The sequence below is a fragment of the Pseudomonas sp. PB120 genome, from assembly GCF_009761815.1.
In the GTDB taxonomy this organism is placed as follows: Bacteria; Pseudomonadota; Gammaproteobacteria; order Pseudomonadales; family Pseudomonadaceae; genus Aquipseudomonas.
On sequence record NZ_RWIN01000051.1, the window covers coordinates 286,262 to 327,297 of the forward strand.

Sequence of the window (41,036 nt, forward strand, 5' to 3'; positions counted from 1 at the left end):
AATATGCCGCCTACGCGGAAATTTCCATCCGCCGTAAAGTGACCCGCGACAGCCAGACCACTTATTACCTCAACGGCACCAAATGCCGTCGTCGCGATATCACCGACATCTTCCTCGGCACCGGCCTGGGCCCGCGCAGCTACTCGATCATCGAACAGGGGATGATCTCCAAGCTGATCGAGTCCAAGCCCGAAGACCTGCGCAACTTTATTGAAGAAGCGGCGGGCATCTCCAAGTACAAGGAGCGCCGGCGCGAGACCGAAAACCGCATCCGTCGCACCCACGAAAACCTCGAACGCCTGACGGACTTGCGCGAAGAACTTGAGCGCCAGCTCGAACGCCTGCACCGTCAGGCCGAGGCGGCGAAGCGGTATCAGGAATACAAAGGCGAAGAGCGTCAGCTCAAGGCCCAGTTGTCGGCCCTGCGCTGGCAAGCATTGAACGAACAGGTCGGTCAGCGCGAAGCGGTCATCAGCACTCAGGAAATCACCTTCGAAGCCTTGGTCGCCGAGCAACGCAACGCCGACGCCAGCATCGAACGCTTCCGTGACGGGCATCACGACCTGTCCGAGCGCTTCAATCTGGTGCAGGGCCGCTTCTATTCGGTCGGCGGCGACATCGCCCGGGTCGAGCAAAGCATCCAGCACGGCCAGCAACGTTTGCGTCAGTTGCAGGACGACTTGAAAGAAGCCGAGCGCGCCCGCCTGGAAACCGAATCGCACCTGGGGCACGACCGCACGTTGCTGCTGACCCTCGGCGAAGAACTGGACCAGCTCACGCCGGAACAGGAAGTCACCAGCGCCGCCGCAGAAGAAGCCGCGGCCGCGCTGGAAGAATCCGAAACCACCATGCACGCCTGGCAAGAGCAGTGGGACACGTTCAACCTCACCGCCGCCGAACCCCGTCGCCAATCCGAAGTGCAGCAGTCGCGCATCCAGCAGCTGGAAACCAGCATGGAGCGCTTGGCCGACCGCCAGAAACGCCTGGCTGAAGAACGTGCCTTGCTCTCGGCGGACCCGGAAGACGCGGCGATCATGGAACTCAGCGAGCAGCTGGCCGCCAGCGAAGCCACGCTCGAAGATTTGCAGGCCAGCGAAGAAGCGCAGGTCGAACGGCTTGAGCAGTTGCGTCAGGAACTGCAAACGGCCCTGCAAAACCAGCAACAGGCCCAGGGCGATTTGCAGCGCCTCAACGGCCGGCTTGCGTCCCTTGAAGCCTTGCAGCAAGCGGCGCTCGATCCGGGCACCGGCACCGCTGAGTGGCTGCGCGATCAGCACCTGGCGGACCGCCCGCGCCTGGCCGAAGGCCTTAAGGTGGAGGCCGGTTGGGAGCTGGCGGTGGAAACCGTGCTCGGCGCCGACCTGCAAGCGGTGCTGGTGGACGACTTCGGTGACTTCGATCTGGCCGGGTTTGCCCAGGGCGACCTGCGTCTGCTCAGCCCGGCCAGCGATGGCGTGCGGGTGCCGGGCAGCTTGCTCGACAAGGTTGATGCGCAGATCGATCTGTCGCCGTGGCTGGGGCTGGTCAAACCGGTGGAAACCCTCGAACAGGCCCTGGCCCAGCGCAGTCAATTGACGGCCGGCCAGAGCCTGATCAGCCGTGATGGTTATTGGGTCGGTCGACACTTCTTGCGTGTGCGTCGGGCCAGCGAAGCGGAGAGCGGTGTGCTCGCCCGTGGTCAGGAAATCCAGCGCCTGACCCAGGAACGCGAAGAGCGCGAAGCCACGGTCGAAACCCTCGAAACCCAGCTGCAAAATCTACGGGCGCAACAACGCCAGCAGGAAAACGGCCGCGAACACCTGCGCCGTCTGCTGCAAGACGAAGCCCGCCAGCAAGGTGAACTGAAAGCACAATTGTCCGCCGGCAAGGCCAAGGTCGAACAACTGACGTTGCGCCGTACTCGGCTCGACGAAGAACTCACCGAGCTGGCCGAGCAGCGAGCGCTGGAGCACGAAAACATCGGCGAAGCGCGCCTGCAATTGCAGGAAGCCCTCGACGCCATGGCGCTGGACACCGAGCAGCGCGAGCTGCTGCTGGCCCAGCGTGACAGTCTGCGTGAACGCCTTGACCGCGTGCGCCAGGAAGCCCGGCAGCACAAGGACCACGCGCATCAATTGGCGGTGCGTCTGGGCTCGCTCAAGGCGCAGCACGACTCGACGCGTCAGGCCCTTGAACGTCTGGAAATGCAGTCCGAGCGCCTGACCGAGAAGCGCGAACAGCTCAGCCTCAATCTGGAGGAGGGCGAGGCGCCGCTGGAAGAACTGCGCCTCAAACTGGAAGAGCTGCTCGACAAGCGCATGACCGTCGACGAAGAACTCAAGACCGCGCAGATCGCCCTCGAAGATGCCGACCGCGAATTGCGCGATGCCGAAAAGCGCCGTAATCAGGCTGAACAGCAATCGCAACTGATCCGCAGCCAGCTCGAACATCAGCGCATGGAATGGCAAGCCCTGACCGTGCGCCGCAAGACTCTGGAAGATCAATTGCTCGAGGACGGCTACGACCTCCACGGCGTGCTCGCCACGCTGACGAGCGAGGCCAACGAGAAGGCCGCCGAGGAAGAACTCGAACGCATCGCCGCGCGCATTCAGCGCCTTGGTGCGATCAACCTCGCGGCCATCGACGAATACCAGCAACAATCCGAGCGTAAACGTTATCTGGATGCGCAGAACGACGATCTGGTGGAAGCGCTCGACACCCTCGAGAACGTGATTCGCAAGATCGACAAGGAAACGCGCAACCGCTTCAAAGATACCTTTGATCAGATCAATGGCGGTTTACAGGCGCTTTTCCCAAAAGTTTTCGGTGGCGGGCGCGCGTATTTGGAACTGACGGGCGAAGATCTACTCGATACAGGGGTGACGATCATGGCGCAGCCGCCCGGAAAGAAGAACAGCACCATCCATTTGCTCTCCGGGGGCGAAAAAGCCCTGACCGCATTGGCCCTGGTTTTTGCGATCTTCAAGTTGAACCCGGCGCCGTTCTGCATGCTCGACGAGGTTGACGCACCACTGGATGACGCTAACGTTGGACGCTACGCGCGGTTGGTCAAAGAGATGTCGCAGACGGTGCAGTTCATCTACATCACCCACAACAAGATCGCCATGGAAATGGCCGATCAACTGATGGGGGTGACGATGCATGAGCCGGGTTGCTCGCGGCTGGTGGCCGTGGATGTCGAAGAGGCAATGGCGATGGTCGATGCCTGAGGGGCTGGCAAAATGACACAATTTGCGCGCCCGGTTCGACTGACGGTGTAAAGTTGCCTTTGGTCGTGCTAGTTTAATGTCAATTTTTCGTATACGTGGGCAAAACGCCTGTCAGAACATAGAGTTGGCGCCACGTTTTAAAGCGGTTTACGACTTGTAAACCCCTTATTTTTCAGCATTTTTTATAGAGGCACGGGATTACATGGAAATCGGTCTGCGCGAGTGGCTGATCGTCATCGGCATTATTGTCATTGCCGGTATTCTTTTTGATGGCTGGCGCCGTATGCGCGGCGGCAAGGGAAAACTGAAGTTCCGTCTTGATCGAAGTCTGTCCAATCTGCCGGACGAGGACACCAGCGCCGAGCTGTTGGGCCCGCCCCGCGTGCTGGATAACCACAAAGAACCGCAACTGGACGAGCACGATCTGCCGTCGGTGAGCATGCCGGCCCGTGAACCCCGTGAGTCGGGTTCCAAGCGCGGCAAGCGCAGCCATGGCGAACCGTCCCAGGGCGACATGAACCTCAGCCTCGACCTGGACGGCGGCCCGAGCTTCAGCAGCCGTGACGACGATTTCCCGGATGACACCAAATCCGCGCCTTCGGTCAGCGACAAAGAACAACCGCAAGCCGAAGAAGTGCTGGTGATCAGCGTGATCTGCCGCGACGCCGCCGGCTTCAAGGGCCCGGCGCTGTTGCAGAACATTCTGGAGAGCGGTCTGCGTTTTGGCGAAATGGACATTTTCCATCGCCACGAAAGCATGGCCGGTAACGGCGAAGTGCTGTTCTCGATGGCCAATGCGGTCAAGCCGGGTGTGTTCGACCTGGACGACATCGATCACTTCAGCACGCCGGCGGTCAGCTTCTTCCTCGGCCTGCCAGGCCCGCGTCATCCGAAGCAAGCCTTCGACGTGATGGTGGCCGCAGCACGCAAGTTGTCCCAGGAGCTGAACGGCGAACTGAAAGACGACCAGCGCAGCGTACTGACCGCGCAGACGATCGAACACTACCGTCAGCGCATCGTTGAATTCGAACGCCGCGCCCTGACCCAGAAGCGCTGATCCAAAGGTTGAAGCGGGCTCTTGTGGCGAGGGAGCTTGTTGTGGCGAGGGAGCTTGCTCCCGCTGGGCTGCGAAGCAGCCCCATCCAGGCCACCACCATATGAATCAGATACACCGTATTCGCTGGTTTACGACGGCTGCGCCGCCGAACGGGAGCAAGCTCCCTCGCCACAGTGTCCATAGCTTTGAGCTACTGTATTTAGAAAATTGAGCAGCCTCGGCTGCTCTTTTGCTTTATGAGAGAACACCCATGACCGCCGCCAAAAACCGCATTCTAGAGCTGCGCGCTGAGCTGGATCAGCACAACTATCGTTATCACGTGCTGGACGAACCGAGCATTCCGGACGCCGAATACGATCGTTTGTTCCACGAACTCAAGGCCCTCGAAGCGGCCCACCCGGAACTGATCACCAGCGATTCGCCAACCCAGCGCGTCGGCAGCGCGGCGTTGTCGGCGTTCACCCAGGTGCGGCATGAAGTGCCGATGCTCAGCCTCGGCAACGCCTTCGAAGAAAACGACATGCGCGAGTTCGACCGTCGGGTGACTGAAGGTCTGGACCTGCCGGCGGGCGACCTGTTCGGTGGCGGCGCGGCGGTAGAATACAGCTGCGAACCCAAGCTCGATGGCCTGGCGGTCAGCCTGCTGTATCAGGACGGCGTATTGGTGCGCGGCGCTACGCGCGGCGATGGCACCACCGGCGAAGACATCAGCGTCAACGTGCGCACCGTGCGCAACATTCCGCTGAAACTGCAAGGCAGCGGCTGGCCGGCGACCCTGGAAGTGCGCGGCGAAGTGTTCATGTCCAAGGCCGGTTTCGAGCGCCTGAACGCCACGCAGCTGGAAGTCGGCGGCAAGACCTTCGCCAACCCGCGTAACGCGGCGGCGGGCAGTTTGCGCCAGCTGGATTCGAAGATCACCGCCAACCGTCCGCTGGAATTCTGCTGCTACGGCATCGGCCAGGTGTCGGAAGATATTGCCGACACCCACATCGGCAACCTCAAGCAATTACAGGGCTGGGGCATGCCCATCAGCCGCGAGCTGAAACTGGCCCACGGCATCGATGAATGCCTGGACTACTACCGCGACATCGGCGAGCGCCGCAATGCGCTGGCCTATGAAATCGACGGCGTGGTGTTCAAGGTCAACAGCATCGCCTTCCAGCGTGAACTGGGTTTCCGCGCCCGCGAACCGCGCTGGGCGATTGCCCATAAATTCCCGGCCATGGAAGAACTCACCGAATTGCTCGATGTGGAATTCCAGGTCGGCCGCACCGGCGCTGTCACCCCCGTGGCGCGGCTGAAACCGGTCAAGGTTGCCGGCGTCACCGTGGCCAATGCGACGTTGCACAACATGGACGAAGTGGCGCGCCTGGGCCTGATGATCGGTGACACGGTGATCATCCGCCGCGCCGGCGATGTGATTCCGCAAGTGGTGCAAGTGGTCCTGGAGCGTCGCCCGGAGAACGCGCGGCCGGTGCAGATTCCCGAGAAGTGCCCGGTCTGCGGCTCGCACGTCGAGCGCACGCAACTGGTCAAACGCAGCAAAGGTCGCGAGACCGTCAGTGAAGGCGCGGTGTACCGCTGCGTCGGTCGGCTGGCCTGTGGCGCGCAACTCAAGCAAGCGATCATCCACTTCGTTTCCCGTCGCGCCATGGACATCGAAGGCCTGGGCGAGAAGAGCGTCGAGCAGTTGGTGGACGAAGGCCTGGTGAGTTCGCCGGCCGATCTGTACGCCCTGACATTCGAGCAAATCGTCGACCTCGAAGGCTTTGCCGAGCTGTCGAGCAAGAACCTGCTCAGCGCCATTGAAGACAGCAAAAAGCCGAGTCTGGCGCGCTTCATCTACGCCCTCGGCATCCCCGATGTCGGCGAAGAGACGGCCAAGGTGCTGGCGCGCTCGCTGGGCTCGCTGGAGCGGGTTCAACAAGCGTTGCCGCAAGTGCTCACGTACTTGCCGGACGTGGGCCTGGAAGTGGCGCACGAGATCCACAGCTTCTTTGAAGACGCGCACAACCAGCAAGTGATCGCCGATCTGCTCAAGCATGGCATGCAGATTCAGGATCAGGGCGAGCTGGGGGCCGAGTTTGCCGCTAGCACCACGCTGGGCGGGTTCCTCGACAAACTGCACATACCTTCGGTCGGCCCGGGCGGGGCGCAGAAACTGGCGGACAAGTTTGGTTCGCTGGAAGCGGTGATGAACGCCGACTGGCTGGACATGCGCCAGGCGCTGCCCGAGAAGCAGGCCAATTCAGTGCGTGAGTTCTTTGCGGTGGCAGACAATCGCCAGATCGCCGAAGCCGCAGAAAAGCAGCTGCGGGATTTCGGCATGCATTGGCAGAGCGAGAAAAAAGTCGTCGAAGGCCTGCCACTCGCCGGGCAAACCTGGGTGCTGACCGGCTCGCTGGAATTGATGAGCCGCGACATCGCCAAGGACAAACTCGAAAGCCTCGGCGCCAAGGTGGCGGGCTCGGTCTCGGCCAAGACTCACTGCGTGGTCGCCGGCCCGGGTGCAGGCTCGAAGTTGGCCAAGGCCAATGAACTGGGGTTGAAGGTGCTGGATGAAGAGGCGTTTGTTGCGTTCCTCAGCAAGCACGGCATTCAGGCCTGAACCAACACTTGGAGTGAGGGCTGACCCAAACGCTGTGGAGGGACTGACCCAACACCTAGGGTGAAGGCTGTCCCAAAACCCGTGGCAAGGCCTGACACAACACCTGTGGTAAGGCCTGACCCAAAAACCTGTGGCGAGGGAGCTTGCTCCCGCTAGACCGCGCAGCGGTCTCCTTCACCAGGGTGCCTGCTGCGCAGGCAAGCGGGAGCAAGCTCCCTCGCCACAATTGTGTTTCAAGCCCGGAACGATCCGCGCGCGTGGATGATCTAGTCTTGGCAAGCCCCAGGGAGAGATCGCCATGTACCGCTTCTTCGAACAGCTCAGCTCACGCATCGCCGCCCCTTTCATCGGCGAAAGCTCGCGCAACAGCAAGGTCTGGCAGTGCCGCTGCGGGCAATCCCTGTTCTTCCGCAACAGCCAATGCCTGGCCTGTTCCGCGGCGTTGGGCTACCAACCGGAGCAAAGCCGCCTGTCCTCGCTGCAACCCGGCCCCGTAACCGATACCTGGCTACTCGACGCCGACCCTGACGCGGGCCTGTTCCGCCGCTGCGCCAACCTCGACACCCCCGCCGCGTGCAACTGGCTGCTACCTGCCAACGATCACGATGCGTTATGCATCGCCTGCAGCCTGAACCACACCATCCCCGACCTATCCATTGCCGACAACCACGAACGCTGGCGCAAGGTCGAAATTGCCAAGCGGCGCCTGGTCGCGCAATTGGTCAGCCTGGGTTTGCAGGTGATCCCCAAAACCGTCGACGAAGAAACCGGCCTGGCCTTCGACTTCATCGGCGTCGACCTGGAAGGCAAACCGCCCACCACCGGCCACGCCAACGGCCTGATCACCCTCGACATCAAGGAAGCCGACGACGCCCACCGCGAGCAGGTCAGGGTGCAGATGCACGAACCGTATCGCACGTTGCTCGGGCACTTTCGGCATGAAGTCGGCCATTACTACTGGGATCGATTGATCGCCAACGGCCCGTGGCTGGAACCGTTCCGCGCATTGTTCGGCGACGAGCGCGCCAGTTACGCCGACGCGCTCGAACGCCACTACCAACAAGGCGCCCCCGCTGACTGGCAACAACACTACGTCAGCGCCTACGCGACCATGCACCCCTGGGAAGACTGGGCCGAAACCTGGGCGCATTACCTGCACATGATGGACGCAGTGGACACGGCGCTGGGGTTTGGCATGAGCGCGCAGGAAATGGATTTCGACTATCAGCCATTCCCGTCCAGCACCCTCTACGATCCGCAACACCCGGGCGGCGCGGCGTTCCTGTCCTTCGTCAACGCGTGGATCGAGCTGGCCGGCATGCTCAACGAGCTGTCGCGCAGCATGGGGCAACCGGACTTCTACCCGTTCGTGCTGCCACCCGCCGTCATCGCCAAGCTGCACTTCATCCACCTGGTGATTCAGCAGGAAGGCGGCAAGGCCGATGAGGTGTTGGCGCAGTAAGCGATCACCCATGATGGCCATTCAGTTTCAGTTAAGTTCGGATCGCTAAGGTGGCATCCTTATGCAACACACCAGGACACGTAATGAAGGTGCTTTCTTTTTCACGCCTGGCGCTGGTGCTCCTGGCCTTTTGTTCGGTGGTCATGGCCCGTGACCTGGACCAGGACGAAGCACTTCGCCTGCGACAACAAGGCGTGATATTGCCACTGGAGCAACTGCTGCAGCAAACGCTGGACCGCTATCCCGGTTGCAAATTGCTGGAAGCCGAGCTCGAAGAAAAACACGACGTCTACATTTATGAAGTCGAGTTGCTGACCGCCGAAGGCGTGGTCCGCGAGCTGGACATCGACGCCGTGACCGGCCGTTTATTGAAAGACAAGGAAGATTGACCGATGCGATTGCTGCTGGTGGAAGACCACGTGCCCCTGGCCGACGAATTGATGACCGGCCTCAACCGTCAGGGTTACGCCGTGGACTGGCTGGCCGACGGTCGCGACGCGGTCTATCAAGGCAGCAGCGAGCCTTATGACCTGATCATCCTCGACCTCGGCTTGCCAGGTTTGCCGGGGCTTGAAGTGCTGACGCAATGGCGCGCGGGCGGGTTGTCGACGCCGGTACTGATCCTCACCGCACGCGACTCCTGGGCCGAACGAATCGAAGGCCTCAAGGCCGGCGCCGACGATTACCTGACCAAACCCTTCCACCCCGAAGAACTGCATTTGCGCGTTCAAGCGCTGCTGCTCCGATCCCACGGCCACGCCAATCAGCCGACGCTCAAGGCTGCCGGTTTGCACCTGGACGAGGGCCGGCAATGCGTGACCCGCGACGGCGCCGACATCCAGCTCACCGCCGCCGAGTTCCGCCTGTTGCGCTACTTCATGCTGCACCCCGAACAGATCCTCTCCAAAACCCACCTGGCCGAACACCTCTACGACGGCGAAACCGAGCGCGACTCCAACGTGCTGGAAGTCCACGTCAACCACCTGCGGCGCAAACTCGGCCGCAGCGTGATCGAAACCCGCCGGGGCCAGGGTTACCTGTTCGGCGGGCAAACCGAATGAAGTCGATCCAGCGCCGCTTGAGCCTGGGCCTGATCAGCGTAATGGTCATCGTCGGTCTGGTGCTGGCGCAGACCAGCCTGTGGTTGTTCGAAATGGGTTTGCAGCGCTACCTCGAAGCCGGGTTGCGCAACGACAGCGAAAACCTGCTGGTGGCGTTGGTGCGCGGCCCACAAGGCTTGCAACTGGATGAGCGCCACTTGGCGCCGGCGTATCAGCGACCGTTTTCCGGGCATTACTTCCGTATCGATTTTGCCGACAGCCATTGGCGCTCCCGCTCGTTGTGGGATCAGGAACTGCCACGCCTCGAGAACCCCGGACTGGAGAGCAACTTGCAATTGGGCCCGGAAGGTCAGCAATTGCTGGTGCTGCGCTCGGACTATCGACGCCTGGGCCAGTCGATTTCCATCAGCGTCGCCCAGGATTACACCCCGGTGCGCGAGAGTTTTCGGCGCATGCAGCAAGTCGGGCTCGGCCTCGGGCTGGCGGGTTTGTTACTGATTCTGCTGTTGCAGCGAATCACCGTGCGCCGTGCCCTGCGCCCGCTGGAAAAGGCCCGCGAACAAATCGCCCAGTTGCAGCAGGGCCAGCGCTCGCAACTCGATGACCAAGTGCCGGTAGAACTGGAACCCTTGGTGGCGCAAATCAACCATCTGCTGGCCCACACCGAAGACAGCCTCAAGCGCTCGCGCAACGCACTGGGCAATCTCGGCCACGCCCTCAAAACCCCGCTGGCGGTGTTGTTGAGCCTGGCCTCAAGCGAGCAACTCGACGCCCACCCGCAACTGCGCAAAACCCTCAAGACACAACTCGAACAGGTCCAGCACCGACTCAACCGCGAACTCAACCGCGCCCGACTGTCCGGCGACGCACTGCCCGGCGCGCTGTTCGATTGCGACGCTGAACTGCCCGGGCTGCTCGCCACCTTGAACATGATCCACGGCGAACACCTGCACCTCAGCTACGTCGCGCCCACCGGCCTGCAACTGCCGTGGGATCGCGAGGACTTACTCGAACTGCTGGGCAACCTGCTGGACAACGCCTGTAAATGGGCAGACGCCGAAGTCCGATTGAGCGTGACCGAAACCGCAGAAAGTTTCGAACTGAGTGTGGAAGACGACGGCCCGGGGATTCCCGAGGACCAGCGCGATCAGGTGTTCAGCCGCGGCACGCGCCTTGATGAACAAACCGACGGACACGGCTTGGGCCTCGGCATCGTGCGCGACATCGTCGACACCTGGGGCGGCGCCTTAACGTTGGGCGAAAGCGAGTGGGGCGGCTTGAACGTGACAATCACGCTGCCAAAACGTTGAGACAACGGGGCGATCAACGCCCCTCAAGCAACTCGGCAGCCTGATCCAGCAACGCCAAAGGCTCCTTGGCCTTGTGGATATCCACCGACAACAACTGCCGAAACTTGCGCGCCCCCGGAAACCCGGTGCCCAGCCCCAGCACATGCCGGGTGATGTGGTGCATCGAACCACCGGCCTCGAGATGCTCCGCAATATAAGGCCGCAACTGCGCCAGCGCCTCAGCCCGGCTGATCACTGGCGCCGTGCTGCCGAACAACTGCTGATCCACCTCAGCCATCACATATGGATTGTGATACGCCTCACGGCCCAGCATCACACCGTCAAACGTCTGCAAATGCTCGTGGCAGGCTTCCATCGTCTTGATCCCGCCGTTGAGAATAATCTCCAGCTCCGGGAAATCCGCCTTCAACCGCGCCGCCACGTCATAGCGCAACGGCGGAATGTCCCGATTCTCCTTCGGCGACAACCCCTCCAGAATCGCAATTCGCGCATGCACGGTAAAACTCGTACAACCGGCATCCCGCACCGTGCCGACGAAATCACACAACTCCTCGTAACTGTCCCGCCCGTTAATCCCGATCCGATGCTTCACCGTCACCGGAATCGACACCGCATCGCGCATCGCCTTCACACAATCCGCCACCAACTGCGGATGCCCCATCAGGCACGCACCAATCATATTGTTCTGCACCCGATCACTCGGGCAGCCGACGTTCAGGTTCACCTCATCGTAACCATGCTCCTGGGCCATGCGCGCGCAGGCCGCCAGGTCCAATGGCACGCTGCCACCGAGCTGAAGCGCGAGCGGGTGCTCGGCTTCGTTGTGACGCAGGAAACGCTCGTGATCGCCGTTGAGCAGCGCGCCAGTGGTGACCATTTCGGTGTAGAGCAGCGCGTGCTTGGAGAGCAGGCGCAGGAAGAAACGGCAGTGGCGGTCTGTCCAGTCCATCATCGGAGCGACGGAGAAGCGGCGGGAGAGTGGGGCGGGTGCGGCGATGGTTACGGGCATTGGAGGTCTGGAATCGGTGGGGCTAGGAGGTGAGGGAGTTTATCAGGATTGGGGGTGGTGGGCTCAGACGAGTGCTGCTGTTCAGGGCATTTGAGCAGCGACTTGCTACGAGATTTGTCCCTATTTTCAGAGCTGTATGGTGGACGGTAAGCGGCAATATTTTTCGAGTTAGGGGCAATTTATTTCCAATGGCTTATAAAAAATCGCTCCAGCAAAGAAGAGTAATTTTCTATGGGAGTTATTGAATGGCTGAAGGCGAAATTTTTTTATGGACTAAATGGACATATTTTTGCGTCATGCTTTACTGATGTGGAGGACCGTTAATGGCCTCAAAAGCAAAACTCGATCAAAGTAAATTTCTCGTGGAGCTTCTTTATGCGGCCACACTCAATATTCTTTATCTCGTTGCTGTTCGTATCAACCGTGGCAGTCGCTGAGCTTAACTGTCCACCTATGCCCGCAGATATGACCGGTGTTACTCATGATGTAAAGTCTAATATAGAGGCTGCCGCAGGAAAGCTTGGGCCAATTTCAGCTGGGCAAGTAAAAGTTCAAACAGAGGTTCAAGCAAAAGCTATTTATGAAAAATATCCAAATCTAGATAAGCTGACTATTTTGCAGATGCTCAGCGCAACTTACTGTTCTGGTCTGAATGGACCTGAGTATACCCAGCAAGAAAGAACAGACAGATGGATGCAGTTTATGGATAAGTATCTGGAGCTAAGGCCGATCCCTCCGCCACCTCCTCCGACAAAGACTAACCCAAGCTCGGAAATTAAAAAAAATGACAGCAATAAGTTAGAGCAATACGACGTTGCTGTGTCTAAAAGAAATAAGGGGGATTATGTTTCAGCTTTAAATATTTTTCAATCGTTAGCTCAAGATGGGGACGCTAAGGCACAATATCAACTTGGAAAGTTGTACTATTTCGGTAGTGGAGTAGAAGTGGATTATAAAAAGGCATTTTATTGGTTTAAACTCTCGGCGGAGCGAGGCGTTCGAGAAGCCCAGCATAACCTTGCCGTTATGTATCAAGACGGCAACGGCACGGAAAAGAATGAAGCCGCTTCTTGGCAATGGTATACCCAAGCCGCGAAAAATGGCTTTGCACCATCCCAAGAAATACTGACTAGCAATGACCGCTCGTGGTGACTTATTGAGGATCTGCCACGATCACCGCACCTTTCTTCTCAGTTTTCTTCGGTGGTGTTGACTCGCAAGCGCGAATCATTTCGGTGCTTAAGCCTGAACAGTCCCTCCAACCTTCAGCTGTCGTTACACAATTAGCACTGCAAGAGCTCAATGTTCCTGTTCCAAAAATTCCGCCCACGTCTCTTTTTTCTACACCGGCTACTACACATCCGGTAACTGCCAGTGTTACAGTTAAAAATAACCTCTTGTCGAGAGGCAATAGTTTAAATATTTTAATGTTGTTCATCTTTGGAGTTCTCGCACTCTGTCGTTCTGTTTTTGGTTTCCTTTAGACAATCCTGTCCCGTAGTCCCCTGTAGGCAGAGTGAGCTGCAACCAGTAGAGTAGAGGCCGGGGGCGACGCCTACATCATCCTGTTTTAGTTTGAAACTTTCGGCGCTTATCTCTCCTCTCCAAATTGCCGCCCAGCCCGCACAACTTTCCAGGGTTAAAATAAAGCTCAATAGAAGTAGTGGTCCCATGTTTTTTCGTGTGTAATGGAATTTTGGCAGTCTCATTCTAACCGTCCATAAAATGGGTCATTTAGTCAGAAGGTTCGAGAAGGTTAATAAAGATATAGCTGTCAGTTTTGGTATGGTCAAGAAGCTTTGTTCGATAAAGCTCTCATACTGACCGGGGCTATGAAATGTGGGGAAGGGCGCGGAGGAAGGAGTAGCATTATTTCCCTGAAGCGATGTTCTCCCTTACAAATCTGTCCCCTTTGGCCATCCGTCTCCTTTGCTGTCCCTTTTGCAGGTCAGTTGCTGCGGCTAGTGGCATCGAGCGATTGAGATCAGCCCGCTTCTGTAACGAAGCGTTAAGCCACAATGCTTTACTTTGCGATACCCATATCGATGAGTTTGCTTTCTACAGGAAACGCAGATGGCTTGGACAGTTCAGGTACACCATTCATTATTGGGTACAGCGTCGCCGTTGGTACGCACACCAATTGCCTGGAGCTTTTGTCTGCAGATAGGGATGCCAAAGCGGTACCAAGGCTTGCAACTGCAGTAATAGTTTCAGGTATTTTAGTGTCAGTCTTCTGACCAGCGTTTGTCAGGATCCCATTTGCGAGTGTGACTGAAAGGTCAGAAGAACCGTATCCGCTCTTGAACTTGAGCGCCCTTTTTTCTCCGGGTAGGGATACGACTGTTGCTGTCGATACGCAGTCTTTCCCAATAGAAACAAATAGATATGGTTTAGGCTCGTAATAGGAAAGCCCTTGTTCCCCGAAGTCCAGGCCGGCACACCCTGAAATTAAAATTGATGCCGTTACGGTCAAAGCGGTGAATGCAATTTTCATAAAGCGTCCCCTGATGCTTCTTCTAGGTGATCTTCAAAGTTTTAGCACTAAGAGATTCGGTTTAAGCCGGATAAACGCTAGTGCTGCAAAACTCGGTGAATGCTGAGAACTAAGCCATTAACAAGTCTGGGTCAATCTGCTGACCTAACGGTAGTTCAGAGCTGCTTAAACTGCCAGTGACAGGGGAAGGGTACGGGAAAAAATTAAGTTATTTATCTCTATGGCCTGACTTCTTTACTTTCTAAAAAATACGCCCTCCCTGTGGTTTAAAATTTGCGAAAACCGTTCCGTGAGCCGTTGCTGGGGGCAAGAAGCATTGAACGGTTTCTGCTGGAGAACTTTATGCTTTGGGCCATGCCTGAACGATTGCGGCGCCAATAGCGAACATAATCAGAACAACGGCCCCTAGATACGTACCTCGCGCAGAACACTCCGGCAAATTAATGCGTCTGGTCGCTAAATATGGGGTGAGCGCAAAGCCGAACGCAGCGGCGAGTAATGGGGTCAGAACCCAGAGATCGTGGCTTTCCCAAGGTGTATTTACATTGTGAAACCCCCAAGCCCCTAGGACTGCGATACAGAGTGCGAAGCATGTTGCTCCAGAGGAACAAAGCCCTTGGACGGAGCCTGCGGGGTAAGTAGAAACTTCAGTGTCCTGCGTACTCATGCGATGTTTCCTCAGAGTTATGTTGGTTTAAATTTTCTGCATCAGTAAAAGGGTGAAGGCTTCTCGTAAACGATTAAGTGCCGTGACGGAGACATATCTGTTTGCCATTGTGCGCGCTCTAGTTTTTTCCGCTGCGTAGGAGGGTGGATACTCGGCTACCTGCACTGGCCATCAATTTGACATTGCTGTGCATGGCTTTGTCTAGCCAAACGTTTCAACAGTTATTGAAATACGGGTAAAGAAACAGAATTGTTTTTTGTCTTTGGTTGGGGCTGAGACAAATCTCATGGGATATAGGACAGATAAGTGATGATTAGCGGTGGTGAGGGAAGGGGGGGCGTCGAGTGTCATTCCCAGCGATGCGGCAATTTCGCAACTGTCCGGATGGACAACCCCCTCTCGTCAGAACGAATCAGCGTTACTGAGGCGGATCGATCTGATCCAGCACCCGGTTAGCTGTGATCTCCGCGAGCATGATGCTGTTGGAAATGCCCAGTAGGGCATTGCGTGAACCACCATCCAGGAGGTCCACCAAGTGATGGACCATGACGTCGACCGAGGCGAGGGTTTCGACCAGGTAAACCATCAGGGTTTCAGTGGTAACAGCTGGGTCTACGGTGAACAGGGTGCTAGGGGTGCGGGGTTTTGCTTTGATGTCGGCGGTTGAGGGGAAGTGGTAATCGAGGGCGCGTTCGGCGGCTTCGTTGAGTTTTGTTGAGTCGGGGGCGTATGGGGAGACCGGGTCGGTGTCTGGTGGGTTGGGTGAAGGCTTTATCATTAACTAGATCCTTTTATGGAGCGCCTCTCTTTTGCTGCTAAACGAAAGGGAGGCAGCTGTACGCAGGTTAGCAGACCGGGGATCTAGCAAGCCGGCGCGCCCGAAGGCGCCCTGCGCACAGCCACCATCGAGTGCAGACATGGGAATGCCTGACTGATAGAGCTTGTGCTCTTCACTAGAAAAACCACGGGCTGCTAAACCCGATCACTGATAGGCAGTGACGAGGATCAAGTTACCGGTGGGGCCTAAGGCGCACAAGCCGGCGGATTCTGGCGTACGCGTAGGCAACGGCGCAAGGTTTTGTAGCCTTAAGGAGGCGTTTTTGAGGGTGCTTAAACAAGCAGCCTCGGACGATGTTTAATGGACGACGTGCTCTGCCTTTTCTCTTCGGCGAGGCTAATAATTAGTGGAGATGTGTCCATCTGCAAAGGGTAATGCTGGTCAGTGGTGCTGGACGATGGTAATTTTCCGCGCGAAAAACCACTTAAGATAAATAAGGAATGTTGATGAATCGTATTTTCGGTCTGATCTTGTGTGCATTAGTGCTGCCAATGAGCGGCTGCGTACAAGGGACTTACACGAAGTCCGTTCAGGTTACCAAGGACGAAACAGGTCGCGTTGTGCAGACCATAGAAACTGAAAGTGTTACGCAAGTCGGGCAAGGCAACGCGATGCGTTTAGAAAAAATTAAAGGGGTCCAAAACTAAATAGTCGGGGATCTGCCTATTTTCCAATTTTTCCGGCTTGCCCCATTCCGACTGGAGGCAAGCCCGCTGTATCATTATCTCGCCGTCGACTTCAGGTGGATGAAAATTTCAGGTTACCCAGATCGATCTCGGCGTAACTTCCCAAGTCACCCTTGTAGAGAGAAATTCTGGACGCTCCTAACTCGGATTGTAAGAAGTCAACAAGCTCTCTAAGGCTGCGGTTTGCAGACATTGTAGTCGGGTGCACTATCGTTGCCTGTCCGGGCTCGTCATCGTATAGCCTGATCAAAAACACATCCTCTTCGTTCTGTATCTCGTATTTGTACCCGCGATAGTCATATCCAATATCGTGGTCGACATCAAAAAAGCGTGTAGATTTAACTATTTTCAAATTAGACTCCGTTAAATTTCACTAGCAGTAAGTCAGCTGCAACCCATAGAAGGGGCGTCTAGTAAAGTGCTTTATTCAAGGGGAGCATCGGGAAAATGGTAGGTTTCGAAAGAGATGGGAAGGAGGATGGCTCATTGTTGAAAAATACATCTGTCCCCTTTATTCGCTAAGACTCAAACTGACATGTCTGGAACCCCTAGAAAGTAGTGGAGCGAGTGAAGGGGATCGAACCCTCGTTATCAGCTTGGGAAACTGATAACGAAATGATGCCCAGTTCTGGTTAGGAGAAAAAATTTACAAATTTTTGCGAGCCTTGGGCGGAGCGTAGTGTCGCCGTTAAAATTCCGCGTGGAGTTCGATTGACTTCACATCCACCGGCTGTCGAATTACCTGCCCCGTGAGTTTGTTCCGTACCTTGAATTTCAGCATGACATTCTCGGATCTGCCGTCCCTTGTTACGTCTTGATCCGAAACGTGGAGCGTCGGGTCAACAAGTTCAATTATGAACTGGGGAGCAGTCCTCATCGGTACGGTAAATATCATTCGAATTACTCCTTCACCATTTGGCTGATAAAGGATCGCGTCGGTAGAGCCGGTGATGGCCTGATGGTAGGAGATCATGGCCTGATCTTCTGCCATCTGTTGGTCAAGGAAAGGGCCTTGTTCAGGCGTCAGTGTTATGAAATTATCTTCAAAGCCAGCAGGAACTACTGAGGGTGTTTCATCGGCTAAAATGTTTATCGAGTATCCCTCTGCCTCGTAAGCGAGTTTCATCAACCTGCCAGGTAGGACTAGGGTCTTTGGGCCTATGACGATTGAAAAGCATACTGGCCCATCGCCAAAATCGGATAGGTCAAATATGGCATCTTCTTTACCTAATTCTTCGGTAAACGAATCCAGCCGAGAAAGTGCAGGCGCGCGATATCTACAAATACAAAAATCCTGGGTGGTTTGAGTTAAAGGCTCGATGAAAATTTTTTTACCAGTGTCGTGGTAGTTTACTCGCCCCGATTGGTGAATCGTTATTTTCTTGTTTTTAGGGCGTGGTTTCTCAAAGTGAATGAGTTGTGGTTCCTGTCTTTTCGGGTCTGTGCTCCATGAGTTGCATGAAGTGGTATCTCCATCTCGCCGTAATACTAAAATTAGAGATCCATCTCGATCAACTGATTCGAGAACCAAAAATTTCCGTAGGCTGTCCCGATGTTTGATGAAAATTCGCATATAAATTTGGCCTAAAGGAGGTTGGCGACGTATGTAGTGCAATTCAGGGGGGGGGGAGAATGGATCTCCTTCACCCTTGATAGCATGTAGGAAAGGAGACCGATTTATTTTTAGAGGAATAGGAAAGGGGCAGGTCTATTTCTGGAGGACTAGAGAGCGTCGCTATGTGGAAAATAAATCTGCCCCATTTTTTTTTTCGCATTTTTTTTCGATTTCCCCAGCCCAATTTTTTCGAAACTTGGCTGAAAGCCCTACTACATAGAGCTTTCAGGTTGGAAGGTGATTTTCAGAATTTTACTATGTACGGTTGTAATCACCAACCGCAATAAGCAAGGATGCGACCGAAGCTAAATTGCTAGCTCTTGCGTTGATAAAGTCAACATACAGTTTTGAACCATCGTGGAAATCTGGGGGAATGAGCGACGCTGTAAAAACAGACGTTTTAATTTTTTCGTCGATTCTCTGGAAATAATCGAAAGGGTTTGCGTCGGAGATCTGCCGATTATCTACTGAGTTTAGCAAGCATATATTTGCTATAACGTTCGACTCGTGAAAAGGAATTCCCAAGGAGTTCAGGTATGACTTGGGGTAAATATGGTGAAATTCTCGGGAGTTATAGGAGGCTAAAGCTTCACCTAAGTCGATGTTAGCACCTGTCAAAAAGCTTTTCGGTTGACACTGTGCCAATAGGCAAATAGCGGCTTTCGCAGCTGTTGAGTTAATGCGCCATGTTTTTTTGAAGAGTCCCGTATCAACACTTGTATCAAGCGTGTCGAACGCAGGCTCCCCTGATGCAAGTGCATGCATCTTTACAATGTCGATCATTACATACGAGTTTGTACCAGCTTTGTATCGTTGGGAAAAAGCACAGTGCCAAACCACTTTTTTAACCCGGTTAACTGTGCTGCGCTAGGCTTCAGGTTTTTGGAATAAAAAGAAACCAGTGGCACTAACATAATCGGGAAAGGGATAAATACGAAGTTCTTAATGTGCAACTGTTTTTCAAGAAAATCGATGCAGGAATACATAGCCTGCTTAAGCTTAGACATCCCTTCGATGAGCTGATCAGGGGGCACATCGACGAGTTCGTCGGAGTCAATTCTATTTAACGTGATTGACGCTAAGCATCGCATAAGTAGAGCTTCTTCAATTTGCTCGTACCCTTTGTCTGCCAAACTATCAAGCAATTGTTCGATTTCGTTACGAAGGTCAAACTGCTCGGACCACGTCCAAGCGGCGAGGAGTTCGAGAGTGCTAAGGCTGGTTCCCGAAGAGTTAATTCTTTGGAAAACCCTACATACTTCTTGGTTGCTGCGATCTTTAATAGTTACAACAGGGAACTCATAATCTTTGAATCGTTCTGTAAGTTCGGCGATGACATTTTTTTCGTCATCCGGAAAACGACTTAATTCTGGTAGGAGTTTTGTTGTGTCTAAAATAGTGCGGAGGTTGATTGAGTCCGTTGGAGCCATCGAGCTATGAACGAACTCTCCAGTGCTTGGCACGAACGAAACATTAAATCGTGCAGCAAGCTCAGAGTCTTTGGTGTTGGAGTCGGAGTTAAACACTCCGTATAGGGTGGTCAGTCTTTGTTGGCCATCCAAAACGTAGTTGACAGGATAGTCTTCTGGGGTTTTCGGTAGCTCGAAGCCGCCTACATCGCGTTCGTGATTTAACTTTTCCTTAGTAGACCAAAGCAGCAGGGAGCCAACAGGGTATCCTCGGTAGATAGAATCTAACAAGCTCATTATTTGCTCGTCAGTCCACACATACTCTCGTTGAAATACTGGGATTTTTATATTGCCGCGAGCTACGTCGGTTAGCAGTGATGAAAGCCGCGGGTTGGTGGGGGTGATTTTATGCGTGCCTGCCACATTCAGTCCTTTTAAACATGATTTTAGATACGGGGTTTTCATCGAAAATATGAGATTTGTCAAGAGCTCATTAGTTTTCTGATGTGACATAAAAAATTAATGACCGATTTTCATACATCGGCTAGTGCGCTGCGAAATGGCGAACACGAACTGTCTAGGAATGTATCGTCCAGGAAAAGGTAGGGAAAAGGGGGCGGAGAAAAAGGGGCGCAGGGAAAAGGGGGCAGATTGATTTATTTTCTGTGTCCTTTTTCGGCCATTTTTTTGGACCCAAAAGTGCAGCAGTTAACGCCCAACTTTGAAGCTTGATCGAGGCCTCCAAAGCCAACGACCTAGAGTTCTATGCGTGATTGAGCGTGCATCCGAGCGCTTACTGACCGCTTCCTCGGTTGGAGTTTACGAAGCACCACTGCGCTGGATGCGGACTCTCAATCTCGATGGCTGCTAATGTTTACAGTGAGCTTAAAGAACACGAGCGGAGCAACGATCATGGAGTACGACGACAAACTGATTGAAGACGCCGTGCTGGCCCTGTTGACGACCTTCAGTTTTGATAACGGCAATGCTTGGAAAGGGTTCGATTTTGAGGTCATGAACCGATTGCATGAGCAGGGGTTTATCACCGATCCGGTGAACAGGAACAAATCGATTTGGTTGACGGCGGGAGGGCTGGAGCGAGGCCGGGAGATCGCGGATCGGTTGTTTGGGGTGAGAGCTCAAGTGGAGTGTGTATCTGGCTCGGATATCTGACTTCGTTCCACGGCTATAAGGTAGGCGGGGCTTATGGATCGTATGTCATCGAACGAGGTCAGCGTTTCGACCAGATAACCCCTTATCGCTGCCAAATCAGCGGCAAGAGCGTGGAGGTCATTCAGCGGTGATAAATCAGTCAAGCCATCACGCGATCCGTAGCAGCTGGCGAAGCCTGCGTTCGGCTGCGCAGCAGTCGTAAACCCTGAGTGCGCGGTGAATCTGACGGACCGCATTTTCTGATTTTACGACTGCTGCGCAGCCGAACGCAGGCTTCGCCAGCTGCTACAGGGGCTGTGTTGTTGCTGAGTTTTTTAACTGATCCAGGGAGCCGTCCTTTTTATTCGAAACACCACCGCACCTGAACAAACCCTGTCACTGACCAAAGTTTCATAATGGGCGCCAGCTCAACAGCCTACGATAAACACACAACTCCAGCCCAACGCCCCCCCACCACAGGAACCCGAAAAGTGACCTCAAACCTATTCAAAGTAGCCCTCATCACCGGTGCTTTGCTGTTGAGCGCCTGTTCGGGGGCGAGCACCCATTCCAGCTGTGACTCCGAAGAATGCCTGCCCTCTGCCGGCTTCACCCCAAGCCACAACAACACCCCCAACACGATGAATTTCCACGGCAGTGCGCTCGGCAACAGCTTCAACCAATACAGCTCCGGCTTGCTGCACGACGACTGATTCGCAGCAATCCAACCAAGCCAAAACGAAAAAGGGCGCCCATCAAGGCGCCCTTTTTTGCTCTCCACATCCCGCCAACCCCTCAATCACCGCTTCGCAAACGTATCCCCGCGATTCCCCGACACTTTCCGGCAATGCACCAGCGCATCCCGAATCATGAAGTTCACCAACGTCGGCGACACGCCCAGTTCCTTGGCGATGTCCTTCTGCGGCACGCCATGCAACCGGTACATCTCAAACGCATAACGCGTACGGCTCGGCAGTTCGGTCAGCGCGTCGGCGATGTGTTCGAGTGTCGAAAAGTTGATGTGGGAGGTTTCCGGGGAGGCGCCCTGGATCACCACGTTCAGGCCTTCTTCTTCCGGCCCTGAGTATTTCTGTTCCAGCGCCTGTTTGCGGTAGTGGTCGATGGCCAGGTTGCGCACGATCTGGAACAGGTAGCTGAGTTGAGCCTTGAAGGAGGAGGTGATCTGCGGCGCCGATTGCAGGCGGAAGAAGGCGTCTTGCACCACGTCTTCTGCGCGCGAGCGGCAGCCGGTGATGCGGGCTGCGATTTTGACCAGTATCAGTCGGTTGTCGACGAAGGCTTGAAGTAGCGGTGAATCGCACCTGCTTGTGGACACTTGTTCCGTCATGGAAATCACCCTGCTGCCAATAGGTTGGTGGGAGGGCCTGAAGACCGGGGCCGTCCTACACATCGAGCGACAAATTATGCTTAATGATAATGATTGTCAAATGAGATAAAGAACTAATTCGCATGAAAAGTGCAGAGTGAGAACTGCGACACGCTGACCCTCTTGGCCCCGTTGGCGATCGCATCTGGCGACTAATTATTTGCAGACCCCATCCGTTCTCAAAGGTAGAAATTGCCCAGCGCAACCCTCATCACCCCGTAGGAGCGAGCTCGCTCGCGATGGTCGTCAACGATGACGATGGGCACCTGACACCCCGCAGCGTTCTGCGGATTTTCGCGAGCAGGCGCGCTCTTACCAGGCCGAATTCAGGCAGGAAACCTCATGACCGACGCGTTCGAACTCCCCAGCACACTGGTCCAAGCCCTTCAGCGCCGCGCGGCCCTGACGCCGGATCGGGTGGCCTTGCGTTTTCTCGCCGAAACCCCGGATCAGGCTGTGGTGCTCAGTTATCGCGAGCTGGATCAGCGCGCTCGAATCATCGCCGGCGCGCTGCAGGCGCAGGCAGGGTTTGGCGATCGTGCGGTGTTGCTGTTCCCCAGCGGCCCGGATTACGTCGCGGCCTTTTTCGGCTGCCTGTATGCGGGCGTGATCGCGGTGCCGGCCTATCCGCCGGAGTCGAGCAAGCGTCATCACCAGGAGCGTTTGTTGTCGATCATCGGTGATGCGGAGCCGAGTCTGTTGTTGACCAGCGCCAGCCTGGGCGACGCGTTGCTGCACATCGAAGGCGCGCCGCCGTTGTTGTGTGTCGATACGCTCGACAGTGCGCACGCCGAACGTTGGGTTGCGCCGGATCTGCAGCACGATCACATCGCGTTCCTGCAATACACCTCCGGTTCCACGGCGCTGCCCAAAGGCGTGCAAGTCAGCCATGGCAATCTGGTGGCTAACGAGCTGCTGATTCGCCACGGCTTCGGCATCGATCTGAACCCTGACGACGTGATTGTCAGTTGGCTGCCGCTGTACCACGACATGGGTTTGATCGGCGGTCTGTTGCAGCCGATTTTCAGCGGCGTGCCGTGTGTGTTGATGTCGCCGGCTTACTTCCTCGGTCGGCCGTTGCGCTGGCTGGAAGCGATCAGCGAGTACGGCGGCACCATCAGCGGCGGGCCGGATTTTGCCTATCGGTTGTGCAGCGAGCGGGTCAGTGAATCGGCGCTGGAACGCCTCGACCTGAGCGGTTGGCGGGTGGCGTATTCCGGGTCCGAACCGATTCGCCTCGACACGCTGGAGCGCTTCGCCGAGAAGTTCGCGGCGTGCGGTTTTACCCCGGACAGTTTCATGGCGTCTTACGGCCTGGCCGAAGCCACGCTGTTTGTGGCCGGCAGCGCTCGCGGGCAGGGGATTGGCAACCTGCGGGTGAACGATCAGGCCCTGGCGCAAAACCGTGCCGAGCCGGGCGAGGGCAGCGCGATCATGAGTTGCGGCGTCAGTCAGCCCGATCACGCGGTGCTGATTGTCGACCCACAGGCGCTCAACGAATTGCCGGATAACGCGGTCGGCGAAGTCTGGGCCACTGGGCCGAGTATCGCCCACGGCTACTGGCGCAACCCCGAGGCCAGCGCCAAGACGTTCGTCCAGCACAACGGCAAAACCTGGCTGCGCACCGGCGACCTGGGCTTTATGCGCGACGGTGAATTGTTCATCACCGGTCGCCTGAAAGACCTGCTGATCGTGCGCGGTCACAACCTTTATCCACAGGACATCGAGCAGACCATCGAGCGCGAAGTGGAGGTGGTGCGCAAAGGTCGCGTCGCCGCATTCGCCGTCAATGTCGACGGGCAGGAAGGCATCGGTATCGCGGCGGAAATCAGCCGCAGCGTGCAAAAAATCTTGCCGCCCGAAGCGTTGATCAAGGCCATTCGCCAAGCCGTGGCCGAGGCGTATCAGGAAGCACCGAGCGTGGTGGTGCTGCTCAATCCGGGCGCGCTGCCCAAGACGTCCAGCGGCAAGTTGCAACGTTCGGCCTGCCGCATTCGCTTGGCGGAGGGCAGCCTCGACAGTTACGCGGTGTTCCCATCGGCAGCAACTGACAGCGAGGAACCCGCCGAATCGGGATCTGAACTGCAAACCCTGATCGGCCAGATCTGGTCCGAGCAACTACAGGTCAAACAGGTCAACGCCGACGACCATTTCTTCCTGCTCGGCGGCAACTCTATCGCCGCCACTCAAGTGGTCGCGCGGCTGCGTGAAGAACTCGGTCTGGAACTCAACCTGCGCCAACTGTTCGACGCACCGACCCTCGCAGCGTTCGCCAATGCCGTGGCCCTGCAACAACAGGACGGCGGCCTCGCCCAAGGCGCAATCACCACGCTTTCGCGCACCGAAGCCATGCCGCAATCCCTGGCACAAAACCGTTTGTGGATCACCTGGCAACTCGACCCGCAGAGCAGCGCCTACACGATTCCCGGGGCCTTGCGCTTGCGCGGCGCACTGGATGCAGACGCCTTGCGCGTGAGCTTCCAGCAATTGATCGAACGCCACGAATCCCTGCGCACGCGGTTCTTCGAACGTGACGGCGTGGCGCTGCAGCAAGTCGATGCTGCGGGTGAGTTCAACCTGCAACTGATCGACATCAGCGACCTGCCAACCCACGAGCGTGAAGCGCGGGCGCAGCAAATCCGAGAGGACGAAGCGCGCACCCAGTTCGACCTGGAGAAGGGCCCGCTGCTGTGGGTCACGCTGGTGCGTTTTGATGATGAGGATCACCAACTGCTGGTGACGATGCACCACATCATCGCGGACGGCTGGTCGCTGAACGTGCTGATCGACGAATTCACGCGACTGTATGCCGCCGCATCCCAAGGGCAAAATGCCCCGCTGGCCGCGTTGCCGATTCAATACGCCGACTACGGCAGCTGGCAGCGTCAATGGCTGGCGCAAGGGGAGGGCGAACGTCAGTTGGCCTACTGGAAAGCGAAGTTGGGCGATGAGCACCCGACCCTCAACCTGGCCACGGACCACCCGCGTTCGGCGCAGCACACCCTCCGCGCCGCGCGCCATACCGTGAAGCTGGGCGCGAGCCTGAGCGATGCCATTCGCCAGACCGCCCAGGCACACGATTCCACCTCGTTCATGCTGTTGCTCAGCGCGTTCCAGAGTCTGCTGCACCGCTACAGCGGCCAACGTGATATCCGCATCGGCGTGCCCAACGCCAACCGTCCGCGCCTGGAAACCCAAGGGCTGATCGGCTTCTTCATCAACACTCAGGTGCTGCGCGCCGAGGTGGATTCGCGGTTGTCGTTCGTCGAGCTGCTGGCGCAAACCCGTCAAGCGGCGCTAGAGGCGCAAGCTAATCAGGATCTGCCGTTCGAACAATTGCTCGAAGCTTTCCCCCAGGCCCGCGAGCAAGGCTTGTTTCAGGTCATGTTCAACCATCAGCAACGGGACCTGAGCGCGTTGCGTCGTCTGCCAGGATTGCTCGCGCAAGAACTGCCGTGGCACAGCCGCGAAGCCAAGTTCGACCTGCAATTGCACAGCGAAGAGGATCGTAACGGGCGCCTGAGCCTGTCCTTCGACTACGCCAGCGAGCTGTTCGACGCGACCACCATCGAGCGTCTGGCCGAGCACTATAGCGCTCTGTTGCGCGCCGTCTGCGAGCAGCCAAAAATCGCGATTGGCGACGTGCAATTGCTCACGCCTAGCGAACAGGATCAGCACGCAAACTGGAACGTCGCGCCGTGCCCGATGGCCAGCCAATGGCTGCCGGAACGGCTGAACGAGCAAGCACGCCTGACCCCAGAACGCACCGCGTTGCTTTGGGACAGCGGCAGCCTCGACTTCGCCGAACTGCACACCCAGGCCAACCGCCTCGCGCATTACTTGCGCGACAAAGGCGTGGGCCCGGATGTGTGCGTGGGCATCGCCGCCGAGCGTTCGCCGCAACTGTTGATCGGCCTGCTGGCGATCATCAAGGCCGGCGGCGCCTACGTGCCGCTGGACCCGGATTACCCGGCCGAGCGCCTGGCGTACATGCTCAACGACAGCGGCGTGGAATTGCTGCTGACCCAGACCCAAATGCTGGACCGACTGCCGGCCACCGAGGGCGTCTGCGTGATCGCCATGGATGCGCTGCACCTGGAGAACTGGCCGAGCCATGCTCCGGGCTTGCACCTGCACGGCGACAACCTCGCTTACGTGATTTACACCTCGGGCTCCACCGGCCAGCCGAAGGGCGTCGGCAACACCCACGCCGCGCTCGCCGAACGCCTGCAATGGATGCAGTCGACTTATCGGTTGGACGAAACCGACGTGCTGATGCAAAAGGCACCGATCAGTTTCGACGTGTCGGTGTGGGAGTGCTTCTGGCCGCTGATCACCGGCAGCCGCTTGCTGATCGCCGGCCCCGGCGAACACCGCGACCCGCATCGCATCGCCCAACTGGTTCAGCAGTTCGGCGTGACCACGCTGCACTTTGTGCCGCCGCTGCTGGCGCTGTTCATCGACGAACCGCTCAGCGCCGAATGCACCCGCCTGCGTCGGCTGTTCTCCGGCGGCGAAGCGCTGCCGGCCGAGCTGCGCAACCGCGTGCTGGAGCAACTGCCCGCGGTGCAACTGCACAACCGTTATGGCCCCACCGAAACCGCAATCAACGTCACCCATTGGCAGTGCGCCCTGGCCGATGGCGAGCGTTCGCCGATTGGTCGGCCGTTGGGCAACGTCATTTGCCGGGTGCTCGACAGCGATCTCAACCCGGTGCCGGCCGGTGTGCCGGGCGAGTTGTGCATCAGCGGGGTCGGTTTGGCCCGAGGCTATTTGGGTCGTCCGGGCCTGACCGCCGAGCGTTTTGTCGTCGACCCGATGGGCGAGCAGGGCGCTCGTTTGTACCGCACGGGCGACCGCGCACGCTGGACCGCCGAGGGTGTTATCGAGTACCTCGGCCGGCTCGATCAGCAGGTCAAGCTGCGTGGCTTCCGTGTCGAGCCAGAAGAAATCGAGGCACGCTTGTTGGCCCAGGAAGGCGTCGCGCAAGCCGTGGTGCGGGTGCGCGATACGGCGGCCGGCGGGCAGTTGATCGGTTACTACGTGGCTACGCAAACCAGCGAAACCGAAGATGCTCAAAGCGCCCGCCTGAAAACCGCTTTGACGGCCGAGCTGCCGGAATACATGGTGCCGGCGCAGTTGATGCGCCTGGAGCAAATGCCCCTGAGCCCGAGCGGAAAACTCGACCGTCGTGCCTTGCCCGAGCCGCAATGGCAAGTGCGCGAACACATCGAGCCGGTCACCGAGCTGGAACGGCACATCGCCGGGATCTGGCGAGAAGTGCTGGGCTTGAAGCAGATCGGCTTGCGCGATGACTTCTTCGCCCTCGGCGGTCATTCGCTGCTGGCGACGCAGATTATCTCCCGCACCCGTCAGGTCTGTGACGTCGAATTGCCTTTGCGCACGCTGTTCGAAAACAGTGAGCTGGGCGCGTTCGCCGAACAGGTGCAACGGATACAGGCCAGCGGCAATACCAACCGGCAACCACCCATCGAGAAGGTCGACCGCAGCCAACCGGTGCCGCTGTCCTATTCCCAACAGCGCATGTGGTTCCTCTGGCAGATGGAGCCGGACAGCCCGGCCTACAACGTCGGCGGCATGGCGCGGCTGCGCGGGGGGCTCGATGTCGGGCGTTTCGAGGCGGCGTTGCAAGCGCTGATCATGCGCCACGAAACCCTGCGCACCACGTTCCCGAGCGTTGATGGCGTGGCGCAGCAACAGGTGCATCCGGAAACCGGGATGCGCATGGACTGGAAAGATTTCTCGGCGCTGGACGCCGATCACCGCGAACGGCGCGTGCAGCAACTGGCCGACGACGAAGCGCACCAGCCTTTCGACCTGGAAACCGGCCCGCTGCTGCGCGCCTGTCTGGTCAAGACCGCCGAGCAGGAACATTACCTGGTGCTGACCCTGCACCACATCGTCACCGAAGGCTGGGCGATGGACATCTTCGCCCGTGAACTGAGCGCGTTGTACGAAGCCTTCGTCGACGACCGTGAATCGCCACTGGCGCCGTTGCCGGTTCAGTATCTGGATTACAGCGTGTGGCAGCGTCAGTGGCTGGAGTCCGGTGAACGTCAGCGCCAACTCGATTACTGGACCGCGCAACTGGGCCGCGAACATCCCCTGCTTGAATTGCCGGCGGACCGTCCGCGTCCACCGGTGCAGAGCCATCAGGGCGAGCTGTACCGTTTTGACCTGAGCGACGACCTCGCGGCACGGGTTCGCGCCTTCAATGCGCAACACGGTCAGACCCTGTTCATGACCATGACCGCTGCACTCGCCGTGCTGCTTTACCGCTACAGCGGCCAGACCGACCTGCGCATCGGCGCGCCGGTGGCCAACCGCATTCGCCCGGAAAGCGAAGGGCTGATCGGTGCGTTCCTCAACACCCAGGTGTTGCGTTGCCAGCTCGACGGGCAGATGTCCGTCGGTGAATTGTTCGAGCAGGTTCGCCACACCGTGATTGAAGGCCAGTCCCATCAGGACCTGCCGTTCGATCACCTGGTGGAAGCCTTGCAGCCACCGCGCAGCGCCGCGTACAACCCGCTGTTCCAGGTGATGTGCAACGTGCAGCGCTGGGAATTCCAGCAGAGCCGCATGCTCGCCGGCATGACTGTCGAGTATCTGGCCAACGATGCCCGCGCGACCAAGTTTGACCTCAACCTTGAAGTCACCGACCTCGATCATCGCCTGGGTTGCTGCCTGACCTATAGCACGGATCTGTTCGACGAACCGCGCATTGCGCGCATGGCCGGGCATTGGCGCAATCTGCTGGAAGCCCTGCTCGCCGACCCGCAGCAACGCCTCAGTGAGCTGCCGTTGCTGGCCGCCACGGAACAACAACAGCTGCTCGATAGCCTTGGCGTCGAGCCGGGCGAGCACCGGCTCGACCAGTGCATTCATCACCTGTTCCGCGAGCAGGCACTGACGCGCAATGATGCGCCGGCCCTGACCTTCGCCGGCCAAACCCTGAGTTATGTCGAACTCGACCGCCGCGCTAACCAACTGGCCTGGATGCTCCGCGAGCGCGGCGTGGGCCCGCAGGTTCGCGTCGGCCTGGCGCTTGAGCGTTCGCTGGAAATGGTCATCGGCCTGTTGGCGATCCTCAAGGCCGGTGGCGCTTACGTGCCGCTGGACCCGGAATACCCGCTGGACCGCCTGCATTACATGATCGAGGACAGCGGTATTGGTTTGCTGCTCAGCGATGCGGCGATGTTCGACGCGCTGGGTGAACTGCCGGCCACCGTCGCTCGCTGCTGCCTCGAAGAAGACGCCGCCGAACTGGCTGGTTACCCGACCAGCGAGCTGCCGTTTATCAACCTGCCGCAACATCAGGCGTACCTGATCTACACCTCGGGCTCCACCGGCAAACCCAAAGGCGTGGTCGTGTCCCACGGTGAAATCGCCATGCATTGCCAAGCCGTGATCCGACGCTTTGCCATGCGCCCCGACGATTGCGAGCTGCATTTCTATTCGATCAACTTCGACGCCGCCACCGAACGTTTGCTGGTGCCGCTGTTGAGCGGCGCCCACGTGGTGCTGCGTGCCCAAGGCCAATGGGACGCGGAAGAAATCTGCGGACTGATCCGTCGTCATGCCATCAACATCCTCGGATTCACCCCGAGCTACGGCAGCCAGTTGGCGCAGTGGCTGGCGACCCAGGGCGAGACTTTGCCGGTGCGCATGTGCATCACTGGCGGCGAAGCGTTGACCGGTGAGCACTTGGCGCGGATTCGTGCCGCGTTCACGCCGAGCCTGTTTTTCAACGCCTACGGCCCGACCGAAACCGTGGTCATGCCGCTGGCCAGTCTGGCGCCGCAACAGCTTGAAGAAGGCCTGGGCAGCGTGCCGATTGGCAGCGTAATCGGTGCGCGCGTGGCGTACATCCTCGACGCCGATCTGGCGCTGGTGCCGCAGGGCGCGACGGGCGAGTTGTATGTCGGTGGTGCCGGTCTGGCGCAGGGTTATCACCAGCGTCCGGGCATGACCGCCGAAAAGTTTGTCGCCGATCCGTTTGCCGCCCATGGCGGGCGTCTGTACCGCACCGGCGACCTGGTGCGGCAGCGCGCCGATGGCCTGGTGGAATACCTCGGCCGCATCGACCATCAGGTGAAGATTCGCGGTTTCCGCATCGAGCTGGGCGAGATCGAAACCCGGTTGCTGGAACATGAATCCGTACGCGAAACGGTGGTGCTGGCGCTGGACGCACCGAGCGGCAAACAGCTGGTCGGTTATGTGGTCACTGACGTCGCGGAGCAGGACGAAGCGCAACACACCGAACTGCGTGAAGCCCTGAAAAATCATCTCAAATCGCAGCTGCCGGATTACATGGTGCCCACGCACCTGATCCTGCTGACGAGCATGCCGCTGACCGCCAATGGCAAGCTCGACCGCCGCGCACTGCCGGCGCCGGACCCAGAGCTGAACCGTCAACAGTACGTGGCGCCGAGCAACGAACTGGAACTGGCGTTGGCGCAGATCTGGTGCGACGTGCTGAACGTGGCGCAGGTTGGCCTCAACGACAATTTCTTCGAGCTGGGCGGCGACTCGATTCTGTCGATCCAGGTGGTCAGCCGTGCGCGGCAACAGGGCATTCACTTCAGCCCCCGCGAGCTGTTCCAGCACCAGACCGTGCAGACCCTCGCCGCCGTTGCGACCCGTACCGAACAGGTCACGGCCGAGCAAGGTGTGCTGACGGGTGAATCACGCCTGACGCCGATCCAGCACTGGTTCTTCGACACCGACATTCCCCAGCGTCAACACTGGAACCAGGCGTTGCTGCTGGAACCGACCGTGACGCTGGAACCCCATCGCCTGGAGCAAGCGTTGTTGGCGGTGATCGAGCAACACGACGCCTTGCGCCTGCGCTTCACGGAAGTCGCCGGCCAGTGGCAGGCTGAGCACCAACCGATGTCCGACGCGGCGGTGCTGTGGCAGGTGCGGGTTTCGTCGATGGATAAATGCGCGACGTTGTTCGCCGATGCCCAGCGCAGTCTCGACCTCCAGCAAGGGCCGCTGATGCGTGCGTTGTTGGTGGACGGTCCCGAGGGGCAGCAGCGGCTGTTCATCGCGATCCATCACTTGGTGGTGGACGGCGTTTCCTGGCGAGTGCTGCTCGACGACGTGCAGACGGTGTATCGCCAACTGGACGCCCGGCAGTCGGTCAAGTTGCCGGCGAAAACCAGCGCCTTCAAGGACTGGGCGGCACGCCTGCAGGCTTATGCCGGCAGCGAATCCCTGCGCGAAGAACTGGGCTGGTGGCAGGCGCAACTGGCCGGGCCGAGCGCCGGTTTGCCCTGTGATCGACCCGACGGCGGCCAACAAAATCGCCATGGGCAAACCGTCAGCGTGCGCCTCGACGCCGAGCGCACACAGCAATTGCTGCAACAAGCGCCGAGCGCATACCGAACCCAGGTCAATGACCTGCTGTTGACGGCATTGGCCCGTGTGCTGTGCCGCTGGAGCGGGCACGAATCAGCGCTGATTCAACTGGAAGGCCATGGTCGCGAAACACTGTTCGACGAGATCGACCTGACGCGCACGGTCGGCTGGTTTACCAGCGCTTATCCACTGCGACTGACCCCGGAAAACGGGCAGGGCGCGTCGATCAAGGCGATCAAGGAACAACTGCGCGCCGTGCCGCACAAAGGCCTGGGTTATGGCGTGTTGCGTTACCTCGCCGACGACCTGTGCCGTGAGGCCATGGCGGCGTTGCCGGTGGCGCCGATTACCTTCAACTACCTCGGTCAGTTCGACCAGAGTTTCGGCGCGCAGGCGTTGTTCCTGCCGCTCGACGAAGCCATCGGCGCAGCCCACGATCCCCGTGCGCCGCTGCCCAATGAGCTGAGTGTCGACAGTCAGGTGTACGGCGGTGAACTGGTACTGCGCTGGACCTTCAGCGTCGAACGCTACGCCCCGCACGCCATCAACGAACTGGCGGCTGCGTACCTCGCTGAGCTGCACAGCCTGATCGAGCATTGCCTGAGTGACGATGCCGGGGGCCTTACGCCGTCGGACTTCCCGCTGGCCCGGCTGACGCAAACGCAACTCGATGCGCTGCCGGTGCCGGCCGCCGTGATCGAAGACGTCTACCCGTTGACGCCGATGCAGGAAGGCATGTTGCTGCACACCTTGCTGGAACCGGGCACCGGTCTCTATTACATGCAGGACCGCTATCGCATCAACAGCGAGCTGGATCCGCAGCGTTTCACCCAGGCCTGGCAAGTGGTGATCGCCCGTCACGAAGCCCTGCGCGCGTCGTTCTGCTGGAACGTCGGCGAAGACATGTTGCAGGTTATCCACAAGCCCGGCAGCACACCCATCGAGTACCTGGACTGGACCGCCTTGAGCGAGGCCGAGCAGGAACCGAAGCTGCAGGCGCTGCTGAAAAGCGAGCGCGAGGCCGGTTTCGATCTGCTCAACCAGGCACCGTTCCACCTGCGGTTGATCCGCGTCGGTGCGGCGCGTTACTGGTTCATGATGAGCAACCACCACATCCTCATCGACGCCTGGTGCCGCTCGCTGCTGATGAACGATTTCTTCGACATCTACACCGCACTCGGCGAAGGTCGAGAGGCGCAGTTGAGCGTGCCGCCGCGCTACCGCGACTACATCGGCTGGCTGCAACGCCAGAGCCTGGCCGAAGCGCGGCAATGGTGGAAAACCAACCTGCAAGGCTTCGAACGCACCACGCCGATTCCGAGTGACCGGCCGTTCCTGCGTGAACACGCCGGCGACAGCGGTGGCATGATCGTCGGCGACCGCTACACACGCCTCGATGCACGGGACGGCGCGCAGTTGCGCGAACTGGCCCAGGCGCATCAGTTGACCATCAACACCTTCGCCCAAGCGGCGTGGGCCTTGGTGCTGCGGCGTTTGAGCGGTGATCGCGACGTGTTGTTCGGGGTCACGGTGGCCGGGCGACCGGTGGAGATGCCGCAGATGCAACGCACCGTCGGGCTGTTCATCAACAGCATCGCGCTGCGGGTAAAAATGCCGGAAGACGATCAGCGTTGCAGCGTTCGTCAGTGGCTCAGCGGTTTGCTCGACAGCAACATGCAACTACGTGAGTACGAATACCTGCCGTTGGTGACGATCCAGGAAAACAGCGAATTGCCCAAAGGCCAGCCGCTGTTCGACAGCCTGTTCGTGTTCGAAAACGCCCCGGTGGAAGTCTCGGTGCTGGACCGTGCGCAGAGCCTCAACGCGACCTCGGATTCGGGCCGCACCCACACTAACTTCCCGCTGACGGCAGTGTGTTATCCGGGCGATGACCTGGGCTTGCACCTGTCTTACGACCAGCGTTATTTCGATGAGTCCACGGTTGAGCGCATGCTCTGCGAGTTCAAGCGTTTGCTGCTGGCGTTGGTGGACGGTTTTCATGGCGACATGGCGGACTTGCCGTTGCTGAGCGCCGAGGAGCAGGACTTCCTGATCCACGGTTGCAACCAGAGTGAACACGCTTACCCGCTGGAGCAAAGTTACGTCGCGTTGTTTGAAGCGCAGGTGGCTCGGCACCCACAACGGATTGCCGCGAGCTGCCTGGAGCAACAGCACAGCTATGCCGAGTTGAACCAGCGCGCCAACCGTCTGGGCCATGGGTTGATCGCGGCGGGTGTCGGGCTGGATCAACCAGTGGCGTTGCTGGCTGAACGCAACCTTGATTTGCTTGGCATGATCATCGGCAGCTTCAAGGCGGGGGCGGGTTATCTGCCGCTGGACCCGGGGCTACCGAGCCAGCGTTTGAGCCGCATCATCGATTTGAGCCGCACGCCGTTGTTGGTCTGCACGCAGGCCTGCCAGGCACAGGCTGTCGCGTTGCTGGAAGAGTTCGCCTGTGCCCATCGGCCTCGTTTGCTGGTGTGGGAAGACGTGCAGGCGAGCGATAGATCGGTGGCCAATCCGGGCATTTACAGTGGCCCGGATAACCTCGCTTACGTGATCTACACCTCGGGTTCCACTGGCCTGCCGAAGGGCGTGATGGTCGAGCAGCGCGGGATGCTGAACAATCAGCTGAGCAAGGTGCCGTACCTGGAGTTGAGCGAGTCCGATGTGATCGCTCAAACCGCGTCGCAAAGCTTCGACATTTCGGTCTGGCAGTTCCTCGCCGCGCCGCTGTTCGGTGCGCGGGTCGACATCGTGCCGAACACCCTCGCCCATGATCCACAGGGGTTGCTGGCGCACGTGTCGGCCCAGGGCATCACCGTGCTCGAAAGCGTGCCGTCGCTGATCCAGGGCATGCTCGCCCAAGAACGCATGGGCCTTGATGGCCTGCGCTGGATGCTGCCGACTGGCGAAGCCATGCCGCCGGAACTGGCCCATCAATGGCTGTTGCGTTACCCGGACATCGGGCTGGTCAACGCGTATGGCCCGGCGGAGTGCTCGGATGACGTGGCGTTCTTCCGCGTCGACATGGCCTCGACGCGCGGCAGTTATTTGCCGATTGGTACGCCGACCGACAACAACCGCTTGTACCTGCTCGACGGTGCGCTGGAGTTGGTGCCATTGGGCGCGGTGGGTGAGCTGTGCGTGGCCGGCACGGGTGTCGGGCGCGGTTACGTGAGTGATCCGTTGCGCACCGCCCAGGTGTTTGTGCCGAACCCGTTTGGCGCGCCGGGCGAGCGTTTGTACCGCACTGGCGACCTGGCCCGGCGGCGCAGTGATGGCGTGCTGGAATACGTCGGGCGCATCGACCATCAGGTGAAGATTCGCGGTTACCGCATCGAACTGGGTGAAATCGAAGCCCGCCTGCACGAGCAACCGGAGGTGCGTGAAGCGGCCGTCGGTGTGCAGGAAGGGGTCAACGGCAAGCACTTGGTGGGTTACCTGGTGGCGGCTGATTCAGCGCTCAACCCGGCCGAACGCCTGGACCGCATCAAACAGCGCCTGCGCGCCGAACTGCCGGAATACATGGTGCCGCTGCACTGGTTGTGGCTTGACCGCATGCCGCTCAATGCCAACGGCAAGCTGGATCGCAAGGCGCTGCCGGCGCTGGAGATCGGCCAGTTGCAGCGCCATGATTACCAGGCGCCGCGAAACGAGCTGGAGCAGACCCTGGCGAATATCTGGGCTGAGGTGTTGAAGGTCGAGAAGGTCGGCATCCGCGACAACTTCTTTGAGCTGGGCGGGCATTCGTTGCTGGCGACGCAGATTGCTTCGCGGGTGCAGAAATCACTGCAACGGGATGTGCCGCTGCGGGCGATGTTCGAGTGCAGCACGGTGGAGGAGCTGGCCGGATACATCGACGGACTGGCGGCGGGGGAGATGACCGAGGAGAAGGTGGATCGGTTGACTGACCTGATGGCGGAGCTTGAGGGGCTTTGATGCTTTAGCGTCTGTGAGGGCCTCATCGCGAGCAGGCTCACTCCTACAGGAGTTGTGTCGATCACAATAATCATGATCGACATAAATCACTGTAGGAGTGAGCCTGCTCGCGATAGCGCCAGTGAGAACACTAAACCTCTGGAAGAAATCACTTGGGCCCGAGAATCTTCACCAACTTGTCCGGCGACGGCGCGCCTTGCTGCTGTTGCAGCTCGCCCTTGTCATCCATGTAAAAAATCGCCGGGGTCGCCGACAGCTCCAGCTCTTCCATCAACTGCATGTTCGCCGCCAGTTTCGCCTGGATCGCCGGCGGCACTTCTTTCAGCGCCTTGAGCGAGCTCTCCTTGCCGGATTTCTCATGGTCTTCCAGCGCCTTGCTCGGGTCCTTGGCCGCCAGCAGCGCGGCGGATTTGCCGGGGCTGTCTTCACGAATGATGCCGACCATGATGTGCCGCAGCTGCACTTTGCCGGCCTTCACCCACGGCCTCGCCTGTTCCCAGAACATGTTGCAGTAAGGGCAGTTCGGGTCGCTGAACAGGTACACGACGCGTGGCGCATCTTTTTTGCCGTCACCGATCCAGTTGCTGGCTTCCATCTTGCCCCAGACTTCCTTGGCCATCGGTGCGTAGACCAGTTTCTGCAACGGCGCGGTGCTCAGGTCGTTGCCTTCGGCATCAAACAAATTGCCCAACAGCACGTGCTTGCCGTCCGGCGTCAGGTACAGCGCCATGCCCCGGTTCTGGTACTGCGCCGCGTAACCGCGCAGGCCATCGGGTGCGTCGAACTGGCCAACGATTTTCGCGCCTTTGGCTTCGATTTTCTTGATCGCTTCGGGCAGTTCTTCGGCAGCCTGTACCGACGGCAAATGCAGAAGGGCGGCGCCGAGGGTCAGCGTCAGCAAGTGGCGGAGGCGGGGCATGGCAGTTTCCTTGAAGATGAGGCCGGTTCGGCAGAAGTCGGGGTGTCGAAGTTTTCCAGGGCCCGGGCCAGGCTGGCTTCCGACAGTTCGCCCAGATGGCTGCCCAGCAGGCGACCGTCGGGGCTATAAAACAGCGTCGTCGGCAACGCCATGGAGCCGACCGCCTGGCCCAATCGGCCACCGCCGTCGAACAGCACGTTGGACAGGCTCAGGCCCTGGGTTTCCAGGAAGGTGCTGACGCTTTGCATGCTTTCGGCCTGATTGACGAACAGGAAGGTCAGGTCCGGACGGTGCTGCTGGGCGTTTTCCAGCACCGGCATTTCCCGGCGACACGGCGGGCACCAGGTGGCCCACAGGTTGATGACCAAAGGACCGCCCTTGTAATCCACCAGTTGCACGGTTTGCCCGGCGGCATTGCGCAAGGTGATTTCCGGCAGACGCGTGCCCTGTTCGTAGATCGTCAACGAGAACGTCGCGAGCAGCCAGAAGGCCAGGCCGCTGGCCACGCCAAAGCCCAGTGGCCGGCGCAAACCTGGCCGCCGCCAGCCTCGGTACACCGTGGCCAGCACCAGTGCGATCACCCCCGGCCAGGCGAGGAAACCGCCGTCGCGCAGGTCGATGATCTGCCACGGATCATTGCGGTAGTGCGTCCAGTACAGCGCCACGAAACTGACCCGCGCCGCCAGCATCCCGATCAGGAACAGGCTGAACAACGCCGACTCGGGATTCTCGCCGCCGCGCTTGGCCACCCGCCAGCCGACGAACGTCGCGAGCGCGAGCGCACTGATCAGCAGCAAGTGGTTAAGCGCGATGGCAAAAGTGCCGAGGGTAAAGGTCAGCATTAACGAGCGTCTCGGGTGGTGGTCCAGCGTTGCAGAAAGGTGTCGGCATCGACCTCGCCGGTGATGCGCTGGCTGCGACGCTCGATGCCGTCGGCACCGATCCACAGAAAGCTCGGCGGCCCCGGCACTTTATAACGGCCGAGCAATTCGCGGCTGGCGGCATTGTCGGCGGTGACGTCCAGCCGTAGCAAGCGCACATCGCTCAGGGCCGCGAGGACATGGGCCTTGCCGAACACCTGTTTTTCCATGACTTTGCACGACACGCACCAGTCGGCGTAGTAGTCCAGCAGCACCCACTGGCCCTGCGCCTGTGCCGCGTCGAGTTCGCGCTGCAAAGCGGCCGGGTCCTTGATTGTGGTGAAAGCGTCGTGGCCGACCGGGCCGGCAACGTTGCTGGCATTGGCGGCGCTGTAGACGCCCAGCGGCTTGAACAGATCATCGCTGCCACCCGCGGCTCCGATCATCAGCAGGCTGCCCCACAGGCCGAGCAACAACGAACTCGCGCCAAATAGCTGAGCGACACGACCGAAACCGTCCGACTGTTTCCAGGCGCTGTAGGCGGCGATCAACAGCAAGGCGCCACACAAACCGATCCACAGCGATTGATCCAGCACCGGGCGCAGCATCAGCAGCGCAGTGGCGAGGAACAGGAAACCGAACACGCCTTTGAGCAAGTTCATCCAGGCGCCGGGTTTGGGCAGGAAACGATTGCCGACCGTCACCAGCAACAGCAGCGGCACCCCGATGCCGATGCCCATGGCGAACAGAATCAGCCCGCCGTGCAGCGCATTGCCGCTTTGCGCGATGTAGAGCAGGGCGCCGGCGAGGGGGGCGGTCATGCACGGGCCGACCAGCAAGCCGGACAACGCCCCGAGCACACCGGCACCGATCAGGCTGCCGCCGCGTTGGTTGCGCGAGACGTTTTCCAGGCGATCACGCACCGCGACCGGCAGTTGCAGCTCGAAGAAGCCGAACATCGGCAGCGCCAGCAACACAAACACCGCAGCGAAACTGCCCAGCAACCACGGGTTTTGCAGCAGCGCTTGCAGGTTCGCCCCGAGCAGCGCGGCCAGCACGCCCATCGCCGCATACACCAGCGCCATGCACACCACATAACTGCCCGCGAGGGCAAAACCACGCTTGGGCGTCGCGCCGCTGCCAACAATCAACCCCGCCAGAATCGGCAGCATCGGCAACGTGCAAGGGGTAAAGGCCAGCAACAGCCCCAGGCCGAAAAACACCAGCAAGCTCCAGCCCAAGGCCCGTTGTTGCAGGCCGCTGGCCAAGGCTTGATCCGGCGCTTCGTCGGTCGCAGACGTGGCAACGCTGCCGCCCAGATCCACAACCTGGGTTTGCGGCGGGTAACACAACCCGGCATCGGCACAGCCCTGAAAGCCGACCTTGACCTGACCGGTGGCGCCGGCCGGGATTTTCAGTTCCAGGCCCTGGCGATATACCTGTTGTTCGCCGAAGAACTCATCACTGTGGGATTCGCCTTCGGGCAATGGAGGATGCAGTTCAGCGGGCAGTCCATCGAGTTTCAGGCGCTTCTGATAAAGGTAATAACCGTCGGCGATCTGCCAATACAGCTGGGTTTCACCGGATTCGAGGCGTTCGGAGGTAAAAATGAACGCTTTGCCGACGGGAAGAAAGTCGGGTTTGGTGTCGAACGGATTGCTCCCGGCCTGGGCCACAGTCGAGATTAAAAGAACAAAAAATAGAAACAGTCGACGCATTGGGTAAGCCTTGTCCCTGTGCAAGTGAAGTGCACAATGGGTGGCGGCGATTAACCGATGATTAACCGCGATGGCCTTGTGGCCATGGTGCTTGCGGCATAATGTCCGCTTAATCGGCCACCCGCCTAATCACCTTTTTTTCACAGGTCCCACCATGCACGTACTGGTTTGCGAAGACGACGAGCTGATCGCCAGCGGCATTGTTGCCGGCCTCACGGCCCAGGGCCTGACGGTCGAGCACGTCGCCACCGCGTCGGCGGCCCGGGCGATGCTCAAAGTCGCGGAATTCGACGTGATGGTCCTCGACCTCGGCCTGCCGGACGAAGACGGGCTGAAGCTGTTGCAGCAGTTGCGCCAGCATGGCCTGGAGATCCCGGTGCTGATCCTCACCGCCCGGGATTCGGTCACCGACCGCGTCGATGGCCTGCAAGCGGGGGCTGACGATTACCTGCTCAAGCCCTTCGACCTGCGCGAACTGGCCGCCCGTCTGCACACTTTGTTGCGACGAGTGGCAGGGCGCAGCGTCAACCTGATCGAGCATGGCGCCCTGACCTATGACCCCAGCAGTCGCGAAACCATGCTCGCCGGTCAGCCGGTCGACTTGTCTCGGCGCGAGCAATCGCTGCTGCAAGCCCTGTTGCATAACCGCGGCCGGGTGCTGTCCACCGAGCAGCTGAAAGACAGCGTCTACGGCTTCAACGACGAACTCGAAAGCAACGCCCTTAACGTTCATATCCATCACCTGCGGCGCAAACTCGGCAACGGCATTGTCGAGACCGTGCGCGGCCTGGGCTATCGCCTCGGGCCGGCGGATGGTGGCGGAGATCAATCGAAGTGATGAGCCTGCGTTTGCGCCTGAGCCTGACACTCGGCGCTGCCTTTGCGCTGATCTGGGCCCTGGCCGCCGCCTGGATGCTCAGCGACCTGCGCAACCAGATGATGTTTTCCCTCGACCAGCGGCTGGTGGCCTCGGCGCGCATGGTCGCGGGCCTGATGGAACAATTGCCGGCTTTGCCGACCAAGGGCGAGGGCACCCATTTCAGCGCCGAACAATTGAACGTTCCGGGGGGGATGGCGTGTCAGGTCAGTTCGATGCGCGGCGAAATTCTCGCCCGCAGTCATACCGAACCCCAACAAACCCTGGAAGCCGAGAAAATGGGCTTCCACGATCAGATGATCGACGGCGCGCCGTGGCGCAGTTTTACCTTGGCGCGTGGCGACCTGCGCATTACCACGGCGGACCGGCAGATCGAGCGTGAAGCGCTGAACATGTCGATTCTGCTGGCGGCGTCGGTGCCGGTGGGCGTGGCGTTGCTGGGTTGCCTGTGCCTGTTGTGGCTCGGGATCGGCCAAGGGCTGGCGCCGCTCAATCGCATGCGCGACGCGTTGATGCGCCGCAGTGCCGACTCGCTGGAACCGTTGCAGATCCAGCCGCTGCCCAGCGAACTTCAGCCGTTGCTGGACACGCAGAACCAGCTGTTCCAGCGTATCGGCAAGACCATCGAACGCGAACGCCGGCTGACCGGCGACGCGGCCCACGAACTGCGCAGCCCGTTGACGGCGATCAAGACTCACCTTCAAGTGGCGCGCATGACCGAAGGCGCGGCCCGGGATCAGTCCCTGGCCCGGGCTGAAGAGGGCGCCGATCGGATGCACCGGACCCTTGAACAATTGCTGTTGCTGGCGCGGGTCGAGGGCAGCCTGTCGTTCGACGACGGCGTGCAATGCAGCGCCGAGCAGGTGGCGAAACTGGCGATCCAGGATGCGGCCAGCGGTGACCGGCAGCGGATCACGTTCAAGGTGCCACCGAAGGTTTCTTCCGCACCGGTGCAAATGCCCGCCGTGCTGTCGATTGCCGCGTTGCGCAATCTGCTGGACAACGCGCTGCGTCATACCCCGAATGACGGCCCGGTAGAATTGAGCCTGGAAACCACCGGTAACCGCGTGCAGTTTGTGGTGCGCGACCACGGCCCGGGCATTGCCGAAGGCGATCTGCAGCACCTGACCCAACGCTTCTGGCGCAACGGCCAAAGCACCGGTTGCGGCCTCGGGTTGGCGATTGTCCAGGCGATTGTCCAGCGCTGCGGCTGCACCCTGCATTTCGACAGCCGCCCGGATGGTTTGCGGGTCGAGCTGACCATGCCCCTGCAACCCCTCTAACCCACCCTGCACATCCCCTGTAGGAGCGAGCCTGCTCGCGATGGCGTCCTGACATTCAATGCTGATGTTGACTGTACGGACGCTATCGC

The 41,036-nt window shown here is 59.0% G+C and carries 25 protein-coding genes (1 of these 25 cut by a window edge); 14 read left to right on the forward strand and 11 right to left on the reverse strand.

Translation table 11 applies throughout. The annotated features are described in order from the left end of the window. From smc to EJA72_RS11875, 7 genes are all read left to right on the forward strand, one after another. Positions 1–3,209 carry the 3' portion of a chromosome segregation protein SMC gene (gene smc / locus EJA72_RS11845; RefSeq protein ID WP_178129297.1) on the forward strand. 280 nt of this gene lie to the left of the window's left edge, so only the last 3,209 of its 3,489 coding nucleotides appear in the window; its start codon lies off the left edge, out of view; its stop codon occupies positions 3,207–3,209. Positions 3,210–3,411: 202 nt separating this feature from the next. After that, a complete protein-coding gene (zipA, locus tag EJA72_RS11850; RefSeq protein ID WP_157711622.1) occupies positions 3,412–4,266 on the forward strand; it encodes a cell division protein ZipA in 855 nt (284 codons plus the stop codon). A 250-nt stretch (positions 4,267–4,516) separates the two neighbouring features. After that, the gene (gene ligA / locus EJA72_RS11855) at positions 4,517–6,874 is read left to right on the forward strand and encodes an NAD-dependent DNA ligase LigA (protein ID WP_157711623.1); all 2,358 of its coding nucleotides are present in this window, start codon (positions 4,517–4,519) and stop codon (positions 6,872–6,874) included. A 298-nt stretch (positions 6,875–7,172) separates the two neighbouring features. Next, on the forward strand, positions 7,173–8,336 hold the full coding sequence (locus EJA72_RS11860) for a putative zinc-binding metallopeptidase (RefSeq protein WP_157711624.1): 1,164 nt from the start codon (positions 7,173–7,175) through the stop codon (positions 8,334–8,336). A gap of 83 nt (positions 8,337–8,419) precedes the next feature. Continuing rightward, on the forward strand, positions 8,420–8,725 hold the full coding sequence (locus EJA72_RS11865; RefSeq protein WP_157711625.1) for a PepSY domain-containing protein: 306 nt from the start codon (positions 8,420–8,422) through the stop codon (positions 8,723–8,725). 3 nt (positions 8,726–8,728) lie between these two features. Next, positions 8,729–9,397 (forward strand): response regulator transcription factor, encoded by a 669-nt coding sequence (locus EJA72_RS11870; protein WP_157711626.1) that lies wholly within the window; start codon positions 8,729–8,731, stop codon positions 9,395–9,397. Beyond that, positions 9,394–10,707 carry a sensor histidine kinase gene (locus tag EJA72_RS11875; RefSeq protein ID WP_157711627.1) on the forward strand — a complete coding sequence of 438 codons (1,314 nt, stop codon included), beginning with the start codon at positions 9,394–9,396 and terminating at the stop codon, positions 10,705–10,707. The genes EJA72_RS11870 and EJA72_RS11875 overlap by 4 nt, the downstream gene beginning before the upstream one ends. 13 nt (positions 10,708–10,720) lie before the next feature. On the opposite strand, the gene dusA is transcribed toward EJA72_RS11875, so the two are convergent. Further along, positions 10,721–11,716: a tRNA dihydrouridine(20/20a) synthase DusA gene (dusA, locus tag EJA72_RS11880; RefSeq protein ID WP_157711628.1), complete on the reverse strand. Its 996-nt coding sequence runs from the start codon at positions 11,714–11,716 to the stop codon at positions 10,721–10,723. 375 nt (positions 11,717–12,091) lie between these two features. On the opposite strand from dusA, the gene EJA72_RS11885 reads away from it, so the two are divergent. Continuing rightward, complete coding sequence (locus EJA72_RS11885; RefSeq protein ID WP_157711629.1) at positions 12,092–12,868, forward strand: tetratricopeptide repeat protein; 777 nt, start codon at positions 12,092–12,094, stop codon at positions 12,866–12,868. 1 nt (position 12,869) lies between these two features. On the opposite strand, the gene EJA72_RS11890 is transcribed toward EJA72_RS11885, so the two are convergent. The 3 genes from EJA72_RS11890 to EJA72_RS11900 form a co-directional block, all read right to left on the reverse strand. Continuing rightward, positions 12,870–13,154 carry a hypothetical protein gene (locus EJA72_RS11890; protein WP_157711630.1) on the reverse strand — a complete coding sequence of 95 codons (285 nt, stop codon included), beginning with the start codon at positions 13,152–13,154 and terminating at the stop codon, positions 12,870–12,872. Positions 13,155–13,739: 585 nt separating this feature from the next. Continuing rightward, the gene (locus tag EJA72_RS11895) at positions 13,740–14,210 is read right to left on the reverse strand and encodes a hypothetical protein (RefSeq protein ID WP_157711631.1); all 471 of its coding nucleotides are present in this window, start codon (positions 14,208–14,210) and stop codon (positions 13,740–13,742) included. Between the two features lie 1,085 nt (positions 14,211–15,295). Next, positions 15,296–15,655, reverse strand: a complete 360-nt coding sequence (locus EJA72_RS11900; RefSeq protein ID WP_157711632.1) for a DUF6124 family protein — start codon at positions 15,653–15,655, stop codon at positions 15,296–15,298. A gap of 506 nt (positions 15,656–16,161) precedes the next feature. Between EJA72_RS11900 and EJA72_RS11905 the strand changes: the two genes are divergently transcribed. Further along, positions 16,162–16,362 (forward strand): hypothetical protein, encoded by a 201-nt coding sequence (locus EJA72_RS11905; RefSeq protein ID WP_157711633.1) that lies wholly within the window; start codon positions 16,162–16,164, stop codon positions 16,360–16,362. 727 nt (positions 16,363–17,089) lie between these two features. Here the strand turns inward: EJA72_RS11905 and EJA72_RS11910 are convergent. The 3 genes from EJA72_RS11910 to EJA72_RS11915 all read right to left on the reverse strand — a co-directional run bounded on the left by EJA72_RS11910 (position 17,090) and on the right by EJA72_RS11915 (position 19,938). Continuing rightward, the gene (locus tag EJA72_RS11910; RefSeq protein ID WP_157711634.1) at positions 17,090–17,974 is read right to left on the reverse strand and encodes a hypothetical protein; all 885 of its coding nucleotides are present in this window, start codon (positions 17,972–17,974) and stop codon (positions 17,090–17,092) included. Positions 17,975–18,271: 297 nt separating this feature from the next. After that, entirely contained in the window at positions 18,272–18,799 is a 528-nt protein-coding gene (locus EJA72_RS29025; protein ID WP_218574363.1) for a hypothetical protein, read from the reverse strand. Then, entirely contained in the window at positions 18,799–19,938 is a 1,140-nt protein-coding gene (locus tag EJA72_RS11915; protein ID WP_306109992.1) for a DUF262 domain-containing protein, read from the reverse strand. Before EJA72_RS11915 ends, EJA72_RS29025 begins: the two co-directional genes overlap by 1 nt. Before the next feature lie 399 nt (positions 19,939–20,337). Here EJA72_RS11915 and EJA72_RS11920 point away from each other — a divergent pair, with 399 nt between their 5' ends. Both EJA72_RS11920 and EJA72_RS11925 read left to right on the forward strand, forming a co-directional pair. Next, positions 20,338–20,598, forward strand: coding sequence for a DUF6429 family protein (locus EJA72_RS11920; protein WP_157711635.1), 261 nt, complete (start codon positions 20,338–20,340; stop codon positions 20,596–20,598). Positions 20,599–21,068: 470 nt separating this feature from the next. After that, positions 21,069–21,290: a hypothetical protein gene (locus EJA72_RS11925; RefSeq protein ID WP_178129299.1), complete on the forward strand. Its 222-nt coding sequence runs from the start codon at positions 21,069–21,071 to the stop codon at positions 21,288–21,290. Between the two features lie 86 nt (positions 21,291–21,376). Here EJA72_RS11925 and EJA72_RS11930 read toward each other — a convergent pair whose 3' ends face one another. Next, positions 21,377–21,925, reverse strand: coding sequence for an RNA polymerase factor sigma-70 (locus EJA72_RS11930; protein WP_157711636.1), 549 nt, complete (start codon positions 21,923–21,925; stop codon positions 21,377–21,379). A 381-nt stretch (positions 21,926–22,306) separates the two neighbouring features. Between EJA72_RS11930 and EJA72_RS11935 the strand changes: the two genes are divergently transcribed. Then, complete coding sequence (locus EJA72_RS11935; protein WP_157711637.1) at positions 22,307–35,290, forward strand: non-ribosomal peptide synthetase; 12,984 nt, start codon at positions 22,307–22,309, stop codon at positions 35,288–35,290. 148 nt (positions 35,291–35,438) lie between these two features. On the opposite strand, the gene dsbG is transcribed toward EJA72_RS11935, so the two are convergent. Genes dsbG through dsbD form a run of 3 tightly spaced genes read right to left on the reverse strand, consistent with a single transcriptional unit; the run spans position 35,439 to position 38,787 of the window. Further along, positions 35,439–36,209 carry a thiol:disulfide interchange protein DsbG gene (dsbG, locus tag EJA72_RS11940; RefSeq protein WP_157711638.1) on the reverse strand — a complete coding sequence of 257 codons (771 nt, stop codon included), beginning with the start codon at positions 36,207–36,209 and terminating at the stop codon, positions 35,439–35,441. Beyond that, positions 36,185–37,051: a TlpA disulfide reductase family protein gene (locus EJA72_RS11945; protein ID WP_157711639.1), complete on the reverse strand. Its 867-nt coding sequence runs from the start codon at positions 37,049–37,051 to the stop codon at positions 36,185–36,187. Before EJA72_RS11945 ends, dsbG begins: the two co-directional genes overlap by 25 nt. After that, the gene (gene dsbD, locus EJA72_RS11950; RefSeq protein WP_157711640.1) at positions 37,051–38,787 is read right to left on the reverse strand and encodes a protein-disulfide reductase DsbD; all 1,737 of its coding nucleotides are present in this window, start codon (positions 38,785–38,787) and stop codon (positions 37,051–37,053) included. The genes EJA72_RS11945 and dsbD overlap by 1 nt, the downstream gene beginning before the upstream one ends. Before the next feature lie 154 nt (positions 38,788–38,941). On the opposite strand from dsbD, the gene EJA72_RS11955 reads away from it, so the two are divergent. After that, positions 38,942–39,625 (forward strand): response regulator, encoded by a 684-nt coding sequence (locus EJA72_RS11955; RefSeq protein WP_157711641.1) that lies wholly within the window; start codon positions 38,942–38,944, stop codon positions 39,623–39,625. Then, entirely contained in the window at positions 39,622–40,947 is a 1,326-nt protein-coding gene (locus EJA72_RS11960) for an ATP-binding protein (protein ID WP_178129301.1), read from the forward strand. Before EJA72_RS11955 ends, EJA72_RS11960 begins: the two co-directional genes overlap by 4 nt. Positions 40,948–41,036 lie beyond the last annotated feature (89 nt).

Coding starts and splice junctions, on each gene's coding strand:
- EJA72_RS11895 (WP_157711631.1), bottom strand. CDS start 14,210: ATGAAAATTGCATTCACCGCTTTGACCGTAACGGCATCAATTTTAATT.
- EJA72_RS11905 (WP_157711633.1), top strand. CDS start 16,162: ATGAATCGTATTTTCGGTCTGATCTTGTGTGCATTAGTGCTGCCAATG.
- EJA72_RS11915 (WP_306109992.1), bottom strand. CDS start 19,938: ATGTCACATCAGAAAACTAATGAGCTCTTGACAAATCTCATATTTTCG.
- EJA72_RS11870 (WP_157711626.1), top strand. CDS start 8,729: ATGCGATTGCTGCTGGTGGAAGACCACGTGCCCCTGGCCGACGAATTG.
- dusA (WP_157711628.1), bottom strand. CDS start 11,716: ATGCCCGTAACCATCGCCGCACCCGCCCCACTCTCCCGCCGCTTCTCC.
- EJA72_RS11890 (WP_157711630.1), bottom strand. CDS start 13,154: ATGAACAACATTAAAATATTTAAACTATTGCCTCTCGACAAGAGGTTA.
- ligA (WP_157711623.1), top strand. CDS start 4,517: ATGACCGCCGCCAAAAACCGCATTCTAGAGCTGCGCGCTGAGCTGGAT.
- EJA72_RS11875 (WP_157711627.1), top strand. CDS start 9,394: ATGAAGTCGATCCAGCGCCGCTTGAGCCTGGGCCTGATCAGCGTAATG.
- zipA (WP_157711622.1), top strand. CDS start 3,412: ATGGAAATCGGTCTGCGCGAGTGGCTGATCGTCATCGGCATTATTGTC.
- EJA72_RS11945 (WP_157711639.1), bottom strand. CDS start 37,051: ATGCTGACCTTTACCCTCGGCACTTTTGCCATCGCGCTTAACCACTTG.
- EJA72_RS11935 (WP_157711637.1), top strand. CDS start 22,307: ATGACCGACGCGTTCGAACTCCCCAGCACACTGGTCCAAGCCCTTCAG.
- EJA72_RS11955 (WP_157711641.1), top strand. CDS start 38,942: ATGCACGTACTGGTTTGCGAAGACGACGAGCTGATCGCCAGCGGCATT.
- EJA72_RS29025 (WP_218574363.1), bottom strand. CDS start 18,799: ATGATCGACATTGTAAAGATGCATGCACTTGCATCAGGGGAGCCTGCG.
- EJA72_RS11900 (WP_157711632.1), bottom strand. CDS start 15,655: ATGATAAAGCCTTCACCCAACCCACCAGACACCGACCCGGTCTCCCCA.
- EJA72_RS11865 (WP_157711625.1), top strand. CDS start 8,420: ATGAAGGTGCTTTCTTTTTCACGCCTGGCGCTGGTGCTCCTGGCCTTT.
- dsbD (WP_157711640.1), bottom strand. CDS start 38,787: ATGCGTCGACTGTTTCTATTTTTTGTTCTTTTAATCTCGACTGTGGCC.
- dsbG (WP_157711638.1), bottom strand. CDS start 36,209: ATGCCCCGCCTCCGCCACTTGCTGACGCTGACCCTCGGCGCCGCCCTT.
- EJA72_RS11930 (WP_157711636.1), bottom strand. CDS start 21,925: ATGACGGAACAAGTGTCCACAAGCAGGTGCGATTCACCGCTACTTCAA.
- EJA72_RS11920 (WP_157711635.1), top strand. CDS start 20,338: ATGGAGTACGACGACAAACTGATTGAAGACGCCGTGCTGGCCCTGTTG.
- EJA72_RS11860 (WP_157711624.1), top strand. CDS start 7,173: ATGTACCGCTTCTTCGAACAGCTCAGCTCACGCATCGCCGCCCCTTTC.
- EJA72_RS11910 (WP_157711634.1), bottom strand. CDS start 17,974: ATGCGAATTTTCATCAAACATCGGGACAGCCTACGGAAATTTTTGGTT.
- EJA72_RS11885 (WP_157711629.1), top strand. CDS start 12,092: ATGCGGCCACACTCAATATTCTTTATCTCGTTGCTGTTCGTATCAACC.